The organism is Pseudoalteromonas luteoviolacea NCIMB 1942 (genome assembly GCF_001625595.1).
In the GTDB taxonomy this organism is placed as follows: Bacteria; Pseudomonadota; Gammaproteobacteria; order Enterobacterales; family Alteromonadaceae; genus Pseudoalteromonas; species Pseudoalteromonas luteoviolacea_A.
The window spans coordinates 57,672-105,113 of record NZ_AUXT01000171.1 but is presented as its reverse complement, the minus strand read 5'-3'; the positions used below and the strand labels follow the sequence as shown (position 1 = coordinate 105,113).

Here is a 47,442-nt window from a genome sequence, read left to right as displayed (position 1 = left end):
ATTGCAATATCAATATCAAGCAAATTCAGTCAAGTCTCGGAATGTATTATCGTGCCAATTTATCGGCATACGGGCATTTAAAGACAGGCGCTTAAAGCTGACGAAATCAGACTGGTTAGAGGGTTTAGCTAAATTGAAAATACTAATGGCAGACCCACAAGCATGCTACTAGTTTTGTGGGGATCCCTCAGACTCTGACCCCATTGATATTTTACGTGCGGTACAAGACTTTAATGATGTGCCAGCCAAATTTCGTTTTAACTAGCTGCGGCGTGAGCACTTCACAAGAGAAGCAGACTTTATCAAATTGAGGGACCATGGTACCGCGCCTAAACTCACCTAAATCCCCCCCTTTTTTACCAGATGGACAGGTCGAATGTTTTTTTGCCAGTGTTTGAAACTTAGCCCCTTTTTTTAATTGCTGAAGAATATCTTCTGCTTGCTCTTTATGTTTTACCAATATGTGTAACGCATGTGCTGTACTGGCCATATCACTCAATGCTCACTTTCAAATTATTGCACTTTTTATGACAGCAATAATACACCAAAACGCCGTGAATGATGAGTGCTTAGGCACTAATTACAAGTAATGTGGATAAAAGCTAAGTGTGACTTTGTGAACAATCACAGAAGATATAAAAGGCCAGATCTAACATGCGCTTCGACAGGAACCAATGACTCTGACCCCATTGATTTGACCCCATTGATTTAGAAGTCACTTTATTAACACATCACTTAAAAACGGCTGCTGACACCAACTTACGTATTTATCGGGAACAAAATCCCACCTTACGAGCACATTACTCATCGATTGTGTATTTTCAGGGTGTGATAAAAGGGATAGGCTGTTGTATGTATGCTCATAGGTCAGTTGCACAATGCTTAATTTCAATGGGGTCAAATGACTCTGCCTCCATTAATTACTTGTCATCCCACCCTGCGGCAGCGGTAAACTGCACTCGCACATGTAAGTGTATTTATTTGCATGTACTTTTTACAATACGATGTTTAGAAATATGAGGTTTTCGATTAAAAGGTGTTATAAAAAATACAAATCTGATAAATTAAAAAAATAAACACCTGTTTTATAAGGATAAAATTTCTATCCATTTTCTATTTTACTGAAAATAAATTTTAAATAAGACCAAGCCTGCACTCATTTTTTAAGATGCTACAAAACTTAAACAGGGCATCTTATTTATGAAACTAAAAACACTAACACATGTTATTTCTCTTATGCTGCTAACCGGTTGTTCAACACAAATAGAGCGCATAGAAAACCCTGAACTAAACACAAATAATGGCAGGTATGAAAACCTATTTCCCAGTCACTTTATAGGTAACGGTCCTCACCATATCAATGACGATTTAGATATGCTTAAACCTGAAGAGAAAAAGGTCGTTGAAAAAGCATTTTTAGATCCGGTTCCTTCTCATAAATACAGTAAGAGCTATGGTTACAACTTCAATGATTTAGTTTATCCAAATATTGAAATTAACGCAGATAGAAGGGGTGAATTGACTTGGCTAGGCCATGCCAGTTTCTTGATCCAACAAATGAATAATGATGCCTTAGTAACTGATCCTGTATTTCATGAATTCGATGGCTTTTTAGGTTGGCTAGGACAACAAATGAGTACTTCTTTTGTTCGCCTTGGTGAAGCCCCAGTGAATGCCAAAGAGCTAGATTTTGTTTCTGGGGTTTTGATCTCCCATGACCATTTCGATCATTTAAGTAATACAACACTAAATGAATTTAGTAAAAACACACACTTATATTTACCCTTAGATAGCAGCACTGATGTAAATTACGAACGCGGTCCAAAAACCGAAATGGATTGGTACACACACACTCAGCATAAGCAAACCAAAGTGCACTTTTTACCTAGCAACCATAATTCTTCAAGAGGGATATTTGATACAGACAACAGCTTATGGGGAAGCTGGATGTTAGATGATGGCAAATATAAAGTGTATTTTGCAGGAGATACTGGCTATAGCGACGTATTTAAAGATATTAAAAAGAAAATGGGAGCCATGGATGTCTGCCTAATGCCAATCGTCGCCTATCATGAAGGAAAGAGACGAGTGCATATGTCGCCTGAAGATGCAATCAATGCTGCTGAAGACTTAGGTTGTAAAGTATTTGTCCCATGGGGCTATGGTACTTGGACCTTAGGGTGTGAACATGTTCATGAGCCGCTAAGACGACTAGATTTAGCTATCGAGCAATCTAATCCAAGTTTTATCGTGAGAACGTTAAAAATGGGAGAAAGTCTTAACTATCACGCACTACTTAGTTCGAACAAAGATTAGTTAGCGTTAGTATTATTTGATGGCTTAGTTACTCACTAAGTCATCAAAATACCCAAGCTCAGTAAGCTCAATACGATGTTTCTTAAGCCAAAACTTTGATGCGCTTTCTTTGATGTAATTCTTATATTCGATCGCTTTAAGTTCACTCATGTATGGCTGCATTTGATAAAGTAACAAAGCACTGTGCAAAGCATTATTATGCTCATAGTTTAACCTAGCGTTATAAAATGCTTGATTTGCAGCTTTCATAGCACCGCTAAAATCTTGCTGAGCTCGAAGTACTCTGGCTTTTTGATTCAGATTGAAACTACTTTCAGGCTGTGTTTTGAAAAGCGATAACGCCTGTTCCCAGCTCCCTTTCTCAATATACAAAGTTAGTAAGTCTTCAATGCTACTTTCATAAACCCACTGGTAGCTAGATAATTTTTTTAGACCCAACAATTTTAAAAAATAAGATTCAGCTTCCGTCTTATTTGGTGAAAAAAGTGCCAAATGATAGAAAATAATAGCAAAGTATGCTTCTTCAACTTCATAGGTGATCAACAGCGACTTGGCAGTATTTAAATACTGATAACGATTAACCAAGTCTCCTAACTTATGTGATAAAATCGAACCTGTTGTTTGAGCTGAGACTTGAGAGAGCACATCATTACTTTGCTCTGCATACTTAGTCGCATTTCGAATATGATGCTGCATTTCGCTTTGGTTATGTTGTGCATACGCTAGCCATGCCAAAGCTAACTCTATGTGATATGAAATATCTGAATATGATGTATCTTCCAGTAAATCCAATGCCTGATTATAGTATTGAGAGGCATGTTCATACGCGTGTTGCTGATGCAAAATACCGCCCTTAAGATATAACCCCAAGACGGTATAAGGTAAATTAAGTTGTTTTTTTGATAATATAATTAACTTTTCTATTAATGCCCTCGCGATATCATAGTTTTGATTATTTATCTGCTGCCTAATTAAGTGATATATAATTGATAAGTCATTAGGTTGTTGCTCTAAAAGCAGGCGTAATTTCGCAGCTAATAATGCCGGGTTTGGTTCACTCAGATACCCACTACTGTGTAAACTATCAAAGATTGCATCAAGTGAGGTTGCTATTAATTCTTCACTTTGCGCAATGATATAGCCATGCCAATCCCTCTTCGCACCCAGTATCTTATACTCAACCATGATTTGCTCATCAAAATTAGATACATACCCCGATAGCAGCATTGATGTGTTATCAAGCTTAGCTTGCTCTCTGGCAATGTCAGAGTAGCGAAACAAGTCTGTCGTGTCTAAAGAAGATAAATGAAAACCATCATTGCGATAAGCTTTATTGCCAGCAATCAAAGTATTAAAACGAGCAACTTGCGACTTATTTAATGAATCAGAAAATGAAAAGGGGACAACGTAAAGCTTACTAGAAGATTTTGTCTGAGCTGGTGACTCGTTAAAAGAAAACCATAACAATAAAGCCAAGATAACTATTACGAGTAACGTAATAATTGAATACAGATAATATAGAGGCCTAGACCGTTTACCCGATAACTCAAGTGCTTTTTCAGTATCAACGGTGCTTCTTACTTCAAATGGTAATTGCCACTGGTAGCCTTTTTTGGGAAACGTTTTTATCGCATCATTACCAAAAACACGCCGAAGGTGACTAATATTTTGAAAAACAACTTGCTCAGATACAACCTGCTGACCCCAAATTTCATCAAGTATCTGTTCTTTGCTTAATATCTGGTCTGTGTTTTTAATAAATAAAGCCAATAACTTAGCTTCATTACTTTTTAAGGCTCTGGGCTTTTCGTTGTAATAGAGGGTGAAAGTATCATGGTCAAAATAATACTTTTCAAAATAATAGCGCATAATGAATTCGTTAGTTTATTTTAGAGCTTACAAGCCTTAACAACGTCATCAAAGCTAACTAAGTATATGATTTAATATATCAAAAAAATGACTAACACGCTATTATTAGTGGTGATTGCATCTCCTGCAACAGAGTCTCTATAAAGCGGTGGGCAAGAAAGCGGTGGGCAAGTTTACGACTAGCGTAAGTAAAAAAAGCAGCCTATTACTTTGAATCAATGGAGATGACTCAGTCGCGACCTCATTGAATTGGTATGTAATTTTAGGGGCCAACTATTGTTTAGCCTATTCAAAGTCAGGATCAATAGCAAGAGCATGAAAAAGCGCTATAAGTTCAACACCTTTCAATGTAATCTGTACTGCGCATCGCTTTCTTTTGTTTTGCTGGCATGCCTTTCTTGAAGCTTGTTTCAGCTTGTAAATGATTAAAGGCTATATGCCTAAGCCCGCAAACACTGTAGCTGCACCTTATCGTCGAATTCGACACCCACTTTCTTTGAAGCACACATCTAAACGTCTGTGTAATCCGTTTTCTATTTACCAGTGTTGTCGCGCTGCTCTTGCCAGCTCTTCTACCGTTAGGTGTGCTGGACCGACATAGCAAATAAAACATAACCCATTTTTTAAATTACCTTTTACTTACTTTACAAAACAATCCCGCCGATTGTTTTTGCGCCTTCCCAGCACATTGTTTCTGATAGTGCAGTTAAGTCATGGTTCAGTACGCAGCACCTGAATTTTTCTCTATTCTTTTGATAGTCAGCTTCTTAATCAAAAGGTTTCTTTCGCTATTTATTTTTGGCACCCCATGCGTCAATCGTTACAAAGTAGTCTTTAATCAATGGGTGACCCCTTTGATTGGAGCAAATGTTCATTGAAGAAGATTATTTTTGTGAAACACTTTAAATGATTTTGAAATCAGGAGCAGCTAGATCCGGGATCGTTTGTGATACCCACTACTTTATATACACAACAAAGCTTCATGCAATTCGGAGAACGCACCGCTGCCATTATGCCTTGCTCTAATTATTACCCGTCAGCCTTGTTTAGTCGATTTGGAAAGCAAAGGCGTTTATAAAACTAAATAGAATATATTGGCGTGATATGGCCTGCCTGATCTGTACTTTACAATTTTGTATTGTGTTATTGCTAAATAAAAAAATACTTATCATTTTTTGGCGATCGGGACATGTTCGTTGAGAGTCAAGTAGCAAGGACAGACATTTTCGAACAACAAATGGATGTCCTTTGCTTCGCTTTGCTTCTGTCTAGACAGAGGTATTGTTTTTAGAGAAATGGTTTATTTGTTTTTTATATATTTGTGTCTAAACCTATATCACGACCACTATCTACGAATACTCACTTTTTCATGGCCAGTAACCAGTATATTTGCGCTAGGCAAATTTTCCTTTATCCACGCTGATACAGGCTTTACTCTGTTATCAGTCATATGCACAAAAACAACTTGTCCAACATTCATTTGTTTCATCCTCTGTGCACAGTCTTGTTGTACTAAACATCGGTCATGTACAAGTGCGACATCAATATTTTTGTGCGCAAGCTTTAAACCATCAATGCGGTTCTCATTAATATCTCCGTCGCCTATGTGAAGCACTTTCCATCCATTCAACTCAATAAGATAAGCATAATTTTGAGTCTTGGCGTGCACGTGTGAGCCCATATGAGGAAAGTTCAACGCCTCAATATGAACACCATCATGCTTGAAAAGCTTTGACTCAAACGCAGTCAAGCTTTCGGTTCGCAACTGAGAAGGTGTTACTTTTCCCTCTAATCTCGTCAAAGTTTGCGGTGTGCCAAAAAATAGGGTTTTTGGGTTCTTATTAAGAAAATTTGCCACTCGATTGTTCCCGAAGTGATCGCTGTGCACATGAGTTGCCACAACTACATCCGCTCCCTGTAAAGTTAGCTGAGTATTTTCTTCTTCATTAAGAGAATTAAAGCGTTTATGAGGTTCAAACAGCGCATCAATAAGAATACTTTTCTCTCCCGATGAAATTTTAACACCAGAATTGGCAACATGTTCAATGTTTAAAACTGTTGCCAGTGAGATCTTCGAAAACGTGCACAGTACCATGATAATAATAATATTCTTTAACTTTTCCATAGAGCTATATATCCATTTTTTATTAGTTTTTAAGTAACGCTCGCGCAGTCAACCCCTCATTAAAGTTACGATGCCCAAACATCGATTTAAGTAATTTCCCTTACTCAGATAACGAGAAAGAGTTAACAGCTTGTGAGTGGAAAGATGAGTGAATTTTTATAAAAATTAGCCGAGACTGTTCAACGCTACGCCTTGTACCTTATCCCATTTAATTGAGTTTAGATATAAGGTCTCGCATTTTTTGTTGAGTTAGTAAGCTAAGATCTCCCCCTACCTTTTAGCATATAAGTAACATAGCATCTGACTGCCACAAGTTACCTCTTAACTCTAATGCCTCGCTAAACCTAATTACAGTGAAGCTGCATCTTGCAAAAAATTGACACCTTGGATGACATTGACCTCTGACACAAGTAGGGATCAATTTTTTGCCCCCTATTTTCAAGGCCTAGACAAACAATATCCCACACCTTAGTAAATTTGGTTTGAAAAATGCCTCAAAGAGCAAAATTAAATTTGGTAATGTCACCACAATGAATAAAATCGCAAATATAGTGTATGTATTGAGCGGGTACGCAAAATGTGCCACCACTCACAAAGGCTCATCAAATTGAGGTTTGGTGAAAATAGCTATAAGTTACTGCCGCAGGTTTACCCGAATTTACTGCGCAACGACACAACATCACCATCCGTTAATTCGCACACTAGCACTTTCAATGGGGTCACCTATTGATTAGACCCCATTGATTAAGGAAATTAAATGTTTTTTCAGTGGTGACTAACTAGAGCAGAGGTCTTTAGTGGAATCAAGTGACTCTAATCTCTTTGATTCGTCATTCTTCCGCTTTTTAAGCCTTATTTAGAGTTAGGTATTTTTTGAATAGGGTCAAACGACTCTGACCCAATTGATTGTTACTTTAAACTTTCCTGCCCTTTTACTCGGTACTTATTTGCATGCTTTAAGCTGTGTAAATCATCAAAACGTACTCCGTGCTGGGCCATAATTGGCCGTATTTTTTTGCTTATTAATTGCCTAATATAGAAGGGTTGATTGGGCACAAAATGATGAATTGTGTGTGTACGACCAAAATCAAAGCAAAATAATTGAAAAGGTAAAAACCAACGGCTGGTGATCACATGGGTTTGCTCTAATACATTCGTCACACCGCCATAATAATGCATGGAAGAAGTAATCAAATTCAACGACGCTGAGCGGATCATATTTGGCAAAATCAGTACCACCATTAAAAACTCAGCCACCGCCAGTAACTCTGCCCCCCAAGCTGGCAATGTGAATGGCATCACAAATTGCAGCGCATAGTAAGCAATCACACCATATAAAACCGCAAAATAAGCCGTCGCAAGCGGAGCACCAGCATTAAAGACCTGTAAAAACTTAAAGCCGCGGATCTCTTTACTAAAACGCTTTGAATTAATGAGCAAACCTAGCAGGCCATCAAGGATAACCACAGCTCTCAAAAAAGGCGATTGAATACCGTTACCCACCAAGCGTTCTTCCAAGTCTTGTGAGGTACCAGATACTTTATGATGGTGTAAATGGATTTTTCTTCGGTACCATGGGTTCACTGTATTTGGCCGCATCAACCAAACAATTAGCATCATAAAGTTATGTATCAATGGACGCTTACTAAAGTACTGCTTATGGAGCAAGTCATGCTCTAGTTCATGAACAATGGAGGTAATAAAGGCGACCAAAATAATACTTAGCCAAGCAGGTATAACGGCAAAATAATACAGCGTCGCAATGCCAATGAATGAACACAATGACAACAGCAGGCTCACCATAGCAATGCTGTTTTGTTTCTCAAGAATAGGATAACGTGCTCTAAGCGATGTCTCTTCTGCTTTAATCGCAGTCACTATCGCATTTATGTTCTGCTTCGCGGTTAATTTTGACATTGATAGCTGTGCTCACTGATTTGATATCAGGATCATACCGCAAAGGAGTGATGAATTTGAGGGAATTTAGCTTGGATCAATGGGGTCTGAGTCAATGATTTTGCATTACACTTTTTCCACTATCAATTCCCTACCCCTAATAAGGGTCCAGATTAATTAAAAATGAGATAAAATAACTCTGACCCCTTTGATTTTCCTTTGCTAAAGATAGCTTATCGGAACGGTTGTACAATACCGACTTGCTCCCTTACTCTAGCGAATTTGTGCTTTAACGAACTTGTATTACGCGAAAGGGATAAGCCTTCCAAATTGCTGAGGTAAAGTTTTCAGCCTTACTGAATCGATTAAAAAGTGCTTTTCTTGTCAAATATAAGGCTTTTCCCGGCGAAATATTCTGGCTCAACTTGGTAAAAAAAGACTTAATTGTAAGTGATGAAGAGCCTCCGGCCTCGTTATCAAATAACGGTGCCACAATAAATTGTGTGCTACTTTGTGCCAACTTTGCTGAAAATGAATATGATGACCCCATTTGACAGGAATCTAAATAAAGCAGCTTGCTATTAAGGTTTTGCAAATCAACTGCACGTATTTGTTCATCATTTAATTGCATAAAAGCTTCACGTTCATCTGCAATACCATGCAAACTCAACAACGCAATATCTAGTCCACCCTTGCTAGTCAGTTGTTCTTTTTTCATATCCTCCATCTCATAATACTTAGTATTGGATAATATTTCAGATATCAGTAACGAGGCATTTTCAGGATCAGTGGTTTTATCTTTAACGATCAGGCCATTACCTTGTTCATCAAAGCGGTATTCATGAGCCACTTTTACGGGTTTATAACTAAATGACACAGGGTACTGCAGGAACAATGGCTGCCCTTTGTACGAGATAAGATCTAATGCAAAATCAAAACTGCCTTTATCTAAGACAAAGTGAATATGCGTCGCTTTATCAAGCAGAGAGGCAATAGGCGTAAGCAGCGTTGACTCATAGCGACCGATAGCTTGCTTCAAAAAAGCCTTATCAAGCTCCCAGCTATTGAGTTTCATCAACACCGAATCGAAATTAGATCGTGTTTGTTGCGATAGCTCATCAAGTGAGTAGCGAATAACACGGTTACCTAAGGTTGCTTTTACAAGCACATGTTTATTAGAAGTATCTAACGATAAATAAAGCGTTTTATGCTCTGAACCTACCGCTGATTTTATAACGAGCAAAGAGCACAAAAAAATAAACAGTAAGCTAATTTTCATACCGTCCCTAAATCCCCCAGTGCGAGTTCTATTCCAATGGAAATACGTAAAAACACAATGTACCCGCATTAACTACTTGAACACAAGTTAGTATCACCAAGAATTTTGTGTGTAAATGTGTCTTAATTTCAATAGGGTCAGAGTCACTGATGGCTAATCTGATTTAAGCTTATGGTCTCAATCCGGTTTTGGATCTACATACTCAATGACATTTTATATATGAACGACCAAACAAATAAGATTTGCGGGGATCAAATAACTCCAACCCTATTGATTTGACCCCATTGATTTAAATCTCGTATTGCTTAAGGGTAGCCAACATATCGCCTGGAATGGCCGCTTTTTGTCCTGTTTTCATATTAAACATCACCACAGTTGCGTATCCCGTTGTGCATATTGCTTGTTGTGTTTCACTCAATGCCTCGTAGCGCATAGTAAATCTGTCTTCTTTGATGTCAGTAATATATGTTCCAATATACAGGATGTCAGGAAAAGTGATTGGTCGTTTATATTGCGCATAAGTATCACGTAGCACAGGGCTATGGCTGGGCTCAGATAAAATAGAGAGCAAACCGGTTTGCTTTAAAAAATCTATCCGCGCGGTTTCAAAATAACGGAAGTAAGACACATTATTCACATGCCCCAACGCATCCATTTCTCCCCAAACAACATTAATTTTTGTGTTAATTGCAAATTTTTCGAAAAACTCCTGCATGACGTTACCTCAAATTATGGTTATTTATTTTGAGAGTAACAACTCATCGTACCAGCTGCAAGATTGGTCAAGGTGAAATGAGCCGCTTACACAAATAGGGGAATCAATGGGGTCAGAGTAAATGATTTTTCATATGATGCATTGTATTCCTCCCACAAACAAATTCGAAGACTATTACGAGGACTACAGATTATTTAAAACTCATATCAAATGACTCTGGCCCCTTTGATTAGAAAGTAAGCCTGTTTGTTTCAAAAAATCAATCCGCGCAGTTTCGAAATAGCGAAAATACGACACATTATTCACATGCCCCAATGCATCCATTTCGCCCCATACCACATTAATTTTTGTATTAATTACAAACTTTTCGAAAAACTGCTGCATGATGTTACCTCACATTATGGTTATTTATTTTGAGAGTAACAACTCATCGTACCAGCTGCAAGATTGGTTAAATTTAAAAACCAAGATCAAATGAATCTGCTCCTGCTAGTTAAATAAATATCTTATTAATCACTAAACAACTATTAATCAGCTATTTATCCCGAGTTTAAATATTGAGACATGATCTAACCTATACACCCGATAAGTTCTAACGTGATATTTTGAGTGTAAAACCATGAATAGTAATTATGCATTTGAGAGCGGCAAGCTTGTTTATGCCAATAAGAGCGACACCTATGGTTCATATGTCGACTATGGCTCAGTCATGTATGGCTTTGTTACAACGCCAACTAAACAAGGTGGCTTGGGGATCAATCCGGGGGAAATAGTTAACGCAACCGCTAGTACTACTATGCATAGTTACGCACTTCAACCTCATTATGGCATGGGTGTTTTCCAATTGGCTGGTAATGAGCTTTTAAATAAATTAGAAGCGGACAAAGCAACCAAGTTTGTATTCAATTCGGGTTGTGATGTGATCACAGCAGCGCTTTTTCTGGGTACAGGGCCGATAGGAATAACCTATTTGCTGGTCAATGCATGCTTTCGTCTAGGTGAACTTTTTTCAGATAAAGAACACAAAGCAAAAATCGCAGCTGAAATTGAAAGAGATATGGAATTTCGCTTAAGCTTGATTAGGGCCCGCTTAGCTCAAGAAAAGGAAGAAGCATTCGATAATTTTATGCAGTGCACCATGGTTAAGAACAATTGGTTAGCAAGACAAAAAAACTACCTATTACCTACTAACACTGAATTAGATGTCGCGATTCTGCAAGCAATACAAGGCAATACTCAAACTGCTAAAACTATTGCTGCGGATGTTAGTTTTCCTCACTACCGCATTTTTTTATGCTTTTTCGGTAACATCCCGAGGCATAAGGAATATTTTGATTATTACAATGCCAACGACGTACGGGAAGCCCTGAGCAAAAAAGTCAGGCGCAATGTGACAGATCCACGTTTGCATGACATGGCTTTACAAGATGCTGCTAAAGAATTGAGAAAATTGAAGATCGAATGCAAGTCTAGACTAGATGAGGAATTAAACTTATTTGGTATTGATAAAGTTGCTAAGCGCTTTTTGATAAGCAATATGGATAGCCAGCCTTTAAAGAGCTTGTCTTTACCCAAAAAGAAAAAGGCAACCCAAAAGCCTAAACCACCACTTTCAAACACAATATTCAATCAAAAAGAAGATATTGAATATCATATTATCGTGACTTTGCCGGAAGAGCCTATCAATGAAGATATCGCCCCATCCGATAGCAAAGAAATACAAACTCAGCAGAGTGTTCAAATTGGTTTTGATGATTGTGATCTGGACGAAAACGAAATTGACGACTCAAAACAAACAAATATTCAGGAAGCCCTAAGCAATATGCAGATTTCCAAGAAAAATATGAATACTCAGGGAAGTTATCAAGACATGTTAAGCAGTATTGATGTTCAATACACCGATAGCAATGTCGACAATAATGAAAATCAAATACTCCCCACATTCGATGTAGGTGAAATTAAGTGGGAAGAATATTAAAGCTTCTGAGAAATAAAAAAGCCCTTATCTTTCATTAGATGTTCCTAGTTGTAACGCTCTGATCGCCTTACCCTAAAACCTAAGTAGAAAAGTGACAGCGACAATCTAGGAGAAAGAAATGCCCGTTCATGAGATTAACCCGGGACAAAACCTCGATGCAATAACCAACGATCTCAATACCATACTCAATGCTCAAGGAGTGGCGCAACCGGCAAAAATCATTTTTGTTTGTGGTGATGCTCACGCGCCAGGTGGTGGTGCTGGTGCCGGTCTGGATTTGTGCAATGGCCTAGCTGGAAAAATTCTCGATGGCTACCTTACACCCTATTGCTCAGCAGGTTTAACTCGTAGTCAATTGAGTCTTCACGTTGAGACTGCAAACACAGATGCAGCTATCAATATGACTCAACAACAACTCCAAGCAGTAGTGCCCAATCTTACAGAGCTAAACTTGGCTCGAAATAGTGATGTTTTTGGTTGGGAGCCTGTGGGTTATGCCTGCTTCGACCGATTAAGTGAATTGATGCAATTGCCAGTGATGAACCATATTGACATTGGTCGTGCCGGGAACCTAATCAATCAAAGTAACCAATATTTTCAAGATATCCATCAACCGTGGACGCAAAATGTACGTAATAGTTTGCAAGCGTTGGGGATGACTCTTAACCAAGGCATGCATGCCAGAACCCTAGCAGTCGTAAATTACACCAACAGCTTGCTGGCATCGCGAGTGAATGCAAATATGGCATTAGCCCAGAGCATCAATCAGTCAATCACCAATGTTGACAATAAGTTCGTGCACTTTGTTTCTATCGGCAATGATCATATTGTGTTGGGAAATAATGTTATCAATGGTATCAACCTCGGTGCTAACAACAATTGCCTGTGTTTTAGCATCCCTCGTTGATTTAGGAGGTAGGCTTACAAGCAGAATTTGATTTTAAAGCTTTAACTTAGGAGCCGAAGTTAAAGCTCGTTTTGACATGCCCCATTCTTTCTGTTTTGAAAACGAATCAGCCTTTGCTCATCCGGTAAACCAATGAACGGGGCGTTTATACCTTTCTCCTGTGAATGCATTCAATATGAGGCATAATGGTGTTGTAAATCACGCTTTAAGAAAGTTGAAAGGTTGCGTTGGCACTCATCGAAAATTAAATGTGCAATTAAAGCTATTACTCCCCTAATCACTCGGCAAAAACCACGTTAACCTTTATAACACTACTGTAGGCAAGGGCATAAAAATAGACAAGGAGATAAAGCGATTCCACCGAGTTTTCCTGCTTGATAAACGATAAATTCCAAGACTAAGCAACAATTTAGTATCAACAGCAATGGGAGTATTTAGTCAATGAGCACATTTATCGCCGACGACATAATTAAAAAACGCCTCGCAGCTTGGGCAAAAAGCAACAATGGAGTATTCACCCGCTACTATGAAACAGGTACTCATGTAGACAAAATTGTAAGTGTCGATACCAATAACAAACTCAGTGATTTTATAGTAGAAAGCTTAGCGCAAAAAAACGGATTGCAAGATTGGCAACGCGCCAACAATATTTATAGCCTTCGCTATAGCGCGATGTTGTCGCTGATTAAACAATGCTATGAACAAAAATCCAAAAACTGGCAGCCGGTATTAAACCACAATCAAACCCAAGACGGGACAGCCCTAGAATTACCAGTTTACGCTGTCGGAAATATATTGGGTTCAATGAATGCCAATGTCGATAAAATCGTATATTTAAACCGCTGCGACGACAAGCAATACAACGATTTGATCAATGCCATCCAAACCTCGGAGTACCTGCTGCCTTGGTGGAACAATAAAGATCAATCAGACAAAACCATTCTGGCTCAAATGCTAAAAAATACCTGGATCAAGGAGCCATATGACACACAAAGCATGTTAGAGCTTATTAGGGCACCTAGTATCAGTGCGGGGACGGCTATCATCAAGTATATGCGTGTGATAAACAACCTAGTATTGAGTGTTTTCTGTCGAAATTCATTCGAGTTTTATACCATGGTTGAAACCAAGGACAGTAAACCTCTCATCGAGTTAGTAACCCGGGTGGTAAAAACAATTATTCCGGGTACCGAAGAAGTTGAGAAATTATTTGAGCCGGCAAACTCCAGTCAAGTTGCTGATAACCTTTCGTCTCATTTACAGGGCTGGACTAATAGCGTTATTGAAGGTAATTTTAACGCCAGAGAGGCGGAAGGTGTTGATTTTATATTCAATAAACTCAACGAAGATAGTATAAGCAATCATAACAATACTCTGGTCAGCGAATATATACAGGTCAAAGTTATTGAATCTATGGGGTTGCCGAAATTAGAGAAAAAGTATGCCATAACTGACCTAAGAACCATTGATGGACTCATTCAGTCTCTAATGGTTGCCAAATATACTGGTGGGTTTTTCAAAGGTGCAGGGCTCAATTTGTATAGGTTTATTCGTGGTACAGGCATCCCAACCCTGATAAAAAAAGCCATGACGAACCAATCCTGCTTCAACTATTCCTCGGCACTCCAAAAGGCGAATATAATAGGCCCAGCCAATATAGAAGAGCATATCGAGTACTATAAAACATTACTCAACGAAGCTGGGGACATGCTTCTTAAAGCGAAAGAGCAGTCTGTAAGTCAAATACAAAGGATGCAGCAACAAGAGCCTCAAACGTATCAATCCTATTCCATTCAACTGGAAAAGCTTCTGGAATTAGAGCACCAACGTTCGAAACGAATAATGGGAATGGTGCTCTCTGATGTTAGTCGAGATAATATCTTAACCAAGAATACGCAGAACTCTATCTTGAAGCCGCTAATTGAATTAGCCGATGAATGGAACAAAAAACTAAGTGAAAACTAAATGGAAACGATTAAATAATTAACTAGGATAAAATTTATACTGACAGCTCAGAAAAATAGCTCCTAACCTCCGTCCGGAAGAGCAACATGCTCTTAGACCTCCCTCTGGGTGACGAGGGTAAGGTCACAACTGAAACCCCAATCCCCACCCACAAAAAAACCGCCTTAATCTCGTAAGGCGGCTTTCAAATCAAAATCCATGTCAGGATTTCTCCCGACAATCAGATATCAATTACTCTGCATATGTCTCAACAGCTGGACATGAACAGATCAGGTTACGGTCACCGTATACGTCATCGATACGCGTTACCGTTGGCCAGAACTTGTCTTTTGCTACAGCAGGTACTGGGAATGCAGCTGCGAGGCGGTCATATGCACGGTTCCAGTCGTTGCTTAGTACGTCAGCTTGGGTGTGCGGCGCAAATACAAGTGGGTTGTCTTCGATAGACCACTCACCTGATGCAATCTTGTCGATTTCACCTTTAATAGAAACCATAGCTTCGATAAAGCGGTCGATTTCTACTTTAGACTCAGACTCAGTAGGCTCAACCATCAGTGTGCCCGCCACAGGGAACGACATTGTTGGTGAGTGGAAACCGTAGTCTTGTAGACGCTTAGCAACGTCCATTTCAGTGATGCCTGTCGCTTCTTTCAGTGGACGTAAGTCAACAATACACTCGTGCGCAACACGGTCATTGCGGCCGCGATATAACACTGGGTAGTGATCCGCTAGTTTAGCCGTTAGGTAGTTAGCGTTTACGATTGCAATTTCAGTCGCTTGCTTAAGACCTTCGCTGCCCATCATCGCAATGTATGCCCATGAAATAGGTAGAATAGCCGCTGAACCATAAGGTGCAGCTGATACTGCACCGTTACCTTCTGTGGTGCCCGCAACATTGATGATGCTGTGGTTAGGCATAAATGGCGCAAGGTGCGATTTAACACCGATTGGACCAACACCTGGACCGCCACCGCCATGTGGGATACAGAACGTTTTGTGTAGATTTAAGTGCGATACGTCAGAGCCGATGAAGCCAGGGCTTGTTACACCTACTTGCGCGTTCATGTTTGCGCCGTCCATGTATACTTGACCGCCGTGCTGGTGAACAACGTCACATACTTCACGGATAGTCTCTTCGTATACACCGTGTGTAGACGGGTAAGTAACCATGATACAAGATAGGTTCTCAGACACTTCTTCTGCTTTCGCGCGTAAGTCGTCAAGGTCGATGTTACCTTGGTCATCACAGCCAACAACCACAACTTTCATGCTTGCCATTTGTGCAGACGCAGGGTTAGTACCGTGTGCAGAGCTTGGGATCAAGCAAACGTTACGGTGACCTTCGCCACGTGATTCATGGTATTTACGAATCGCGATAAGACCTGCGTATTCGCCTTGTGCACCTGAGTTTGGCTGTAGTGATACTGCGTCGTAGCCTGTAATATTTACAAGCCAGTCGTGCAGCTCAGTCATCATGGTTTGATAACCTTGCGCTTGCTCAAGTGGACAGAATGGGTGAAGCTCAGCGAATTCAGGCCAGGTTACTGGGATCATCTCCGCTGTCGCGTTTAGCTTCATAGTACAAGAGCCCAAAGAAATCATTGAGTGGTTCAATGCCAAATCTTTGTTCTCTAAACGCTTGATGTAACGCAGCATTTCAGTTTCGCTGTGATACTCATTAAAGTTTGGATGAGTTAGGATCTCGTCATCACGTACCACACTTGCTGGAATACCTGTGATGTCGTTTGCTGCAACTTCAGAGTCAATCGCAGCCACATCAAGGCCATGGCCTTCACCTAGGATGATGTCGAATAGCTCAGCGATGTCTGCACGTGTTGTTGTTTCGTTTAGTGCGATTGAATACTCGCCAGAGTGGCTGATTGCAAAGTTCACTTCGTTTGCAACTGCACGGCCAACAACCATATTTTTGTCTGCTTCTTCAGCCACAACAGTGATGGTATCGAACCAAGAGTCGTGCTTCAGTGCAACGCCTTTAGATTTAAGGCCTGTTGCCAAGATACTTGCAAAGCGGTTGATGCGCTGTGCAATTGTCTTAAGGCCCTGAGGACCGTGGTACACCGCGTAGAATGCTGCCATGTTAGCTAGCAGTACCTGCGCTGTACAAATGTTTGAGTTCGCTTTTTCACGGCGGATGTGCTGCTCACGCGTTTGCATCGCCATACGTAGTGCGTCGTTACCTAAACGGTCTTTAGAAACACCGATAATACGACCCGGAAGTGAACGCTTGTACTTATCGCGTGTTGCGAAGAATGCCGCGTGTGGACCTCCGTAGCCCATAGGTACACCAAAGCGCTGTGCAGAACCAAGTACCACGTCTGCGCCTAGTTTGCCCGGTGCTTTTAATAGCATTAAGCTCATTATGTCTGCTGCAACACACGCAATCGCTTTTTTGTCTTGTACTTGTGCGATTAGATCAGTTACATCAACCACTTCACCAGATGTTGACGGGTACTGGAATAGTGCACCGAAGATCTCGTGATTTACCACGTCGCTCGCAGGTGCAACCACAACCTCAAAACCAAACTGTTCAGCACGTGTGCTTACTACGTCAATGGTTTGTGTGTGTACGTCATCTGCAATGAAGAAGATATTTGCTTTTTTCGCTTTTGCTACACGCTTAGCTAGGGCCATCGCCTCAGCTGCTGCGGTAGACTCATCAAGCAAAGATGCACTTGCCAAATCTAGGCCCGTTACATCCATAGTTAAAGTTTGGAAGTTAAGAAGTGACTCCAAACGCCCTTGTGCGATCTCTGGCTGGTAAGGCGTATACGCTGTGTACCAACCTGGGTTTTCTAACACGTTACGTAAAATTACGTTAGGTACGTGTGTAGGGTGATAACCTTGGCCGATGTATGATTTGAATACTTTGTTTTGGCCCGCTACTGATTTTAGGTAGCTTAGCGTTTCAACTTCAGTACGGCTTTCACCAATCTTAAGACCTGTTTCTAAACGAATAGAGTCAGGTACCGTTTGACCGATCAGCTCTTCAACACTTGATACTCCAAGCTCAGCAAGCATCTCGCTTACTTGTGCGGCATTCGGGCCGATATGGCGACGAATAAAGTCTTGCTTTTGCTCTAATTGTTCAAGAGATTTGGCGTTTGACATTAGTCCAGATTCCTATGATCCAAATTAAGTGGGTGTGTCCTGCATTGATGCCTAGCAAATGTTGCCAGACAAAGGCCTTGGTAACGCAGTCACAAAATAATGCTTTGAGATAAACCAAACCAAAACGGTTTAATCTAACAACAAAAGCCCCAGAAAATGGGGCTTTTAAGTTCTACAACGAATTAGTCTTCGTCGATTGAATTTTTGTAACCTTCAGCGTCAAGTAGGTTTGCAAGCTCTGACTCGTCAGATGCTTTAACTTTGAATAACCAACCGTCGCCGTATGGGTCGTTGTTAACAGACTCTGGCGAATCTTCTAATTCTTCGTTGATTTCAACGATAGTGCCTGTAATTGGCGCGTAGATGTCAGAAGCCGCTTTAACAGACTCAGCAACTGCACAGTCTTCGCCAGCATCTACTTCGTCATCAACATCTGGTAAGTCAACGAATACCATGTCACCTAGCAGCTCTTGTGCGTGCTCAGTGATACCTACAGTGAATACACCCTCGCCTTCAGCGCGAACCCATTCATGTGAAGATGCGTATTTTAACTCGCTAGGAATGTTGCTCATTTTTTGTTCCTTTGGTCATTTGTTTGGGCAACTGCCCATTATTCTACTCGTTACAATGATAGCTTAGATCACTGACTTGCCGTTACGTACGAAGCAAGGCTTCACAACTTTAACGTCTACTAGCTTTTTGCGCATTTCAACTTGTGCAGTTTCCCCTGTTGAACGAGGAACACGTGCCAAGGCAACGCTAAAACCTAAAGTCGGAGAGAATGTACCAGAAGTAATAACACCTTCGCCACCTTCTACGATAACTTTAGAACCGCCACGCAGTACGCCTTTGCTTTCAAGCACTAGGCCAACCAGCTTATCCGTGCTCTTTTCTGCACGTTGCTGCTCAACCACTTTACGGCCGATGAAATCACGTTCTTCCGGCTCCCAAGCAATGGTCCAAGCCATGTTTGCAGCCAACGGAGATACCGTTTCATCCATATCAGAACCGTATAAGTTCATGCCTGCTTCTAAACGTAGCGTATCACGCGCGCCTAAGCCAGCAGGACGCACACCTGCGTCTAGTAATTGTTGCCAAAGTGCTTCAGCGTCGTCGTTATGCACAACAATCTCATAACCCGCTTCACCAGTATAACCTGTTGTTGCGATGAATAAATTACCAGCTTGTGCACCAAAGAATGGCTTCATGCCTTCAACAGCAGCTTGCTGCTCAACACTTAAAATTGTCGCTGTTTTTTCTTTTGCATTAGGGCCTTGTACAGCAATCATTGCGTACTCAGGACGCTCAGTTACTGTGACGTCAAAGTCAGTTGCCACAGTACCGATGTGCGCAAGGTCTTTCTCACGTGTTGCAGAGTTAACAACTAGGCGGTACTCAGTTTCAGTGAAAAAATAGATGATAAGGTCATCGATAACACCGCCTTGCTCATTTAGCATACCAGTGTATAGCGCTTTACCAGGCACAGTCAGCTTAGCAACGTCGTTTGCTACTAGCTTGCGTAAAAATGCCTGTGCACCTGCACCTTTAACGTCCACGATTGTCATGTGAGATACGTCGAACATACCTGCGTCTTGACGCACAGCGTGGTGCTCTTCGATTTGCGAACCATAGTTGATTGGCATTTCCCAGCCGTGGAAATCAACCATTTTTGCGCCAGCTTCTAGGTGCTTAGCATGTAGTACTGTTTTAGAAGTCATACTTGTCCTTCACTTTTTGTCTTATGCAACCAACGAATACGCCAGCCACACTTATCGAGATCGCATGACCTCGAACGGGGTTAATCTTGAGTTGCTGTACAACTCAAATGCACGGAATTAATTTACACTAAAACCTTCTGCGCTGAGTTTTTCTTGCCAAGCCAGTAATGGCTTTGCCTGCGCAATCAGTTGGTGCTGCTGTATGCCATCTTGCAGTAAAGTAGTCACAAACACGTCACCGCTTTGTTTACCATAGCAAGTTTGTAGATCAGAGATGCCAAGACCTGGCGTAAGCGAAAAATGAGTCAACAACGAATCAAAAGCTGATTGTCCACAAATTTGGCCAATTGCTAGGTCATCACGACGCATCAATTCGATGTCATATTCATGCTCGTGATCCGCAACGAGAGCAACTAATGTGTTCGCTGCTTCTTGTCCTAGCACAAAGCGATATGCGGTTTCACTAAAGTAATAGACGGCATAGCTATCGCCATTGGCAAATACACCTTGAATACCTAACCCCGGTGCAATTAGCTTATTGAGGTTAATACCTAGCTCTTTATTAAGAAAAGGAGTCGTTTCGAAGCCACTAAAATCAATAACAACCTGACATTCCAATTTTCTGTAGGCATTTTGCGCAGGAACAGTGCCCTGACGGTGCTTGGCAAAAATAATGGGTGAAAACGTCATACAACCACCTTAGTGAAATTAAGATGAGCAAAAGTATAGGGTGGTGGATAGCCAACAACAAATTGTAATTATTTATCAATTGATAAATAATATTAATGTATTCAAGAATTATAAATAGCTTTTTTAAATATGAAGAACTTATCAATTGATGGCCTACGCACCTTAGTCACGGTTGTAGAGGTCGGAGGTTTTGCAAAAGCAGGTGAATTACTGGGGTTATCTCAACCGGCAGTGAGTTTGCAGATCCGCAGATTAGAAGATTTGCTCGGTTGCAAGCTGTTTAAAAAACAAGGCCAGCGTCAAGTACTCAACCAGTATGGCGAATTATTGCTGCCGCAAGCCAAGCAAATGCTGCAATATAATGACGCTATATTACAACAGTTTACTTCCGAGAGCGTGACCGGACGCGTGCGCTTGGGTATCCCCAGCGAATTTGCAGCGCGTATTCTACCTGCTATCATTGGCGACTTTGTTTCTTTGTACCCGGATGTGGCGCTAGAGGTTAAATCCAGATTAAGTAAGCATTTACTTTCTGTTTCTAGACAAGATCAATTCGACCTAGTGCTCGCTTTAAATGAAGAACTAGAATCAGTTTCCCACCCCGTATTTATGCGCGACCAGCTGGTATGGGTTGGAGATTTAAATCTCGCTAAGCAAGAAGTGGTCACCTTGGTCACCGCGCCAGAGGGATGTATTTATCGTCGCAGAGCTGTTGAAGCACTACAAGAAAGCGGTCGTCCATTTCGCATTGTGTATAGTAATGCCGATTTAACCGGCTTAACTGCAGCGCTAAAAGAAGGGTTAGGCGTCACAGTACTCGCAAAAAGTACCGTACCAAGTGAACTGACCTATCAACAGCATACGCCTCATTTACCAGCTCTAGGGCAAATCGGCATCAGCTTAATTAAAAATACACAGGAATCGGCGCATGCGGTAAACAAACTGGCCGAGTTTATTGCACTGCGACTTGCGTAGTGCCTTGAGGCGGTTTATTGACCAACCGCCTGCTTTACAAATAAGTTTTTAATCGGGCCTAGATTATCGACCATGCTGAGCCCCAAACCTCTAATTAACTTTTTGGCTGGGTGACTGCCCTCAAAGAGTTCTTTTAAGCCCTGCATCATGGCAATGTGTTTTTGCGCATCAAGCTTACGTGTGCGCTCATATTCTCGCAGCACCGAATGGGCCGCAAATTCAGCGTCATCACTTGAAAGTGCGTTAATTAAATGCGCTGCATCTTTAAGTCCTAGGTTCATTCCCAAGCCCGCCAACGGATGAATCGTATGAGCTGCATCGCCCATCAACACCACTCGGCCTTTAAGCCATTGCTGTGCATAGCGCATGGTAAGTGGAAATACTGCTCTGTCGCTTTGTACTTCGCACAGCCCACACTGCATATCAATTGCCGCCGATAGCGACTTGTTAAATGCCTGATCATCCTGTGCCATTAATTGCTCTGCATGCTCAGGGGAAGTAGACCACACAATTGAGTGCATGTTGTCTTCATGCAAAGGTAAAAATGCCAATGGTCCGGTCGGTAAAAATACTTGTCTGGCGACATGCTCATGGGGCAAGTCTGTTTTGACGGTCGCCACCAGCGCATGATGATCATAGTCCCAAAAGCTCAGTGGCATATCAAATAATCTTCTTACGCCAGAGTTTGCACCATCCGCAGCCACCAGCAACTTACTCATCACCGGCAACCCGGAGTCTAGCGTCACCAAAACATCGGTGTCTGTTTGATGAATGGTGCTATAACGACTTTCAAAGGCCAATGTCACCTGATTATATGCTTGCAACTTTTCATACAAAGCGAAACGGATCGCATCGTTTTCAATGATATGACCCAGTTCAGGCAAATTGAGGGAGGCTGCATCGAACGCAATTTTACCAAAGCTGTCGGCATCTCTCACATCCATCGCTGAATATGGCGTTGCACGACTTGCTACAATCTCGGGCCATACACTTAAGGATTCAAACAATTGCTGGCTGGCTAAGCTGATTGCGCTGACGCGCATACTGTATTGCTCACCCAAAGGCGTGGGCGCTTTACCTGCGTCTAGAACCAGTACTGAGATATTTTTTTGTGCCAAACCAAGTGCTAAGGTCAATCCGACACAACCACCGCCGACAATACAAACTTGCGCTTGTTGCATAAAGCGTCCTTTATTTAACTCGGCCCATTAGCTGTTTGGCTAATGGCGCTTTGAAATTGGTAAACAGGCTCATTAACAGCAGTCCACAGCTGCGTCCAAAAGCCACCGTACGAGAATGATTTGAAAACAAGCGTACTAATCCATCTGTTAGCGTCATCACACGGCTAATATCGCGCGCTCGTGCAACCTTATATGCCTGAGTGAATGCATGGCTGCCCCACTCGCTCACATCATGATGGTTTAAACACGTATTTAAACATTGAATATCGCGCACGCCCAAATTAAAGCCTTGCCCCGCGATGGGATGTATAGCATGTGCAGCATTACCAATGATCACCACTCTATGATGCACCACATCAGACACGCGCCCATGCACCAATGGGTAACTACTGCGCATACCCACAGCTTCAAAAATACCACCGCGATAACCAAACTCTTGCTGTAACCGCGCTAAAAACTGCGCATCATCATAGGCCAACACTTCATCTAGCGCTTCACGCTTCATACACCACGCAACTGAATACCTATCTTCACTCATAGGAAGTAGCGCCATTGGCCCTTGCGGTGTAAAACGCTCAAAGGCTTGACCTTTGTGACCCTGTGCTACTTTAACATTGGCAATCAAGGCGCCTTGTTCATATGGAAAGCTATTAAACTCTAAATTCAATAGCGCGCGCGTTGGAGATTGTGCACCGTCAGCAACGACTAACAAACTGGATTGCACACTAATCTTCTGTTCTGAAGACTCTAAAGCTATCAAGACCTCTACATAGTCTAGGTGTTGGGTTAAGGATGACACCATCGCAGGGCAAAATACCGTAATATCGTGACTTTGTAGTTGCTGATGAAGAAATTGCCCATAGGGATTGACTTCAACAACATATCCGAGCGCATCGACATCGTGCGCCTTTGGTTCAATGGTCGTTTTACCAAAGTGGCCGCGATCAGAAACATTGACTTGTAAAATGGGCTCGGCAAAACGCCACTCTTTACTGAAAAGCTCTAACCTATTCAGATAATCAATTGATTGCTCAGCCAAAGCGATACTGCGATCATCGAAGCTAGGGTGGGTATTGGCCTTTGGTGCAAAAGCCTCTACCACAGCAATCCGACAATAAGGGTGTTGTTTTTTAATACTTATGGCAGCGGTTGCTCCAGCCATGCCGCCGCCAACGATTAGCACATCAAAGTGTTGCAAGCCTGATACTCCTAAACTATGCGATTAGGCTTTTTGCATCAGTGCTTCAATCTGTTCGATAGATTTTGGCACATCAACTGTTAAGTTTTCATAACCCGCTTGAGTGACGAGCAAGTCATCCTCAATACGCACACCAATGCCTTTATACTGTGCAGGCACTTCTGCATCTTCGTCAAAGTACAACCCCGGCTCAATCGTTAACACCATGCCTGCTTCAAACGGACGATCAGCTTCATCCAATTTGTACTCGCCAACATCGTGCACATCTAAACCTAACCAATGGCCTAGGCCATGCATGTAAAATGCCTTGCATGCCTGCGCTTCAACAAGTTCGTCTACCGTACCCGCTAGTATGCCAAGTTCAACCAAGCCTGCTGTTAAAATACGCATCACAACATTATTCGCCTGCACCAAAGTGCCGCCAGGTTTCACTTCCGCAAAAGCTGCTAGCTGTGCTTTTAACACTAAGTTATAAATGTTCTTTTGCGCATCGCTATATTTACCACTAACCGGAAAGGTACGCGTGATATCCGCAGCATACCCTTCAAGCTCACAGCCTGAGTCGATCAAGATCAAATCGCCCTGTGTTAGCTCGTCGCTATTCTCGGTGTAATGTAAAATGTTGGCATTGTTACCAGAGCCCACAATCGTGCCGTACGCAGGGTAACGTGCGCCATTCATCGCATAGTGATGGTGGATCTCAGCTTCTAGCTGATACTCCGTCGCCCCCACTTTGGCAAACTGCATCGCTCTGACGTGTGCTTCTGCACTAATTTTCGCCGCTTTTCTCATGACCTCTATTTCTGCGTCAGACTTAAACAAACGCATTTCATGAATGAGAGGGCGAATATCTTGGATCACTTCTGGCGCGCGATAGCCTTTTTTCGGCGCACCGCGCAAAGTTGACAGCGCAGTCCAAATTTTGTCGTCAAATGCGCCATAATTCCCTTGTGCAAAATACAGCGTCTGTCGACCATTGATGAAGGTGAGTAACTCGTTATCTAACTCACTGAGTGCATAGGTTTCATCCATCGAAAGTTGGCTTTTTGCTTTTTCAAAACCTATGCGACGGCCGTGCCATATCTCTGCCAATTTGTCTTTATTACGACAAAACAAAATGCTGCTTGCCACACCTTCTTTGCCTTTACTCAGTATCAACACCGCATCTGGCTCTTTAAAACCAGTTAAGTAAAAGAAGTCGCTGTCTTGGCGAAATGGAAACTCAGTGTCGCGACTTCGCGTTATCTCAGATGCAGCAGGGATCACTGCAACAGAATTGTTTTTTAGGCTTTGCAGTAGCCTCTGTCGACGAGCTACAAACTCTTCATTTTTTATCATAATTAATGCACTGTTTTAGAAGTGGACGCGTCGCCTTGCTCTCGACCCATTTCAGCAAAGCACAGCAGCGCTGACACGCGAATATACTCAACTACTTCATGAAACGCCTGCTTGTCTTCTTCAGTGTCGTCAAAGTGTGTATCAAGCTTGGTGATTTCACTAAAATCGCTGATCACTTCTTTCACATCTGCCGACAGCTTTCCATAGTCTTTTTGTTTTAATCCAAAACCAAGTAGGAACCCAGATACCCAAGCAACAAGGGCATTGGCTTGATCGTTGAGCGCTTCGTCTTCCTGTGGTAAATACACCTCAAAAGTGTATTCAGGATCGTTAAAGTGTTCTACAACTAACTTATATAGTTCTGCCAAAAATACTTTTAACTCAACACCAAACCCTTGACCATCATTAAACACATCACTGAGTAAACCTAGGTACTCTTTGTCATCTATGTTTAAGCCGCATGCCAAAATGCCGCTGATGGTGCCATGTACTTCTGAAGGTGCTACAAAAATACCGTGTTTCTCCAGCAATAACTGAGCTTGCTGATAGTCTTTTAGTTCGATCATAAGGCTTCATTCTCATTCACTTGATAGCGTTTATGCTACCATTCGAAGTATAGCAACTCCAACGAATTGTCTGTCATACAGAGAAAAAAACCTTGTTTTATATCTGACAATTACCGTTTTTGTTATCCGCACACAATTTTTACGTACAAGTATGCTTTGCGAACTACCAAAGTCATATAACTCTCGTAAACACGCGTTTGTATGTACGTAAAACCAACAAAATCAGACCACTGTTTATTAAGTGTTGTTTTTCGCAGCAAACAGACGAGATTTTTTCAAATTTAGGTTTAAGCTAGCCAAGATGTCTTATATACTTAAAGCGTTCCCTAGCTCGCCGGACAGTGGATTATGTCCCTGAGCCGATAAACTTTTTTAAGGGATGCAGTTTATCCACTTTTGTGCAAGCTTGGCAGGTACCGAGAAGCCTACGGTGGGTTGTTGCCTTCCGCCTTGAACCTTAGGGTTCAAGGACTTATATCCGCATCCGCGCAGCCGGGGACACTTAAACACCCACCTTATAAATTTAACTTTCATTAAATTATAAATACAAAAAAACGCCCAAAGGCTTCCCTTTGAACGCTTAATTTAGTTCATTATTCAGCGAGTTAAATCGACGACTTTCTTTTCACTGGCTGTGCGTACATTGATAGCACAAATTCTTTCAACTCTTGTGGTACAGACTCTAGGTTATTATTGAAACATGTCGTCTCTTCGTCGCTACTTTGATCCGCTTCACCAGCAGCCAAATAATTGCTTGAATGAAGGTGATAGTTTTCAATGATTTGTTTATCAATGATCTCAGCCAATTGCTCTGGCGTTTCAAACTCATCATTAATAGGTGTACCAAATGCAACATGGACATTGCCTTTATCAGCACTAAAACCATCAATGATACTCTTGATATCCTCACCTTCGGCTTTTTGGTACTCGCCAAATTGCTGTTTATGGTAAAGCTCTTTCGCTTTTGCCAGTGCGCATGGCTCATACTGATAAGAAATAGAAACCGGTACCACTTTTAACTTACGTACATAGTCAGAAAACGGTAGTTTGAGTCTTCGTCCGTGCAGTTGCAGCATTTTCAGTAGCGCTGGATCGGTAAAATCAATGCCATCTTTAGCGCGCCCTTCTTTTTGCGCAATCCAGATAGAGTGGCCTTCATCCAATGAGTCATGTATATAGCCAGATAATTGCGACAAAGCTTTGAGCATCTCTTTTGGTGCTTTTGCTGAGCGCTTTACAATAAAGCTTTTGTTTAGCCTCATCAACTCAGTGATATAAGGCACTTGCAACAGGTTATCACCAATCGCTATTCGCACAGTTGGCAAATTATTTTGATGTAGACCCCAATTCATAAGGGCTGGGTCGAGGACAATATCGCGGTGATTTGAGATAAACAAATAGGCACTGTCTTTATCTAATTGCTCTAAACCTGAATAGGTCACTTTATCCGTTGTGCGCTCAATCAGCATTGACAGGTAAGTGGCAACCTCATTTTGAACAGCCTCTACATTGTTTACTGTGCGCCACTTTAACTTTAAACGCGCACGCACTAATGGGCGGCTCACTTTAGGACAAGCTGCAATCCACTTAGGTAAATTATGTTCAGCAATGACATCTAAAAACTGCTCATCGGCTAACAGCCTAGCCAATGCAGCTGGTACTTCTTCATCGTTATAAGGTCTTATATCTGCGTATTTATCCACTAAATTACTCTTACTGATCTGGATCGTGTGACAAAAAACGGCTTATTCTAGCCCGCTCTCTAAAGAGATGCTAAGAATATCAAGTCTGACCACATTAATTGGCCAAACGCTGTTTCAAATCGATTACAAATAACCGCAACATCAAGGCAGCCAATACCAATGCACTCATTTGGCTTAGCCAATTAGGTAACACCTCATGCTCATGACCAATCATTGGCGCGACTTCAAAACCAAACTGTATCACCAAATAGTCAGTCAAAAAGCCAAACACGATAGCAACGCCAATAACTGCGACTATATAAGCTGCCACCGCCCTCTGACCAAGCTCTTTTGCAACAACACCAATAGTGGCCACATTCGTCGCTGGCCCTGCCAACATAAATACCAACACAGCCCCTGGAGAGACACCCGCTAACAGTAAGCCTGCTGCAATTGGTGTTGAAGCAGTGGCACAAATATACATGGGAATGCTGATCAAAATCACCACCAACATGGCTAAAATGCCATCTCCCCACTGAGCTAAAAACTCTGTTGGTACAAACGTTTGCACTAGCGCTGCGAAGAATAAACCAATTAAAAGCCAAACCATAGTATCAGATAACAGCTTGTTACAACTAAATTTGGTTGCTTGCCAAAGCTTATTCCCAAAGCTTGGGACCACGGGCGTTCCAGCCGAACAACAAGCCTCTGTTTTTTTCGGCTCTATGTCTGTCTCACAACAACTGTGTGACGTTTGTGCTTCTTCTTTTTGCGAATGATGGTGCGCACAGTCTGGAACTGTAGGTTGCTTTGTGGCACAGCAGCTTGTTTCTACCACTACCGACGCGCATGTCTCAGCCTGCATAACAGCAGACGAAACAGTTGTCGAATCAGTGCTACAACATGATGCTTGCTCCATTGGAGGAGCTGCGTGCTTTTTACTGCCACAACAGCCTGATGATTTTTCTGCACTATGTGCCGTCTCAAGCGGCTCAGTCACACGATTATCTCTGCCCACCAGCAGACCCGCGGTAATGGCACTTGCTACCGCTGCAATCGGCCGAATGATTGCCAGAAAGGGGCCAAGCAGCGCATAAGACACAGAAATAGAGTCGACGCCGGTTTCAGGAGTCGACACTAAAAATGCCGTCGTTGCACTCTTAGAGCCGCCAGCTCGTCTGAGCCCGATGGCCGCAGGGATAACTCCACAAGAGCACAATGGCATGGGTGCGCCTATCAATGCCGCTTTAACCGTGGTCCAAAGGCCCTCTTTCCCCAAATGTCGTTGCAAAAAGTTTTTTGGAATAAAGACATTGAGTAAGCCCGCCAACAATAACCCCAGCATTAGCCACGGTGCCGACACCACAAATAGTTGCCAAAAATTATCAATTAGCGCCATCTACATCCTCCAATGCAGTTAAAATTGAACATGTATCCGCAGGCTCACTGCCTCCACAACATTGGTTTGCAAGCAAGGTCAAAGACCGCTCAAATATACTCAACTGTGCGATCCGCTCTCTGATCCAGTCTCGCTTTTGTAGCGTCAATATTTTAACCTCTTCGCAGCTGTGTAGTTGTTTATCTATCTTGATACTCAACAATTCTTGGATATCTTTCAAGTTAAATCCGACTTCTTTTGCGCGAATAATAAACTGCATTCTGTCTACAGCTTGCTTATTATAGAGACGATACCCAGCGGCACTTCTTTCACTAGCAGTCAATAATCCTTGCTGTTCGTAGTACCTCAAGGTGTCTGTCGACACATTTAGTTGATTTGCTAATTGCCCAATTCGAAACATCTCACAGTTCCCTTATTATCATTAACGGTTTTCGCCAACACCGCCGCACAATGGCGATTAAAAAATCAGTTGCCGCAATCCCCCTACTTTGGCTTGAAAAGTGGTAAACTGCGCAACGCTTTTTCGAACTTAACTTTATGAACTTTGCAAATCTCGCGGTAAGGCTCACTTTTACAGAAACGTCGCTCAAGCGATTGCATATTTCATCCTAATAGAAAGTATAAACCTTGGTCTTAACTCCAAGGTCAATAACGAGATAAAAATATGAATATTGTAGTTTTGGATGCGGCCACTTTAGCCGGCGTTGATCTGTCACCTTTGATGAAGTTTGGTACCGTGACCACTTATGACCATACAACAGCTGAGCAAGTACACCACCGAATTCAAGACGCTAATGTTGTTATTTCAAACAAAGTACAACTGAATGAGACCCACTTTGCACAAGCCTCACAGTTAAAATTAATTTGTGTCGCCGCGACAGGGACCAATAATATCGACTTGGCTGCGGCAAGGGCTGCTGGCATTGCAGTTACCAATGTCGCAGGCTACTCTACCCCGTCTGTGGTGCAACATACATTTACTTTGCTTGGCAACTTAATGACAAATATCCATCGCTATGCTGAAGATTGCCGTAACGGCGCTTGGCAACAAAGCCCAATGTTTTGCCGTTTAGATCACTCGATCAATGAGATTGCCAACAAACGATTTGTTATCGTGGGCTACGGTAACCTAGGTCAAGCAGTAGCCAATGTCGCAAAAGCATTTGGTGCCCAAGTAATTGTTGCTGAACGCCCCAATAGTAAAGAAGTGCGACGTGGTAGGATGGCCTTTGAAGAAGCCTTAAAGGTTGCGGACATTGTGTCTATTCATTGCCCGCTCACCCCACAAACAGAAAATGTATTCAATACAGATACTTTGGCCCTATTGCCTAAACACGCCATTTTAATTAATACTGCACGTGGCGGTATAGTTGATGAGCACGCATTGACTCAGGCCTTACGAGGTAAGCAACTTGCGGCGGCTGGGGTAGATGTGTTGTCTATCGAACCTGCACAACCTAACAACCCTCTCATACAATATCAAGGCGATAACCTACTCCTCACGCCACACACGGCATGGGCAAGCAAAGAGTCTATTGATAGACTAGTCGCAGGGATCGCAGAAAACATCGGCAGCTATCTAAATGGTGGTCAAACAAATCGCGTGGTGTAATCGACTATATTTTGATTGTTTTTGTTATTTTTTTGTTTTTTATACAATTAAGCGTTCCAACAAAAAATTAAAACATTGTTTTATTTACAAAAAATAATTGGCAAAGCATTTGCAACCTATCAAGCAAACTGAAAAACAAACGGATAACTTGGCATCACACATCGCCATATGTTGAGTTACAGAGGATATAAAAATGAAAAAACTACTTGTTGCAACAGCGCTTTTAAGCACGACTCTTTTATCAGGTTGTATTGTTGCTGTATCAGATGGCGAAATGCGCCACTATAACAGCAGCTGGGAATCAACACACAAAAGTAACAGAGAAAAAATCAGTAATCTTGCGCTTGGCACGACATACAAAGAAGTCATCAAACAGTTCAATACGCCTGATTTTACAGAAGCTGTATCAAAGGATGGTCACACCTACCAGGTACTTTATTTTGCGACTAACAGTAAGCACTCGGATGGCAAGGTCACTAAAGATGAATGCACACCGCTTGTCTTTAAAGACAAAGAATTAATTGGCTTTGGCCAATCTGCGGTTGATAACTATTTATAATACCGAACTTTTAATTTCCCTGCTCTAAGCCGCTGTACGCGGCTTTTTTGCTGCGCCTACCTATCGATTAACAAGCACTACCCTCTCTTGAAGTTGATGTGCTTTAATTAGGGCTTCATCGGCTTGCACTAAGCTTTCGGTTTGATCGCCAGAAAAGTCATCACTGACATGAACCACACCAACACTTATTGTCACATGAGCACACATTGGTGAACTGGGATGCGGTATCTCTAAAGCGTCGACAGCTTGATGCATTGCCGAAGCCAATGCCAAGGCTTGCTCTGCCCCTCGCTTATTCGCCAGAGCAACGAACCGCACCCCATCGTAACGCGCTACAAAGCCATCTACCCGCTGCGTGATGCTTTCTAGTGCTTTGGCAACCTTAACAAGGCATTCATCCCCTGCACTATAGCCACATGAATCATTAAACTCTTTAAAATAGTCTATATCGACCAACAAAATGGATAACGACACATGTTGATCTCGGCTTTGGTACCACAATTGTGCCAGCGTTTCATCCAGCGCTCTGCGATTGGGTACTTCTGTTAAACCATCGATATTTGCGAGCCGCTCTAACAAGTCGTTTTTTTGTTTGATAGCGAGGTGAATTTTAACCCTCGCTTTGACAATATTCGGACTGAATGGCTTCACGATATAGTCAACTGCTCCAAGCATAAGCCCTCGCGCCTCATCTTGATAGCTGTTACTTGCTGAAATCACGATTACTGGAATTTGATAGCACATGGGATCTGCTTTTAGCTGTAGCAGAAAATCTAGCCCTTCGTCATCTGGCATTAATATATCAACAATGATCAAGTCAAACTTGGTTTGCGTTAACCGTTCAAATGCCTTTTCACTACAGGCACAACTAATTACGAGATGATCTTCACTGAGGGTATTTTCAAGAACCACACGATTTAAAGGGTCCCCGTCTAACACTAAGATATTGGCTGATTTTTGCATTTAACTTCCTTTTATCTCGAATGAAATAAACTGCTGGGCTTGGATCACTAACGCGGCTAATTCACCTTTTCTAATGCCTTTTAGCTCATCAGCTTCATTTGATTGAGTACTATCAATACTGATGTTTTTAGCCTGTTGTCGCGCAATCGCTTCGACTTCTTTTGCACATTCAGCTAAACGTAATAACCCAATACCACCTGCGGCACCTTTAATGCTGTGTGCCACATCAGCAAGTTCAATATGTGTACTCACTTGGTGTATACGATCAGTATATTCATCACACAGTTTAGCAAACTTCTGTAGCATTGCCGTAACCAAAGGCTGGTTCTCCATCAATTGCTTAAACGCAAAGTCTTTATCAAATACAATATGTTGACTGCTTGAGAATGGCTTAAGCGCAGCGCCTAACTCAGCCGGAGAAATGGGCTTGACCAAAAATTCATTGACGCCTTTGGCAAACGATTTTTCTCGCTCATGCTCATGGGCATTGGCTGTTAGCGCAATAATAGGCAGAGTCGTTTGATCAAATTCTTTACGAAGTAATTCGGTTGCTTGGTAACCGTCAATATGCGGCATATATATATCCATGACCACCATATCCGGCATTAATTTCGCACATATTTCTACTATATTTTGTGCACTCGTCAACGCTACAACTGCCGCACCATGTTGCTCTAAAACAGTTTTAGAAATATCCAAATTGAGTTCGTTATCGTCCACCACGACACACAGAGCATTTGATAAACTGTGTTCTTCTACTGAGTGTGAATGACTGGACTCGAAAGGTGATAAACACAAAGACTGGTAGAATGCATGCATGGGTAATTTAAACGTCGGCAAAGGGATAACACAATTATCAATGTCCAAGTTATCTGGTATCACCAGCGCCTTGCATGTCGAGGTATCTATTTCACTGTAGTGGTCGCATAAGTACGTTAATTCGTCAAAGTTATCGCATGCCACATAAGTAAACGCATCTAAGTGATGTAGCGCCTCACCAAAATTGGCAAAATGCTGAATTTCATACACGTCCAAGTAAGCAGGCTGATCCTGACTTGATATCAAGCAAATTGGCGTTTCGCGATTCAATTGCGTATTTTGCTTTGTTTGTAGCATTAACTCTAATTCAAAGGTACTGCCACACCCTTCCTCGCTGCGCACTTCAATTTTTCCGCCTACCAGAGCCACTTGCTGCTTTACAATTGCTAACCCCAAACCGATCCCATCGTGCTCACGAGAGTTAGACTCATTACCCTGAGTGAATGCATCAAACAGCCTTTTCTGATCCGCTTTTTTAATTCCTGGCCCCGTATCAAACACCGAAAAAGACAGCCACTGCTCCCCTTCTTCGCCCCATTTAGATTCGACCCGTAACCCAACTTCTCCACTGGTTGTAAACTTAACGGCATTACCCAGTAAGTTGACCAATATCTGTTTTAAACGAGCTTCGTCACCGATAAATTCTGGCCAGACTGTCGCGCCAACTTGTAACCTTAACGCGAGATTTTTAGCATCACTTAATGGCTGGATTAAAGCATTTAAACTATTCACTAAATTAATAGCTGAAAAGGCTTTGTGGTTAAGCTTTCCTTGCCCTCCTTCTAGACGAGCAAAGCTCAAAATATCGCTGAGCATTGTTAATAACTGCTGAGCGGCCCCCTGAATGTGTGAGAGTTTTTCAATATCTTGCGGCTTGGATAATGCAGGTTTCAAAATACCGACAAGCCCCAATATGGCATTAAGGGGAGTACGAATTTCGTGGCTTATGTTAGCTATAAAGCGGCTTTTCGCCTTATTAGCACGCTCAGCATCAACCTTCGCCTGCGTCAATGCAGTGACATTTTGTACATGAATAACGAAATATTTAGGGTTTTTCTGTTTATCCCAAACCAAAGATATACTTAGTTGCAACCAAATGGCCGGCTCAGTTTGGGCCAAACTTAGTACTTTAGCGCCCTTACGCTCCTCTAACAGCTGCTGTAACACGCCGTTTAATGTATCCAGTTCATCAGTATCAAATAAACCGCTAATATGAGTGCCAACTTCTACACTAGTGAGTAATTTTCGTACTGCACGATTGAATTCCAGTACGATACACTCTGTCGAAACGAGCAATATGCCATTTGGCGCATGTTCAATGGCAGCTCTAAAGTTTTGTTCCGAGGCACGCAACGCGGTCATCGCCTGTTGCTGCTCACTAATATCCCGCGCGATACCTAAGCTGCCTATTCGCTTTCCTTGTTCATCGAACAAGGGCGACACACTCACTAAGTAAGACTTATCATCAAAGTCAAATGTCTCAGTCAGAGGTATGCTATGCGCCTCCATGGCATGCTCTAAGTCCAATAAATCAAAGTACTTTTGACTCACCTCATGATGTTCTTTGGCCACTAGCTCACCTTGCGTAACACCAATAAAACGCTCAAATGCCTGATTACATCCAATAAAAGAGCCATCTATGTTTTTAAAGTAGATTAAATCTGGTACTGAGTTAAGCACGGTATTAAGTAAGGCAGCTTGACGCTCTTTGGCTTCAAAACTCCTAGAAAGAGCCTGACGCTGTCTTTGTACTTGCTCGTCCAAACGCGCGTTGTGCGTTTCCATCTGCGTAAATAGGCTTTGCCGCTGCGAAACAACCCGTTTGATTTCACTAAACCAAGGCTGCCAATCTTTCGGTACGGGATAGTTTAAGGTCTGCTCTTCAACCAAGTCTTGCTTAGTAAGATAATTGACAAAGTGCCTCAGTGGACGAATGAAAATTTGCCCGTTAAGCCATGTAAACGTGAAAAAGGTAAATAAGATAAATAAAACTAAGAAGCCGAGTTCAACCATGACCTCTAAATAAACTGCCGCCGTAAACTCAGATTCTGATTGAGAAAATCGCAATGTATAAGGCGCATTTTGAGTATCACCTTGAAATTCGACTCCTCCAAGCCAAGGCAGTGACTTTTCTGTTTTTTGAAGGTTGATGGGGGCACCTTGATTGCGACTTTGCACCAATACGCGGGCCTGTTGATCAACCAGCGCCAATGCCCCCCCACTAAATATGAGTTTATCTAATAAATCAGTTACTTTATCTGCATTATAAATCAATATAATGTGCGACCTTCCACCACTACTGATCGGTTGCGTAATACTGAAATATTCGTTTCCGAATATGCGGCTATGCTTACTGTCTGGCGTTGAAATTACACCCTGTCTGGGACTAAATCGCCCCTCAATAATGGCTGTTAATAAATGACTTTTTGTATTATCTCGGCGCTTTACAAACGCAAATCCATATTCATTAAAATAGGCAACAGCCTCTAACTCTGAAATAAGTGCCAGCGCAGTATCAAAACTTGGCCCCAATGCCATAACATGCAACCAATGCTCAATCACTCGAGGAGACGCCTGATATGTACCGAGCCCTATGAGTTCGCCTCCCTGATCGGGCAATTGGTGATAGTAATAACCGAGTTGTTGACGTACCTGCTGCTGAACACTGTCATCAAGCTGATACTTGATTGGTGTGTCCAAGCCTCGTTTTATGCTGCCAATGACCGTGCTTGCAGCACTCGCAGCTTGATCGACTTGTGCAAGTGCCGAAGAAAATTGCAGCTGATAGATTTCATACTGACGTTCGAGTTTGATATTGAATAGGTGAAAGCACAATACGATCGCCAAAATTAGGGGAATAAATAGTGCAACACAAATTGAACGTCGATAGGTTTTTAGCGGCAGGAATTCTGACAAAATGTCCATTAAAAGACTCGTTAATTATTATTCCTTGTTTTTTGAAAGGTTAGCGAGCCACTGTTGGATAAGCAAGCTAAACTCAGCATCATCGATAAATAATGCGACTGCAAGCCATTATGATGGCACACAAAAAAGCTGTAGCGAATGCCACAGCTTTTGATATTTGAAACCCGCGTTTTGTGAAGAAACTTTATAAAATTATAAGTTTTCCTCTGCAAATGAGGCCAAGCGGCTTCTCACTACCCCATTCAAGTTAATGGTCGCACTACCTTCAAAATCCTTAAAGCGCTCCACAATATAGGTAAGCCCTGAAGTTACAGGCGTCAGGTAATTACTATCAATCTGGGCAAGGTTACCCGTACAAATTAACTTGGTCCCCTCACCACAGCGCGTGATAATGGTTTTCAACTGAGATGCCGTTAGGTTTTGACTTTCATCTAAGATCACTACCGCATTTTGAATGCTACGACCACGCATGAAATTCACTGACTTAAACTGTATGTTGGCCTTTTCCATAATGTAATTGCGACTAGAGATTGGGCTTTCATCATGCTTATGCAATACTTCCAGCGTGTCTGTAATGGCTGCAAGCCAAGGCGCCATTTTCTCTTCTTCCGTGCCCGGTAAAAAGCCGATACTTTCAGCAATCTCAGGCGTATTTCGCGTTACGATCACTTTGTCATAAATGCCTTTTTCGATGATCATTTCCAGCGCACTGGCAAGCGCCAGTAAAGTTTTACCACACCCAGCAGGCCCAGTCAGAACCACCAGCTCTACATTTGGATCGAGTAACGCATCAAGTGCCATACCCTGATACACGTTTTTGGGTTTCACTCCCCAAGCTTGTTGATGTAGTAGCCGCTCGACACTGATGTCTTTTAATGTCACATACGACTCATCATATCCCACCACTCTTGCTGCAAAGTGTTCGCTGTCGTCCAAAAGGTACTCATTATAAAATACTTCTGGCATTCTAGATTTGGGGACTTTGTGTAAGCTATAGCGACCCTGTTGCTCAGTTTGACACTCCCCTACGGAGGCCCAAAAATCCCCTTCAAATTTGTTGTACCCGGAGGTAAGTAGATTGATGTCATCAATTAATTGATCTGTTCGATAATCTTCAACAAACTTCAGACCAACCCCTTTGGCTTTTAAACGCATGTTGATGTCTTTGGTGACTAGAACCACTTTTTTTTCTGCGTATTGCTTTTGTAACTGTAGCGCACAGTTAATAATGCTGTGATCGTTTTCATTGCCGGGTAAGCCTGAAATACTGTCTGGATATAGGTGATCATTGACGATAATCAGCTTACCGCTGCTAGCAGGTTTATTTGGTTCTCTTTGTACTTTTGGTAAATCAACCCCCTCGAGCATTTGCTCAGGCGTTGCATTAGTTAACACGTCATCTAGACTACGTATCGCTACACGCGCATCTCGACTCACATCGCGTTTGCGGTCTTTGATATGGTCAAGTTCTTCTAACACTGTCATAGGGATAACTACATCGTGTTCTTGGAAGGAGAGGTAAGCGAGGGGCTCGTGAAGTAAAACGTTGGTATCTAAAACATAAATTTTCCGGTCGAGGTCATCTTTTCCCATAGTGCATTCCTATTCGTCTGCAATTTCTATGAATGAACTGCGCACTGCTCGCCACACAGTACAAAGCTCTAACTTAATTTTAGTCTATTTGTCACAAAAGTCGTTTTTATGACAAAAACTTCTCAACGCAACCCTTTATAAAGTTCCTATAGTAAAAACAAAATTTATCACTGAGTACTTTTTTTACCCTTCAAGTTCGTATATTTTATCTTCTATACACATAAACTTTGGCTATGCTTAAGAACCAATATTGCGTAATAAAAAATAATTACCAGTAAGTAAAATTGTATTGTGTACAAGACACTGTGCAAAACGGCATTAATTACCTGAGGCAAGGCATATTTAATGTGCTTTTACAATCTTGAACAAGGCTTTGCTTCTAGGTAACATAGCCGCCTTTTTTCTGCGAAGATGAGAAAACCATGAATTTTTCCTTAGGTCAGCGCTGGATAAGCGATACCGAATCAGATTTGGGTTTAGGGGCCATTGTCGGCTTAGAGGGTCGACAAGTAACCATTCTGTTTCCCGCCAGTGGAGAAAACCGCGTTTATTCTGTACAAGAAGCGCCGGTTACTCGCGTTGCGTTCAATCCTGGGGATGTGATCCGCAGTGTTGAAGAGTGGGAAATGCGTGTCGACAGCATTGAAGAGCAAGGAGATTTACTTTGCTATCATGGTGTTCGTCTAGATACAGAAGAAACGGTTAGCCTAAAAGAGACTTTTCTAGATCATTTTATTAAGTTCAACAAACCACAAGACCGACTATTTGCAGGTCAGGTTGACCGTTTTGATCGCTATACATTGCGCTATCAAACTTGGCAGCACCAGCTTAACCGTCAACAATCTCATCTTAAGGGTCTAATTGGTCAACGCGCGAGCTTGATCCCTCACCAGCTGTATATCGCTGATGAAGTAGGGCAACGTTTTGCACCCCGTGTTTTACTATCGGATGAAGTAGGCCTAGGTAAAACCATAGAAGCAGGTATGATCCTGCATCAGCAAATACTCACGGGTCGTGCTAACCGCGTGCTCATCGTTGTGCCTGAGAACCTGCAGCACCAATGGCTCGTTGAAATGCTGCGACGTTTCAACTTGCGTTTTTCTATATTTGACGAAGAGCGTTGTGACGAAGCTTTTGCCGACTCACCCAATGTATTTGAAACAGAACAACTTGTTCTTATGAGTCTTGAATTTATAACGAAAAAACGCCGTTGGTTTGAACAAGCAACTTTGGCTGACTGGGATCTCCTCATCGTCGATGAAGCACATCATTTAACGGTAGAAAATGACAAGCCAAGTACAGAATATCAGCGCATTGCTGAACTGAGCCAAGACATTCCTGGGCTTATCCTATTGACGGCGACACCTGATCAACTTGGTCATCGCAGTCATTTCGCACGTCTACAATTGTTAGACCCAGATCGTTTCTACGATTATGATGCGTTTGTTGAAGAAGAAAGTAATTACAAAGAAATCGCCGACGCTGCTAACAAGTTACTACAAGATGATGTGCTTGACGAAAAAGCGACTCAAACTATTACGTCGCTGTTAAAAGAAACAGATATCTCAGAATTACTGAGTCATATAAAAAGTGGTGAGCAAAACGCAAAACAAGAACTGCTCAGCATGCTACTAGACCGCCACGGCACAGGACGTATTTTGTTCCGTAACAGCCGCAGCGGCATCGATGGCTATCCAAGCCGTAAAGTACATGCCTATCCTGTAGAAATGCCGAAGCAATACAAAACAGCCATGTCTGTTTTAGGCAACATTGGCGGTATTCAAAGTGCAGAAAAGAGCGCGTTACGTGCATTATTCCCTGAAAAAATCTTCCAAGAGTTTGAAGGTGAAAGCGCAAGCTGGACTCAGTTTGATCCGCGCGTGACTTGGTTAATCGAAAAACTGAAAGAGCTCAAACACGAAAAGGTGCTTTTAATTTGTGCAGAAGCACAAACAGCCATTAGCTTAGAGCAAACCCTGCGTGAACGCGAAGGTATCCGCTCAGCAGTGTTCCATGAAGGTATGTCGATTATTGAGCGTGACCGTGCAGCAGCGTACTTTGCAGATGAATATGATAGTGCGCAAGTGCTGCTGTGCTCTGAAATTGGCTCCGAAGGTCGTAACTTCCAGTTTTCGCATCACCTTGTCCTATTTGATTTGCCTCTTAATCCGGATCTGTTAGAGCAGCGAATTGGTCGATTGGACAGAATTGGCCAACAACATGACGTCAACATCCATGTGCCTTATTTCAGCAATACCGCGCAAGAAGTCATACTAAGATGGTACGACGAAGCGCTAGATGCGTTTGAAACCACCAGCACCACAGGCCAGCTACTTTATAAAGAGTTTGGTGAAGACTTATTAGAGTTTATCGGCGCACATAACTGTGATGAAGAAGAATTGGACCCGCTACTAGAGCAAGTCGCCAAACAGAACAAAGTATTACGTGCCAAAATGGAACAAGGCCGTGACCGCCTGTTAGAACTGCATTCTAGTGGCCAAGGTCGCGCAGAGCGCATTGTCACTGAGATTGAGCAACTGGATGACGATGTTATCTTGCCTGCGTTTATGATCAATGTATTTGATACCTTTGGCGTAAACCAAGAAGATAAAGGCGAAAACACCATTATCCTCAAGCCAACGGAACATATGCTCAACCCATCATTTCCGTGCTTAAAGGATGACGGCATTACTGTTACATTCGACCGCTCAACATCGCTGTCTCAAGAAGATGCACAGTTTATCAGCTGGGACCATCCAATGGTTGAAGGCGTGATGGACATGATCTGCGATGATGATTTTGGCTGTGCGTCTGTAGCACTACTTAAAAATAACAAACTCCCAGTGGGTACTTTCTTTGTTGAACTTATTTTTGTCGCTGAGACATCAGCACCAAAATCTCTACAAGTAGGTCGCTTCTTACCGCCCACGCCAATTCGTGTATTAATGGACAAAGCAGGTAATAACTTGGCGGACAATGTCGCTTTTGATGCGTTTAATCAGCAGCTTTCAGCCGTTGGACGTCAAACGGCTAGTAAACTGGCAAATGCATTGCAGTCAGGGATCCACCCACTTATTGCCAAAGCAAATGAACTTGCGAACCAGCAATTAGAAGCCTTGCAGATTCAAGCGCAAAGCAATATGCAAACGCGCTTAGAAGAAGAGCAAAATCGTTTAAGTGCACTGAAAGCAATCAACCCGAATATTCGTGATGAAGAAATTCAGGTGTTCGATAAGCAAAAAGCACAATTGAGTGAGCACATCTCAAAAGCACAAGTTAAGTTAGATGCTATTCGCTTAATCGTGGTATCTAACCAATAAGGCACCAAATACTGATAAGGTAGCGGACATTCACGCCGCTACCTTGCTTTTTAATATGTCTTTTCATGAACTCCCTTCACAACATCCATACTTTTTTTATTATTTAATTCATAACCAACACATTGTATATCATATCCTTTATTGCTAAGTTGAATAAGATTTATACAATCAAGGAAATGATAATGATAATAATGAAAATAAAACCAATAAACACACTACTATTATTCGCTATGCTATTACTTGGCTCTGTCTCAGCGTCAGTATTTGCTAAACACACCACACATATTCAGGGGCACTATTTTCTTGTGGATCATGATGTTGTGAATCAGGCCTATAAGCTCACCTTCAGGCCAAATAAGCAGGCAATACTATTTAGTGACGTAAAAGTAACAGGCCAGTGGCAATGGCAACCTGAGCAACAAATTCACATCCAACTTAACCAACCTCTTACTCAATATGAGCTGTTGATGGCGGAAAACGAGACACATATCTACCAGTTAACAGCTTTGACTGTTAATACTCAAAACTTAGGGCAAGACACGCACTACACTCAACATATTCAAGTCTGGCATAAAGAAGCACAGAGAGTACTCAGAACATTTACTCAGGTAAATAATGCCAAGCTTGTGCAACAACGTCAGCTTCAAAAGTGGCAAACTCAACTGGTAAACAAGACTTGGGAAATCGAATATATTGATGAAGTGACACATGCCGAAGTATCTTGGTTTAAAGCAGCGAGTACTGCCAGCGTGACTTTTAACGAAGATGGAACAGGCACGATTCAGCATTGGGATAACACGCAAAGCGAGCTGATATGGAAAATGAGGGGTAAAAAGCTCATCCTTCATTATCAAAGTGGTGATACTCCAATAAAATATGTGTTGAGCGTTGTCGATTATATTGATGATATTGGGCTTAGATTTGTTGCCAAACAGGTCGACAAAACAGCCAAAAAAGCCCGCTGGATACACGGTTTAATGGTCGAAAAACAAGATGTTGTGCTTACCCATGAGCAAGTAGTAGGCCAGTGGCATGCATTCGGCCGTTATCACGATTACTACCCCGATCAAGTTGCTGTAGCGAATATCGCACACACCGCTTCTAAATGGTCTATCGACAGTATGGGGCAACTTTATAGAGAAAAACTCGATCACCCTGAGCTCGGCACGGTACTGCGCTGCCCAGACAACAGTTGCTACGTCAGCTGCCAGTTTTACTATGAGTTACTTGCGAAAAAAGGTAACACATTGTACGTGAACTTTTACTTTTATTCTGAATTCTACCCGCAGGGTCCTTTGAAAATGCAGGGCAAAAGAATCATTCAAGTAGAAGTGCGCGACCAGTTAGGTGTCGAAGAATTTTCAGACAGTTTCCTTGGCTATACCAATATGACATTGGAATCTGATGGTAGCAGCGCCCCTTATTTCTTTAGTATGATGCCAACACCAGATGGCCAAACGGTATCCGAAGTGACCTCCCCTGAAGGGACTGGTACATTCGCTGTCGTTGAGGGTAAGCTCTATACCTCTATTAATGAGCAAGAAGTAATTTATGAGATTACCAAATTTAGACGTGATGGTATTGAAGTATGTTATTACCCTGCGGGAGAAAGCTGTCGTACCGGAAGCTCCGCCGTGTTTAAATTCAGCCATGATGCAGGACCTTTTATCGAGGATTGATATGCAATTTTTGGGGGCATAAAACGCCCCCTACTGCTAGCTGAGTACCACTACAGCTATCCACGACTGTAATACTAAACAAGCGAGATTAGTCACTATAATTGCGGGGCGTTTAAAACGCATACCGTAAAGCAACCAAAAGCTAAACACCACGACATAGCCAAATAAGAATGTCATGGAGAGCGTACTGTCTTCCTGTCGTTCCATTTCATTTAATAGTTGTCCTAGTAGGGCAATACCAGCAATCGCACCAAATAATATGCCCGCAACATCCCAATACCGCTCATTGCTAGATAAAAAATTTGACCAACTCAATTTTTGCATGTGTTCACCTTTGCAGACAAAACTTCATTCCAAGCGTTGTAATCTGAAACCCTCGCCACAATGTTGGGATGCGCCAGTTGACAAAAACTGCCCACCACAACCACATCGCAGCCGGCAGCTAACGCGCCTTTTACTCCCGCATCAGAGTCTTCAAATACTAAACAGGCAGAGCTAGAAACACCCAATTTACTTGCAGCTATCACAAAAGGTTCCGGATCAGGCTTGCCTCGCTGTACATCTTCAGCCGTAACCATGGTAGAAGGGACAGGCAAATCGCTATTTTGCATACGATTAACGGCATTTTCGCGATCTGCTGACGTTGCTAGCACCCAAGGCAACTGCAATTGATTTAAATGACGGATAAATGTATTCGCGCCAGCAACTTCACACACGTTGTCTGCAAAAACAGCCTCCGAGCCTTCTAAGCTTTTAACTTCTTTATGAATATCTAAGTGTGGTACGAAGCGACTGATAAAGTCTTCAAAACGGATGCCTCGCCCTTCGCTTAAAACCATGTCCAGATCCAGATCGTGCATTTTGCACCAAGGTGCTATCGCCTTAGCAAGTGCGATATCAGAGTCAACCAATGTGCCATCCATATCAAATATCACACCGTGATATGCGGTTAGATCACAGAAATGTTCCATACTACCTCCTTTTTAAATACGTAAAAAAGTGCATAAAAATAAAAATAAATGCAAAAACAGACTTAAACATGCAAATAATAGCCTTGCCATTCCCCTAAGATCAAGTAAAATTCGGCAAAAAAGCGCAGGAACATGCAAAGTGTTATTAGCAGAACGACACCAATTGATTTTAGAACAACTTAATATTCATGGCCGGATCACCTCTGTTGATCTCGCTAAATTACTGGCTGTGAGTGAGGATACGATCAGGCGTGATCTCAATAAATTAGGCGAGCTAAAACTATTGCGCCGTGTACATGGCGGCGCCCTCGTACTGCAAGAAGATACACCGGATTATTTCGATCGATTAAACTCACCAGATCCGTCTAAAAAACGCTTTATACAACCGGCATTGGCAATGCTTAAAGCCAGTCAGACTATTGTGATTGATTCAGGGGAAACATGTCGGTATTTGGCACAAAACCTGCCAGCCAACCTGCCTTTAACAGTTGTCACTGGTTGCCCATTAATCGTTCAAGATTTAATGCAACACCCTCAAGTCCAAGTGATCCAGCTAGGTGGTCGCATGTTCAAACCCGCGATGCGTACCACAGGTAGTAGCGCAATCGAGATGCTTAAGCAGATCCGCTTTGATTTAGTGTTTATGGGTATATGTGCATTTCATGTCAAACATGGTTTTTGCGTCAACTACTTTGAAGAAGCTGAAGTACTGAGGGCGACCATAGAGCAAGCGGATCGTACTGTTTTAATGGGTCCCCACGATAAGCTTGATAAAACCATGACTTATCAGATAGTGCCCGCGCAAAAGATCCATCACATCATCACCGATCAAGGGTTGCGCTCTGACGTACAATCAAGCATCAAAGAGCTAGGTATTGAACTTGAAATCGTGCCAGATAAATGAGCACGCTAAGACTGCTTGCTTGGCCTTTTACGTGTTGCCAGTTAAACTAGGCGGGTTTTGATCTATTTTGGAATATTGCAGTGCTCCTAAACTATAACCCGCCACTTGATCCGTACATTGAGATTTTATATCAGGACGAACACATGCTTGTGATCAACAAACCTAGCGGTTTGTTAACTGTGCCAGGCAAGGATCCAAAACACGCAGACAGTGCCATCACGCGTATAAACCGTGTTTATCCCAATGCGAAAATAGTGCATAGATTAGATATGGCCACTTCAGGGGTATTGTGTTTGGCCATGCACAAAGAAGCACACCGTTTTTTGAGTATTCAATTTCAAGATAGACTAACTAAAAAGCGCTATGTGGCGAGAGTATATGGCCAATTAGAGCAACTTAATGGCTCTGTTGACTTACCTTTAATTTGCGATTGGCCAAATCGGCCAAAACAAAAAGTTTGCCATGAATCTGGTAAACCTTCTCTGACTCACTTTGAAGTGATTGAGCATGAAGCGAATGCTACACGCGTGTCACTGACACCGATCACGGGCCGCTCTCATCAACTACGTGTACATATGCAGTCTTTAGGGCATGTAATACTGGGCGATAGACTTTATGCTCAAGGCGATGCACTAGCCGCTGCGAAAAGGCTACAGCTACACGCTCAAATGTTGCAGATCTGTCACCCAGTAAGTGGCGAGATGATGCACTTTGAAGCACCAGATCCTTTTTAAGTCTGGTGCTCACTTATGCTATTGATTAAAAAGATCTAAAGCGCTGGCAGTCATTGCTCGTACCCCCGTTTTGATGGCCAATTGGTAATCGGGTGCAAACTTACTTGAGTGCAAAGAGGGTAAAGGCTCTCCACTTTGTTGTGCACGCTGGTACTCTTGCGGATTGACGCCGCCTAGCCAAAAAATTGTGATTGGAATATTGTCATCTGTGCGACCATATAACCCGAAATCTTCTCCTGCCATAACAGGCTCAGACTTTACAACCTGAGATGCCCCTAATTCATTACGAATGCTCTCAGTCACTCGGTTAGCAAGGGCCGGTTCATTGTATGTAGATGGAATACTTTCTTCTTCGTGCACATAAACAACGGGTGCATGTGAGTCTGGTAACCCCGCACTATGAGCAATGCCTTTGGTCAACCGGTCAAGCGCAGCAATTTGTTGATCGCGAACCTCTCTGTCATAAGATCTCAAAGTTAGTTGCAGCTTAACTTCATTAGAAATGATGTTATGCTTTGATCCACCATGAATGGATCCCACCGTGATCACGGAGGGCTTTAATGGCGAGATCTCACGGCTAGTAATTGTCTGGATCCCAAGCACAATACGTGATGCCAACACGACCGGATCTACTGTAGTATGTGGGTACGCACCATGACCGCCTTTCCCCTTTACAATAATGTCCACGGAGTCGACGTTTGCCAACGCATAACCCGGTGATATCGCGACCTTACCCGCAGGCAACGCAGCGCTAACATGTAACCCTAATACGTGATCAGGCTTAGCAAACTTGCTAAATAGCCCTTCTTTTATCATGGCTTTTGCACCAGCACCGACCTCTTCTGCCGGCTGCGCAACCATCATTAAAGTGCCCTGCCATTGCTCTTTATTAGCCACCAACTGCTCTGCTGCACCGATAAAACTCGTCATATGAATATCATGACCGCAGCCATGCATTACACCCACGGTATTATTGTTAGCATCTTTTACTTTAACTTTTGATGCGTAGGGCTTTCCTGTTTGTTCTACAATTGGCAGCCCATCGGTATCTGCGCGGATCATCACCGTCGGACCTTCACCATTTGTTAGCAAGCCTACAACGCCAAATCCACCCACGCGTTCCGTTACCTGGAAACCCAATTGTTTAAGCTCACTCGCCAGCCGAGCACCTGTTTTTTGCTCTTGAAGAGATAACTCAGGGTTTTGATGAAGATGGAGGTAAAGCTCCTCAAGCGCTGGCATAGCACGAGTTACCTGTTGATCCAATGTACTAGCCATAACTGAGCTAGCACCGCAAAGTAACGCAAGAGACGTGATCAGTGTTTTCATAAAGTTATTATTATTGAGCTTATGTGTCATACCAGATTGCAAACAAAAACCCACAATTGCAACTATTTTATGAACCGCTTTTAGGTTTGAGGCAAACTCCCTTCGATTCATGCTTTTGATCTACCATTTTACGCGGCCTTTGCTAAGCTTAAAATCTCTATAGGGGGATTTTCATACTGTGAAAACAATAAGTATCAAAGCTTTAGAACCTGGCATGTATGTTGTGGGCGTGATTAAACAAGCTGGCCATGTCAGAGTGAAAAACCAAGGTTGGGTAAGGGATGAAAAAGGGATCAAAAACTTGGTCCAATCCGGCGTACTCGAAGTAGAAATAGACCCTGATAAAACCTTACATCATACTCAAGAAGAGATCCCAGTCGCTGAAGAGGTTTTACAGCCAGCTAAAGCTGATCCTTGGCACAAGTCAGTGCCAGTTGAAGCGGAGTTGGGGCAAGCCACTAAAATGTATGAGCAAGCGAAACAGCTGCAAGAAAAAGCTTTTACAGATATTCGTGATGGGCGAGCTATTGATGTCACAGAATTTAAAGAGACGGCATCTGGATTTATCGACTCAGTATTTAGAAATCAAGATGCTTTGGCATGCATCGCACGGATCCGTGACAAAGATGGCTACCTACTGGAACACTCCCTCAATGTGTCTATTTTAATGAGTATTTTTGCCAAGCACCTTGGCTTTGATAGAGCGCTCATTGAAGAGCTGGCGACAGGGGCGTTGCTTCACGATATCGGTAAAATCAAAATTCCTGATAACATCTTACAAAAGCCCGAAAAACTCAGTGACAATGAATTTGAGATCATGCGAGAGCATGCTAAGTTCAGCCATGACATCGTCAAAGATAGCGGGCTGGGTGACATTGCTACTGAAATTGCAGGGTTCCACCATGAACGACTTAATGGTAAGGGCTATCCGTATGCTAAAAAAGGCGAAGAGCTCTCCCAATATGTACGTATGATCTCCATTGTCGATGTATACGATGCATTGACAGCAGAGCGAGTATACAAAATAGGGATGACTCCTATTCGAGCATTTAAAAAGCTCAAAGCAGGCTGCCCACACGAGTTTGATGAAGCATTACTTAATCAGTTT

Annotated in this window: 35 protein-coding genes, 1 other RNA gene and 2 pseudogenes (1 of these 38 cut by a window edge); 14 read left to right on the top strand and 24 right to left on the bottom strand. The window is 42.3% G+C overall.

Features of this window, described 5'->3' with window-relative positions:
• A pseudogene (locus tag N482_RS25665) lies at positions 1-172 on the top strand (IS4 family transposase); the annotation flags it as partial.
• A 39-nt stretch (positions 173-211) separates the two neighbouring features.
• Here the strand turns inward: N482_RS25665 and ppiC are convergent.
• Positions 212-490, bottom strand: a complete 279-nt coding sequence (ppiC, locus tag N482_RS14150; RefSeq protein ID WP_063374798.1) for a peptidylprolyl isomerase PpiC — start codon at positions 488-490, stop codon at positions 212-214.
• Between the two features lie 710 nt (positions 491-1,200).
• On the opposite strand from ppiC, the gene N482_RS14145 reads away from it, so the two are divergent.
• Positions 1,201-2,316, top strand: coding sequence for an MBL fold metallo-hydrolase (locus N482_RS14145; RefSeq protein WP_063377647.1), 1,116 nt, complete (start codon positions 1,201-1,203; stop codon positions 2,314-2,316).
• Positions 2,317-2,340: 24 nt separating this feature from the next.
• On the opposite strand, the gene N482_RS14140 is transcribed toward N482_RS14145, so the two are convergent.
• The 6 genes and pseudogenes from N482_RS14140 to N482_RS14115 form a co-directional block, all read right to left on the bottom strand.
• The gene (locus tag N482_RS14140; protein WP_063377646.1) at positions 2,341-4,185 is read right to left on the bottom strand and encodes a winged helix-turn-helix domain-containing protein; all 1,845 of its coding nucleotides are present in this window, start codon (positions 4,183-4,185) and stop codon (positions 2,341-2,343) included.
• A gap of 1,345 nt (positions 4,186-5,530) precedes the next feature.
• Entirely contained in the window at positions 5,531-6,310 is a 780-nt protein-coding gene (locus N482_RS14135) for an MBL fold metallo-hydrolase (RefSeq protein ID WP_063377645.1), read from the bottom strand.
• 909 nt (positions 6,311-7,219) lie between these two features.
• Positions 7,220-8,227: a fatty acid desaturase gene (locus tag N482_RS14130; RefSeq protein ID WP_063377644.1), complete on the bottom strand. Its 1,008-nt coding sequence runs from the start codon at positions 8,225-8,227 to the stop codon at positions 7,220-7,222.
• 268 nt (positions 8,228-8,495) lie between these two features.
• Positions 8,496-9,485 carry a hypothetical protein gene (locus N482_RS14125; RefSeq protein ID WP_063377643.1) on the bottom strand — a complete coding sequence of 330 codons (990 nt, stop codon included), beginning with the start codon at positions 9,483-9,485 and terminating at the stop codon, positions 8,496-8,498.
• 289 nt (positions 9,486-9,774) lie between these two features.
• Positions 9,775-10,200 (bottom strand): acyl-CoA thioesterase, encoded by a 426-nt coding sequence (locus N482_RS14120; RefSeq protein WP_063377642.1) that lies wholly within the window; start codon positions 10,198-10,200, stop codon positions 9,775-9,777.
• A gap of 231 nt (positions 10,201-10,431) precedes the next feature.
• Positions 10,432-10,584 (bottom strand): annotated as a pseudogene (locus tag N482_RS14115) (acyl-CoA thioesterase); the annotation flags it as partial.
• A 235-nt stretch (positions 10,585-10,819) separates the two neighbouring features.
• On the opposite strand from N482_RS14115, the gene N482_RS14110 reads away from it, so the two are divergent.
• The 3 genes from N482_RS14110 to N482_RS14100 all read left to right on the top strand — a co-directional run bounded on the left by N482_RS14110 (position 10,820) and on the right by N482_RS14100 (position 15,050).
• Positions 10,820-12,178 (top strand): hypothetical protein, encoded by a 1,359-nt coding sequence (locus tag N482_RS14110; RefSeq protein ID WP_063377641.1) that lies wholly within the window; start codon positions 10,820-10,822, stop codon positions 12,176-12,178.
• A 118-nt stretch (positions 12,179-12,296) separates the two neighbouring features.
• Positions 12,297-13,085: a hypothetical protein gene (locus tag N482_RS14105; protein WP_063377640.1), complete on the top strand. Its 789-nt coding sequence runs from the start codon at positions 12,297-12,299 to the stop codon at positions 13,083-13,085.
• Between the two features lie 441 nt (positions 13,086-13,526).
• The gene (locus tag N482_RS14100) at positions 13,527-15,050 is read left to right on the top strand and encodes a hypothetical protein (RefSeq protein ID WP_063377639.1); all 1,524 of its coding nucleotides are present in this window, start codon (positions 13,527-13,529) and stop codon (positions 15,048-15,050) included.
• Positions 15,051-15,281: 231 nt separating this feature from the next.
• Here the strand turns inward: N482_RS14100 and gcvP are convergent, their stop codons facing one another.
• From gcvP to N482_RS14080, 4 genes are all read right to left on the bottom strand, one after another.
• Positions 15,282-18,179, bottom strand: a complete 2,898-nt coding sequence (gcvP, locus tag N482_RS14095) for an aminomethyl-transferring glycine dehydrogenase (protein ID WP_063377638.1) — start codon at positions 18,177-18,179, stop codon at positions 15,282-15,284.
• Positions 18,180-18,361: 182 nt separating this feature from the next.
• A complete protein-coding gene (gene gcvH, locus N482_RS14090; protein WP_063377637.1) occupies positions 18,362-18,751 on the bottom strand; it encodes a glycine cleavage system protein GcvH in 390 nt (129 codons plus the stop codon).
• 63 nt (positions 18,752-18,814) lie between these two features.
• On the bottom strand, positions 18,815-19,897 hold the full coding sequence (gcvT, locus tag N482_RS14085) for a glycine cleavage system aminomethyltransferase GcvT (protein WP_063377636.1): 1,083 nt from the start codon (positions 19,895-19,897) through the stop codon (positions 18,815-18,817).
• 117 nt (positions 19,898-20,014) lie between these two features.
• A complete protein-coding gene (locus tag N482_RS14080) occupies positions 20,015-20,587 on the bottom strand; it encodes a hypothetical protein (protein WP_063377635.1) in 573 nt (190 codons plus the stop codon).
• Between the two features lie 129 nt (positions 20,588-20,716).
• On the opposite strand from N482_RS14080, the gene N482_RS14075 reads away from it, so the two are divergent.
• Complete coding sequence (locus N482_RS14075; RefSeq protein WP_063377634.1) at positions 20,717-21,562, top strand: LysR family transcriptional regulator; 846 nt, start codon at positions 20,717-20,719, stop codon at positions 21,560-21,562.
• A 14-nt stretch (positions 21,563-21,576) separates the two neighbouring features.
• Here N482_RS14075 and N482_RS14070 read toward each other — a convergent pair whose 3' ends face one another.
• Genes N482_RS14070 through N482_RS14055 form a run of 4 tightly spaced genes read right to left on the bottom strand, consistent with a single transcriptional unit; the run spans position 21,577 to position 25,845 of the window.
• Positions 21,577-22,743 carry an FAD-dependent monooxygenase gene (locus N482_RS14070; RefSeq protein ID WP_063377633.1) on the bottom strand — a complete coding sequence of 389 codons (1,167 nt, stop codon included), beginning with the start codon at positions 22,741-22,743 and terminating at the stop codon, positions 21,577-21,579.
• Between the two features lie 10 nt (positions 22,744-22,753).
• Complete coding sequence (gene ubiH, locus N482_RS14065) at positions 22,754-23,941, bottom strand: 2-octaprenyl-6-methoxyphenyl hydroxylase (RefSeq protein WP_063377632.1); 1,188 nt, start codon at positions 23,939-23,941, stop codon at positions 22,754-22,756.
• A 24-nt stretch (positions 23,942-23,965) separates the two neighbouring features.
• Complete coding sequence (gene pepP, locus N482_RS14060) at positions 23,966-25,279, bottom strand: Xaa-Pro aminopeptidase (RefSeq protein ID WP_063377631.1); 1,314 nt, start codon at positions 25,277-25,279, stop codon at positions 23,966-23,968.
• A 2-nt stretch (positions 25,280-25,281) separates the two neighbouring features.
• The gene (locus N482_RS14055; RefSeq protein ID WP_063377630.1) at positions 25,282-25,845 is read right to left on the bottom strand and encodes a UPF0149 family protein; all 564 of its coding nucleotides are present in this window, start codon (positions 25,843-25,845) and stop codon (positions 25,282-25,284) included.
• Between the two features lie 320 nt (positions 25,846-26,165).
• On the opposite strand from N482_RS14055, the gene ssrS reads away from it, so the two are divergent.
• Positions 26,166-26,348, top strand: a non-coding RNA gene (ssrS, locus tag N482_RS14050) — 6S RNA.
• Between the two features lie 102 nt (positions 26,349-26,450).
• Here ssrS and N482_RS14045 read toward each other — a convergent pair.
• The 3 genes from N482_RS14045 to zntR all read right to left on the bottom strand — a co-directional run bounded on the left by N482_RS14045 (position 26,451) and on the right by zntR (position 29,326).
• Positions 26,451-27,548 carry a 1-acyl-sn-glycerol-3-phosphate acyltransferase gene (locus N482_RS14045; protein ID WP_063377629.1) on the bottom strand — a complete coding sequence of 366 codons (1,098 nt, stop codon included), beginning with the start codon at positions 27,546-27,548 and terminating at the stop codon, positions 26,451-26,453.
• A gap of 94 nt (positions 27,549-27,642) precedes the next feature.
• Entirely contained in the window at positions 27,643-28,926 is a 1,284-nt protein-coding gene (locus tag N482_RS14040) for an SO_0444 family Cu/Zn efflux transporter (RefSeq protein ID WP_063377628.1), read from the bottom strand.
• Positions 28,913-29,326: a Zn(2+)-responsive transcriptional regulator gene (zntR, locus tag N482_RS14035; protein WP_063377627.1), complete on the bottom strand. Its 414-nt coding sequence runs from the start codon at positions 29,324-29,326 to the stop codon at positions 28,913-28,915. Before zntR ends, N482_RS14040 begins: the two co-directional genes overlap by 14 nt.
• A gap of 264 nt (positions 29,327-29,590) precedes the next feature.
• On the opposite strand from zntR, the gene N482_RS14030 reads away from it, so the two are divergent.
• Entirely contained in the window at positions 29,591-30,538 is a 948-nt protein-coding gene (locus tag N482_RS14030) for a D-2-hydroxyacid dehydrogenase (protein ID WP_063377626.1), read from the top strand.
• A 193-nt stretch (positions 30,539-30,731) separates the two neighbouring features.
• On the top strand, positions 30,732-31,097 hold the full coding sequence (locus tag N482_RS14025) for a DUF3192 domain-containing protein (RefSeq protein ID WP_063377625.1): 366 nt from the start codon (positions 30,732-30,734) through the stop codon (positions 31,095-31,097).
• Positions 31,098-31,157: 60 nt separating this feature from the next.
• Here N482_RS14025 and N482_RS14020 read toward each other — a convergent pair whose 3' ends face one another.
• From N482_RS14020 to N482_RS14010, 3 genes are all read right to left on the bottom strand, one after another.
• Positions 31,158-32,060, bottom strand: a complete 903-nt coding sequence (locus tag N482_RS14020) for a diguanylate cyclase domain-containing protein (RefSeq protein WP_063377624.1) — start codon at positions 32,058-32,060, stop codon at positions 31,158-31,160.
• Positions 32,061-35,804 (bottom strand): ATP-binding protein, encoded by a 3,744-nt coding sequence (locus tag N482_RS14015; protein ID WP_063377623.1) that lies wholly within the window; start codon positions 35,802-35,804, stop codon positions 32,061-32,063.
• 192 nt (positions 35,805-35,996) lie between these two features.
• Positions 35,997-37,397: a PhoH family protein gene (locus tag N482_RS14010; protein ID WP_063377622.1), complete on the bottom strand. Its 1,401-nt coding sequence runs from the start codon at positions 37,395-37,397 to the stop codon at positions 35,997-35,999.
• Positions 37,398-37,819: 422 nt separating this feature from the next.
• Here N482_RS14010 and rapA point away from each other — a divergent pair, with 422 nt between their 5' ends.
• Positions 37,820-40,717 carry an RNA polymerase-associated protein RapA gene (gene rapA, locus N482_RS14005; RefSeq protein ID WP_063377621.1) on the top strand — a complete coding sequence of 966 codons (2,898 nt, stop codon included), beginning with the start codon at positions 37,820-37,822 and terminating at the stop codon, positions 40,715-40,717.
• A gap of 182 nt (positions 40,718-40,899) precedes the next feature.
• Complete coding sequence (locus N482_RS14000; protein WP_063377620.1) at positions 40,900-42,396, top strand: hypothetical protein; 1,497 nt, start codon at positions 40,900-40,902, stop codon at positions 42,394-42,396.
• Positions 42,397-42,432: 36 nt separating this feature from the next.
• Here N482_RS14000 and N482_RS13995 read toward each other — a convergent pair whose 3' ends face one another.
• Both N482_RS13995 and N482_RS13990 read right to left on the bottom strand, forming a co-directional pair.
• A complete protein-coding gene (locus tag N482_RS13995) occupies positions 42,433-42,720 on the bottom strand; it encodes a hypothetical protein (protein ID WP_063377619.1) in 288 nt (95 codons plus the stop codon).
• Positions 42,708-43,367: an HAD-IA family hydrolase gene (locus N482_RS13990; protein ID WP_063377618.1), complete on the bottom strand. Its 660-nt coding sequence runs from the start codon at positions 43,365-43,367 to the stop codon at positions 42,708-42,710. The genes N482_RS13995 and N482_RS13990 overlap by 13 nt, the downstream gene beginning before the upstream one ends.
• 139 nt (positions 43,368-43,506) lie before the next feature.
• Here N482_RS13990 and N482_RS13985 point away from each other — a divergent pair, with 139 nt between their 5' ends.
• Together N482_RS13985 and rluA are read left to right on the top strand one after the other, a co-directional pair.
• Positions 43,507-44,271, top strand: a complete 765-nt coding sequence (locus tag N482_RS13985; protein ID WP_063377617.1) for a DeoR/GlpR family DNA-binding transcription regulator — start codon at positions 43,507-43,509, stop codon at positions 44,269-44,271.
• A gap of 80 nt (positions 44,272-44,351) precedes the next feature.
• Positions 44,352-45,005, top strand: a complete 654-nt coding sequence (gene rluA / locus N482_RS13980; protein WP_063377616.1) for a bifunctional tRNA pseudouridine(32) synthase/23S rRNA pseudouridine(746) synthase RluA — start codon at positions 44,352-44,354, stop codon at positions 45,003-45,005.
• Positions 45,006-45,023: 18 nt separating this feature from the next.
• On the opposite strand, the gene N482_RS13975 is transcribed toward rluA, so the two are convergent.
• Entirely contained in the window at positions 45,024-46,283 is a 1,260-nt protein-coding gene (locus tag N482_RS13975) for a M20 metallopeptidase family protein (protein ID WP_419555039.1), read from the bottom strand.
• 229 nt (positions 46,284-46,512) lie between these two features.
• Between N482_RS13975 and N482_RS13970 the strand changes: the two genes are divergently transcribed.
• Positions 46,513-47,442: the 5' portion of an HD-GYP domain-containing protein gene (locus N482_RS13970; RefSeq protein ID WP_081227955.1), read on the top strand. 264 nt of this gene lie beyond the right edge of the window; only the first 930 of its 1,194 coding nucleotides appear in the window; its start codon is at positions 46,513-46,515; its stop codon lies beyond the right edge, outside the window.

Bases quoted from the DNA above. Each gene is read 5' to 3' on its own strand.
- ppiC (WP_063374798.1), bottom strand. From the start codon at position 490: ATGGCCAGTACAGCACATGCGTTACACATATTGGTAAAACATAAAGAG.
- N482_RS14145 (WP_063377647.1), top strand. From the start codon at position 1,201: ATGAAACTAAAAACACTAACACATGTTATTTCTCTTATGCTGCTAACC.
- N482_RS14140 (WP_063377646.1), bottom strand. From the start codon at position 4,185: ATGCGCTATTATTTTGAAAAGTATTATTTTGACCATGATACTTTCACC.
- N482_RS14135 (WP_063377645.1), bottom strand. From the start codon at position 6,310: ATGGAAAAGTTAAAGAATATTATTATTATCATGGTACTGTGCACGTTT.
- N482_RS14130 (WP_063377644.1), bottom strand. From the start codon at position 8,227: ATGTCAAAATTAACCGCGAAGCAGAACATAAATGCGATAGTGACTGCG.
- N482_RS14125 (WP_063377643.1), bottom strand. From the start codon at position 9,485: ATGAAAATTAGCTTACTGTTTATTTTTTTGTGCTCTTTGCTCGTTATA.
- N482_RS14120 (WP_063377642.1), bottom strand. From the start codon at position 10,200: ATGCAGGAGTTTTTCGAAAAATTTGCAATTAACACAAAAATTAATGTT.
- N482_RS14110 (WP_063377641.1), top strand. From the start codon at position 10,820: ATGAATAGTAATTATGCATTTGAGAGCGGCAAGCTTGTTTATGCCAAT.
- N482_RS14105 (WP_063377640.1), top strand. From the start codon at position 12,297: ATGCCCGTTCATGAGATTAACCCGGGACAAAACCTCGATGCAATAACC.
- N482_RS14100 (WP_063377639.1), top strand. From the start codon at position 13,527: ATGAGCACATTTATCGCCGACGACATAATTAAAAAACGCCTCGCAGCT.
- gcvP (WP_063377638.1), bottom strand. From the start codon at position 18,179: ATGTCAAACGCCAAATCTCTTGAACAATTAGAGCAAAAGCAAGACTTT.
- gcvH (WP_063377637.1), bottom strand. From the start codon at position 18,751: ATGAGCAACATTCCTAGCGAGTTAAAATACGCATCTTCACATGAATGG.
- gcvT (WP_063377636.1), bottom strand. From the start codon at position 19,897: ATGACTTCTAAAACAGTACTACATGCTAAGCACCTAGAAGCTGGCGCA.
- N482_RS14080 (WP_063377635.1), bottom strand. From the start codon at position 20,587: ATGACGTTTTCACCCATTATTTTTGCCAAGCACCGTCAGGGCACTGTT.
- N482_RS14075 (WP_063377634.1), top strand. From the start codon at position 20,717: ATGAAGAACTTATCAATTGATGGCCTACGCACCTTAGTCACGGTTGTA.
- N482_RS14070 (WP_063377633.1), bottom strand. From the start codon at position 22,743: ATGCAACAAGCGCAAGTTTGTATTGTCGGCGGTGGTTGTGTCGGATTG.
- pepP (WP_063377631.1), bottom strand. From the start codon at position 25,279: ATGATAAAAAATGAAGAGTTTGTAGCTCGTCGACAGAGGCTACTGCAA.
- N482_RS14055 (WP_063377630.1), bottom strand. From the start codon at position 25,845: ATGATCGAACTAAAAGACTATCAGCAAGCTCAGTTATTGCTGGAGAAA.
- N482_RS14040 (WP_063377628.1), bottom strand. From the start codon at position 28,926: ATGGCGCTAATTGATAATTTTTGGCAACTATTTGTGGTGTCGGCACCG.
- zntR (WP_063377627.1), bottom strand. From the start codon at position 29,326: ATGTTTCGAATTGGGCAATTAGCAAATCAACTAAATGTGTCGACAGAC.
- N482_RS14030 (WP_063377626.1), top strand. From the start codon at position 29,591: ATGAATATTGTAGTTTTGGATGCGGCCACTTTAGCCGGCGTTGATCTG.
- N482_RS14025 (WP_063377625.1), top strand. From the start codon at position 30,732: ATGAAAAAACTACTTGTTGCAACAGCGCTTTTAAGCACGACTCTTTTA.
- N482_RS14020 (WP_063377624.1), bottom strand. From the start codon at position 32,060: ATGCAAAAATCAGCCAATATCTTAGTGTTAGACGGGGACCCTTTAAAT.
- N482_RS14015 (WP_063377623.1), bottom strand. From the start codon at position 35,804: ATGGACATTTTGTCAGAATTCCTGCCGCTAAAAACCTATCGACGTTCA.
- N482_RS14010 (WP_063377622.1), bottom strand. From the start codon at position 37,397: ATGGGAAAAGATGACCTCGACCGGAAAATTTATGTTTTAGATACCAAC.
- rapA (WP_063377621.1), top strand. From the start codon at position 37,820: ATGAATTTTTCCTTAGGTCAGCGCTGGATAAGCGATACCGAATCAGAT.
- N482_RS14000 (WP_063377620.1), top strand. From the start codon at position 40,900: ATGATAATAATGAAAATAAAACCAATAAACACACTACTATTATTCGCT.
- N482_RS13995 (WP_063377619.1), bottom strand. From the start codon at position 42,720: ATGCAAAAATTGAGTTGGTCAAATTTTTTATCTAGCAATGAGCGGTAT.
- N482_RS13990 (WP_063377618.1), bottom strand. From the start codon at position 43,367: ATGGAACATTTCTGTGATCTAACCGCATATCACGGTGTGATATTTGAT.
- N482_RS13975 (WP_419555039.1), bottom strand. From the start codon at position 46,283: ATGGCTAGTACATTGGATCAACAGGTAACTCGTGCTATGCCAGCGCTT.